48 protein-coding genes are annotated in these 50885 nt (G+C 45.0%); 28 read left to right on the forward strand and 20 right to left on the reverse strand.

Annotated elements, in window-relative coordinates; genetic code table 11:
* Positions 1–2489: cadherin-like domain-containing protein (locus L4C42_RS21090; RefSeq protein WP_429761706.1), on the reverse strand; the 2489-nt coding region annotated here is incomplete at its 3' end.
* A gap of 319 nt (positions 2490–2808) precedes the next feature.
* Here L4C42_RS21090 and L4C42_RS21095 point away from each other — a divergent pair.
* The 5 genes from L4C42_RS21095 to L4C42_RS21115 are packed head-to-tail and all read left to right on the forward strand — an operon-like array spanning position 2809 to position 11572.
* The gene (locus L4C42_RS21095) at positions 2809–4155 is read left to right on the forward strand and encodes an HlyD family type I secretion periplasmic adaptor subunit (RefSeq protein ID WP_429761707.1); all 1347 of its coding nucleotides are present in this window, start codon (positions 2809–2811) and stop codon (positions 4153–4155) included.
* 3 nt (positions 4156–4158) lie between these two features.
* A complete protein-coding gene (locus L4C42_RS21100) occupies positions 4159–6393 on the forward strand; it encodes an ATP-binding response regulator (RefSeq protein WP_429761708.1) in 2235 nt (744 codons plus the stop codon).
* The gene (locus tag L4C42_RS21105) at positions 6368–7747 is read left to right on the forward strand and encodes a TolC family protein (RefSeq protein WP_353496170.1); all 1380 of its coding nucleotides are present in this window, start codon (positions 6368–6370) and stop codon (positions 7745–7747) included. The genes L4C42_RS21100 and L4C42_RS21105 overlap by 26 nt, the downstream gene beginning before the upstream one ends.
* Before the next feature lie 49 nt (positions 7748–7796).
* A complete protein-coding gene (locus L4C42_RS21110) occupies positions 7797–9431 on the forward strand; it encodes an ATP-binding cassette domain-containing protein (protein WP_353496171.1) in 1635 nt (544 codons plus the stop codon).
* On the forward strand, positions 9428–11572 hold the full coding sequence (locus tag L4C42_RS21115; RefSeq protein ID WP_353496172.1) for an ATP-binding cassette domain-containing protein: 2145 nt from the start codon (positions 9428–9430) through the stop codon (positions 11570–11572). Before L4C42_RS21110 ends, L4C42_RS21115 begins: the two co-directional genes overlap by 4 nt.
* A 21-nt stretch (positions 11573–11593) precedes the next feature.
* On the opposite strand, the gene L4C42_RS21120 is transcribed toward L4C42_RS21115, so the two are convergent.
* On the reverse strand, positions 11594–11950 hold the full coding sequence (locus tag L4C42_RS21120) for a hypothetical protein (protein WP_429761709.1): 357 nt from the start codon (positions 11948–11950) through the stop codon (positions 11594–11596).
* Between the two features lie 259 nt (positions 11951–12209).
* Here L4C42_RS21120 and ccoN point away from each other — a divergent pair, with 259 nt between their 5' ends.
* From ccoN to uspE, 10 genes are all read left to right on the forward strand, one after another.
* Entirely contained in the window at positions 12210–13637 is a 1428-nt protein-coding gene (gene ccoN / locus L4C42_RS21125; protein WP_042501564.1) for a cytochrome-c oxidase, cbb3-type subunit I, read from the forward strand.
* Between the two features lie 11 nt (positions 13638–13648).
* Positions 13649–14269 carry a cytochrome-c oxidase, cbb3-type subunit II gene (ccoO, locus tag L4C42_RS21130; protein ID WP_103879746.1) on the forward strand — a complete coding sequence of 207 codons (621 nt, stop codon included), beginning with the start codon at positions 13649–13651 and terminating at the stop codon, positions 14267–14269.
* A 10-nt stretch (positions 14270–14279) separates the two neighbouring features.
* Positions 14280–14453: a cbb3-type cytochrome oxidase subunit 3 gene (locus tag L4C42_RS21135; protein WP_042501559.1), complete on the forward strand. Its 174-nt coding sequence runs from the start codon at positions 14280–14282 to the stop codon at positions 14451–14453.
* A complete protein-coding gene (gene ccoP, locus L4C42_RS21140) occupies positions 14453–15427 on the forward strand; it encodes a cytochrome-c oxidase, cbb3-type subunit III (protein ID WP_353496174.1) in 975 nt (324 codons plus the stop codon). The genes L4C42_RS21135 and ccoP overlap by 1 nt, the downstream gene beginning before the upstream one ends.
* 89 nt (positions 15428–15516) lie before the next feature.
* Positions 15517–15996, forward strand: a complete 480-nt coding sequence (locus tag L4C42_RS21145; RefSeq protein ID WP_353496175.1) for a FixH family protein — start codon at positions 15517–15519, stop codon at positions 15994–15996.
* A gap of 3 nt (positions 15997–15999) precedes the next feature.
* Complete coding sequence (locus tag L4C42_RS21150; RefSeq protein WP_353496176.1) at positions 16000–18369, forward strand: heavy metal translocating P-type ATPase; 2370 nt, start codon at positions 16000–16002, stop codon at positions 18367–18369.
* Position 18370: 1 nt separating this feature from the next.
* Positions 18371–18577 (forward strand): cbb3-type cytochrome oxidase assembly protein CcoS, encoded by a 207-nt coding sequence (gene ccoS / locus L4C42_RS21155; protein ID WP_353496177.1) that lies wholly within the window; start codon positions 18371–18373, stop codon positions 18575–18577.
* A complete protein-coding gene (locus L4C42_RS21160) occupies positions 18567–19241 on the forward strand; it encodes a sulfite exporter TauE/SafE family protein (RefSeq protein WP_353496178.1) in 675 nt (224 codons plus the stop codon). The genes ccoS and L4C42_RS21160 overlap by 11 nt, the downstream gene beginning before the upstream one ends.
* A 91-nt stretch (positions 19242–19332) precedes the next feature.
* Entirely contained in the window at positions 19333–20079 is a 747-nt protein-coding gene (gene fnr, locus L4C42_RS21165; RefSeq protein WP_112460197.1) for a fumarate/nitrate reduction transcriptional regulator Fnr, read from the forward strand.
* A 156-nt stretch (positions 20080–20235) separates the two neighbouring features.
* Entirely contained in the window at positions 20236–21180 is a 945-nt protein-coding gene (gene uspE, locus L4C42_RS21170) for a universal stress protein UspE (RefSeq protein WP_418642222.1), read from the forward strand.
* Between the two features lie 206 nt (positions 21181–21386).
* On the opposite strand, the gene ttcA is transcribed toward uspE, so the two are convergent.
* The 4 genes from ttcA to L4C42_RS21190 form a co-directional block, all read right to left on the reverse strand.
* The gene (gene ttcA / locus L4C42_RS21175) at positions 21387–22280 is read right to left on the reverse strand and encodes a tRNA 2-thiocytidine(32) synthetase TtcA (RefSeq protein WP_353496180.1); all 894 of its coding nucleotides are present in this window, start codon (positions 22278–22280) and stop codon (positions 21387–21389) included.
* Positions 22281–22433: 153 nt separating this feature from the next.
* Positions 22434–23090: a DUF2987 domain-containing protein gene (locus L4C42_RS21180; protein ID WP_353496181.1), complete on the reverse strand. Its 657-nt coding sequence runs from the start codon at positions 23088–23090 to the stop codon at positions 22434–22436.
* A 17-nt stretch (positions 23091–23107) separates the two neighbouring features.
* Positions 23108–23902: a glucosaminidase domain-containing protein gene (locus L4C42_RS21185; RefSeq protein WP_429761710.1), complete on the reverse strand. Its 795-nt coding sequence runs from the start codon at positions 23900–23902 to the stop codon at positions 23108–23110.
* Positions 23895–24755, reverse strand: a complete 861-nt coding sequence (locus tag L4C42_RS21190) for a hypothetical protein (protein ID WP_353496183.1) — start codon at positions 24753–24755, stop codon at positions 23895–23897. The genes L4C42_RS21185 and L4C42_RS21190 overlap by 8 nt, the downstream gene beginning before the upstream one ends.
* A 297-nt stretch (positions 24756–25052) precedes the next feature.
* On the opposite strand from L4C42_RS21190, the gene potA reads away from it, so the two are divergent.
* From potA to L4C42_RS21215, 5 genes are all read left to right on the forward strand, one after another.
* Entirely contained in the window at positions 25053–26198 is a 1146-nt protein-coding gene (gene potA, locus L4C42_RS21195) for a spermidine/putrescine ABC transporter ATP-binding protein PotA (protein WP_353498694.1), read from the forward strand.
* Positions 26182–27039: a spermidine/putrescine ABC transporter permease PotB gene (gene potB, locus L4C42_RS21200; protein WP_353496184.1), complete on the forward strand. Its 858-nt coding sequence runs from the start codon at positions 26182–26184 to the stop codon at positions 27037–27039. The genes potA and potB overlap by 17 nt, the downstream gene beginning before the upstream one ends.
* Positions 27039–27809 (forward strand): spermidine/putrescine ABC transporter permease PotC, encoded by a 771-nt coding sequence (potC, locus tag L4C42_RS21205; protein WP_353496185.1) that lies wholly within the window; start codon positions 27039–27041, stop codon positions 27807–27809. Before potB ends, potC begins: the two co-directional genes overlap by 1 nt.
* A gap of 94 nt (positions 27810–27903) precedes the next feature.
* Positions 27904–28938 carry an extracellular solute-binding protein gene (locus L4C42_RS21210; RefSeq protein WP_353496186.1) on the forward strand — a complete coding sequence of 345 codons (1035 nt, stop codon included), beginning with the start codon at positions 27904–27906 and terminating at the stop codon, positions 28936–28938.
* A gap of 240 nt (positions 28939–29178) precedes the next feature.
* Positions 29179–30216, forward strand: a complete 1038-nt coding sequence (locus L4C42_RS21215) for an extracellular solute-binding protein (RefSeq protein ID WP_353496187.1) — start codon at positions 29179–29181, stop codon at positions 30214–30216.
* A gap of 227 nt (positions 30217–30443) precedes the next feature.
* Here the strand turns inward: L4C42_RS21215 and cobB are convergent, their stop codons facing one another.
* The 11 genes from cobB to L4C42_RS21270 all read right to left on the reverse strand — a co-directional run bounded on the left by cobB (position 30444) and on the right by L4C42_RS21270 (position 41825).
* Complete coding sequence (gene cobB / locus L4C42_RS21220) at positions 30444–31178, reverse strand: Sir2 family NAD+-dependent deacetylase (protein ID WP_418642220.1); 735 nt, start codon at positions 31176–31178, stop codon at positions 30444–30446.
* Positions 31179–31310: 132 nt separating this feature from the next.
* Complete coding sequence (locus tag L4C42_RS21225; protein ID WP_353496189.1) at positions 31311–32531, reverse strand: ammonium transporter; 1221 nt, start codon at positions 32529–32531, stop codon at positions 31311–31313.
* Positions 32532–32883: 352 nt separating this feature from the next.
* Positions 32884–33315, reverse strand: coding sequence for a hypothetical protein (locus L4C42_RS21230; protein ID WP_353496190.1), 432 nt, complete (start codon positions 33313–33315; stop codon positions 32884–32886).
* 16 nt (positions 33316–33331) lie between these two features.
* Complete coding sequence (locus L4C42_RS21235; protein ID WP_353496191.1) at positions 33332–34408, reverse strand: formate dehydrogenase subunit gamma; 1077 nt, start codon at positions 34406–34408, stop codon at positions 33332–33334.
* Between the two features lie 11 nt (positions 34409–34419).
* Positions 34420–35028, reverse strand: a complete 609-nt coding sequence (gene fdh3B, locus L4C42_RS21240; protein ID WP_042501521.1) for a formate dehydrogenase FDH3 subunit beta — start codon at positions 35026–35028, stop codon at positions 34420–34422.
* 11 nt (positions 35029–35039) lie between these two features.
* Positions 35040–37895, reverse strand: a complete 2856-nt coding sequence (locus tag L4C42_RS21245) for a formate dehydrogenase subunit alpha (RefSeq protein ID WP_429761711.1) — start codon at positions 37893–37895, stop codon at positions 35040–35042.
* Between the two features lie 9 nt (positions 37896–37904).
* Positions 37905–38123 carry a twin-arginine translocation signal domain-containing protein gene (locus tag L4C42_RS21250; protein WP_353496193.1) on the reverse strand — a complete coding sequence of 73 codons (219 nt, stop codon included), beginning with the start codon at positions 38121–38123 and terminating at the stop codon, positions 37905–37907.
* Between the two features lie 57 nt (positions 38124–38180).
* Positions 38181–38804, reverse strand: coding sequence for a TorD/DmsD family molecular chaperone (locus L4C42_RS21255; RefSeq protein WP_429761712.1), 624 nt, complete (start codon positions 38802–38804; stop codon positions 38181–38183).
* A 12-nt stretch (positions 38805–38816) separates the two neighbouring features.
* Positions 38817–40478: a 4Fe-4S dicluster domain-containing protein gene (locus tag L4C42_RS21260; protein WP_353496195.1), complete on the reverse strand. Its 1662-nt coding sequence runs from the start codon at positions 40476–40478 to the stop codon at positions 38817–38819.
* A gap of 254 nt (positions 40479–40732) precedes the next feature.
* On the reverse strand, positions 40733–41344 hold the full coding sequence (locus tag L4C42_RS21265) for a DUF3306 domain-containing protein (RefSeq protein ID WP_353496196.1): 612 nt from the start codon (positions 41342–41344) through the stop codon (positions 40733–40735).
* Positions 41334–41825 (reverse strand): DUF3305 domain-containing protein, encoded by a 492-nt coding sequence (locus L4C42_RS21270; RefSeq protein ID WP_353496197.1) that lies wholly within the window; start codon positions 41823–41825, stop codon positions 41334–41336. The genes L4C42_RS21265 and L4C42_RS21270 overlap by 11 nt, the downstream gene beginning before the upstream one ends.
* A 134-nt stretch (positions 41826–41959) precedes the next feature.
* Here L4C42_RS21270 and L4C42_RS21275 point away from each other — a divergent pair, with 134 nt between their 5' ends.
* The 3 genes from L4C42_RS21275 to L4C42_RS21285 all read left to right on the forward strand — a co-directional run bounded on the left by L4C42_RS21275 (position 41960) and on the right by L4C42_RS21285 (position 43653).
* A complete protein-coding gene (locus tag L4C42_RS21275; protein ID WP_429761713.1) occupies positions 41960–42784 on the forward strand; it encodes a formate dehydrogenase accessory sulfurtransferase FdhD in 825 nt (274 codons plus the stop codon).
* Positions 42785–42940: 156 nt separating this feature from the next.
* Positions 42941–43297, forward strand: a complete 357-nt coding sequence (locus L4C42_RS21280) for an acyl-CoA synthetase (RefSeq protein ID WP_353496199.1) — start codon at positions 42941–42943, stop codon at positions 43295–43297.
* A gap of 8 nt (positions 43298–43305) precedes the next feature.
* Positions 43306–43653 (forward strand): GlpM family protein, encoded by a 348-nt coding sequence (locus tag L4C42_RS21285; protein ID WP_353496200.1) that lies wholly within the window; start codon positions 43306–43308, stop codon positions 43651–43653.
* A 245-nt stretch (positions 43654–43898) separates the two neighbouring features.
* Here L4C42_RS21285 and L4C42_RS21290 read toward each other — a convergent pair whose 3' ends face one another.
* A complete protein-coding gene (locus tag L4C42_RS21290) occupies positions 43899–45491 on the reverse strand; it encodes an ABC-F family ATPase (protein WP_353496201.1) in 1593 nt (530 codons plus the stop codon).
* Between the two features lie 187 nt (positions 45492–45678).
* Between L4C42_RS21290 and L4C42_RS21295 the strand changes: the two genes are divergently transcribed.
* Together L4C42_RS21295 and L4C42_RS21300 are read left to right on the forward strand one after the other, a co-directional pair.
* Positions 45679–48021, forward strand: coding sequence for an ATP-binding protein (locus L4C42_RS21295; protein ID WP_353496202.1), 2343 nt, complete (start codon positions 45679–45681; stop codon positions 48019–48021).
* Between the two features lie 23 nt (positions 48022–48044).
* A complete protein-coding gene (locus L4C42_RS21300) occupies positions 48045–48923 on the forward strand; it encodes a mechanosensitive ion channel family protein (RefSeq protein ID WP_353498695.1) in 879 nt (292 codons plus the stop codon).
* Between the two features lie 36 nt (positions 48924–48959).
* Here the strand turns inward: L4C42_RS21300 and L4C42_RS21305 are convergent, their stop codons facing one another.
* On the reverse strand, positions 48960–49205 hold the full coding sequence (locus L4C42_RS21305) for a Rho-binding antiterminator (protein ID WP_418642216.1): 246 nt from the start codon (positions 49203–49205) through the stop codon (positions 48960–48962).
* Positions 49206–49237: 32 nt separating this feature from the next.
* Positions 49238–49684, reverse strand: coding sequence for a YHS domain-containing (seleno)protein (locus L4C42_RS21310; protein ID WP_418642215.1), 447 nt, complete (start codon positions 49682–49684; stop codon positions 49238–49240).
* A 116-nt stretch (positions 49685–49800) separates the two neighbouring features.
* On the opposite strand from L4C42_RS21310, the gene L4C42_RS21315 reads away from it, so the two are divergent.
* The 3 genes from L4C42_RS21315 to L4C42_RS21325 all read left to right on the forward strand — a co-directional run.
* Entirely contained in the window at positions 49801–49980 is a 180-nt protein-coding gene (locus L4C42_RS21315; RefSeq protein WP_353496205.1) for a hypothetical protein, read from the forward strand.
* Positions 49981–50172: 192 nt separating this feature from the next.
* Complete coding sequence (locus L4C42_RS21320) at positions 50173–50547, forward strand: thiamine-phosphate diphosphorylase (protein WP_353496206.1); 375 nt, start codon at positions 50173–50175, stop codon at positions 50545–50547.
* Positions 50548–50694: 147 nt separating this feature from the next.
* On the forward strand, positions 50695–50885 hold a 191-nt coding region (locus tag L4C42_RS21325; RefSeq protein WP_429761053.1), incomplete at its 3' end, for a transposase domain-containing protein.

A 50885-nucleotide genomic window follows, 5' to 3' on the forward strand; every position in this document is an offset into this window, starting at 1 on the left:
GCAACAGACAGGTCATCACCATCAATATCTGACGCACCCGCTAGAAGCTGTTCATCCGTGAAGGTCAACGAACCGTCTTCTTGGATGGTGTAGCCTACATCTTCCACGACTGCTGCGTCATTCACTGGATTCACAGTGAGGTCAGCATTGGCGACGATGGTGTCGGTGCCATCTGAGATGTCGAAGCTTAGGTCAATGTCGCCATTGAAGTCCGCATCTGGAGTGATGGTGAAAGAGCCGTCTTCGTTGGCGGTTACGGTTGCGTTATCACCTGCGCTTAAGTTAGCCGCAGTTAGATCATCACCGTCTACGTCTGACGCTTGAGACAATAGTTGGTCTTGAGTCAGGGTAATAGAACCGTCTTCATCCACTGAGTAAGCCAAATCACCTGAAACTGGTGCATCGTTGACGGCAATAACCTCGATACCTGCTGTGGTATCGGCGGTCGCACCGTCTTCATCAACCACGGTCACATCAAGAGAGACATTACCGTTAAAGTTTTCATTTGGAGCGAAGCTGTAAGTGCCGTCACCATTATCGGTGAAGATACCGTCTGTGCCTGAATAAGACACGTCATCAACGGCGACTTCACCTTCTACATCTGAACTGTTAGCAAGTAACTGTTCATCAGAGATGGTGATGATGCCATCTTCATCGACCGAGTAAGTCGTTGAACCAGCCACAGGAATGTCGTTGACAGACTCTACAGTCACATCAATGTTAGCTTCTGTCGTAGTCGTACCGTCGCTGACTGAGAAGCTTAAGTCGACGTCACCATTGAAGTTCTCGTTCGGTGCGAAGGTATAGGTACCGTCACCATTGTCGGTGAACACACCCTCTGTACCTGAGTAACTCACATCGGCAACWGACARGTCATCRCCATCRATATCKGASGCWCCCGCTAGAAGCTGYTCATCCGTGAAGGTCAAYGAACCGTCTTCTTGGATGGTGTAACCGACATCTTCCACGACTGCTGCGTCATTCACTGGGTTCACAGTAAGGTCGGCATTAGCCACGATGGTGTCAGTGCCATCTGAGATGTCGAAGCTTAGGTCAATGTCGCCATTGAAGTCCGCATCTGGTGTGATGGTGAATGAGCCATCTTCGTTGGCGGTAACTGTAGCGTTATCACCGGCTGATAAGTTCGCAGCTGTTAAGTCATCACCGTCTACATCGGATGCTTGGGACAATAGTTGGTCTTGAGTCAGAGTGATAGAGCCGTCTTCATCAACGGAATAAGCTAAGTCACCCGATACAGGCGCGTCGTTCACTGCAATAACGTCAATACCTGCCGTAGTTTCAGCAGTTGCACCGTCTTCATCTACAACAACGACATCTAGGCTGACATTACCGTTGAAGTTTTCATTTGGTGCAAAGCTGTAGGTACCATCACCATTGTTAGTGAAAATACCGTCTGTACCTGAGTAGGAAACGTCGCTGACGGAAACGTCTCCTTCAATATCACTCGAATTAGCTAACAACTGATCATCGCTAATTGTGATAATGCCGTCTTCGTTAACTGAGTAAGTCGTTGACCCCGCGACAGGTAGATCGTTAACGGCTTCGACAGTCACATCAATATTAGCTTCCGTTGTTGTAGTTCCATCGCTGACAGAGAAACTTAGATCAACTTCGCCATTAAAGTTTTCATTTGGAGAGAAAGTGTATGTACCATCACCATTATCGGTGAAAACACCATCGGTACCGGTGTAACTTACATCAGCAACGGTAAGGTCATCACCGTCTACGTCAGTAGCCCCCGCTAAAAGCTGTGCGTCTGTAAAGGTGAGTGAACCATCCTCTTGAATGGTGTAAGCAACATCTTCGACTTCTGCCTCATCGTTTACATCTTCGACTTGGATCTCGAACGTTTGCTCCGTTGTTTCGGAGTCAAAGTCGTCATCCAATCGCTCTTGATTTAGGTTGGCTTGCTCGCCTTCATCAAGAACGTTAACTTCAAACGTTTCGCTGTCAGTTTGCGTGTCAAAATCATCCCCTTCGCCAGCACCTGCGGCAGGTGAAGCGGCTGCCGCTTGCGGCGCGCCAGAAGCTTGCTGAGTTTGTCCTTCTGCATCACTGCCGCCATCAGAGCCTTCAGAATCTTGTCCGCCCACACTTTGTGCGCCAGCGCCTGCTCCACCAGCACCACCAGAACCTGCATCAGCGCCAGTGTCACCGTCAGTCATTTGACTATCAACAACACCTGACTGAGCGCCTTCGGACGAAGCAGCTTCACTATCTACAGGCTGAGCAGACTGTGCACCACCGGTATCGTCGCCCTCGCTTGATGAACCCGCACCGCTAGGGTCATCTTGCATTGCCTGGTTAGCGTCATCGGCGGCATCGGCAGCATCCGCACCCGTCGCTATCGTTGTTGCAATTGTGTTTTGTTGATTCTGTTGAGCCTGTTGCTGCTCCGTACCATCATTACCGGTTTCTACTTGTTCGACCGCATCATTGAGGGGGTTGTTTTCGTTGTTGTCAGCCATGTTGCCTCCGTCGCGTTGTCAGCTTTTAAAATCAGACACTTCCTAGAAACTCAGTAAAGGACAACAAACACGAAAGACAAGGCAAATTTTGCGAAAAAAAAGCAAAAAGTTTAGATGACAAAATTGAAATTTATGCGTACCAGAAATATTTAACTAAGCAACTAAGCACAAACTACAGATTAACAAGGAATTTTTTTTGAAAAATGAGCATTAATATACTTAGCTATTAGTTAAGGTGATATTTGTGCAATCTAAACCTAAGACGCTGTTATCACGTATATTTAATACTATAGTTTAGGTTGTTATCCGGGAGGCGGTTGTGAGTAAAAGTAACATCGAACATCACATTAGAAATGCCTTGATTCAAAATACGGACAAATCCGAGTCTGATTATGTTGAAGCGGTTGAAATAAAGAGTGCGATGACAACTGTTCACAAGACCCTTCTTTTGACATTTTTTATCATTCTGATTCTCCTCGGTATTGCGTCTCAAGCTCGTATCGATATTGTCGTTTCATCAAGGGGGGAGCTTTTACTCGAATCTGATATAGAGAAAGTTCAGCATTTAGAGGGTGGAATACTCGATTCCATGCTTGTTAAACCGGGGGACATTGTTTATGAAGGTCAGCCAATCGCTAGGCTTCGGGCGATTGAGAGAAACTCACAGCTTTCGACAATGAATGCTGAGATAGCACAGCTTGAACTAGATAGACTTCGCTATTTGAGTTTAATCGCTCAGAAAGAACCCGACTATACGCCCTATTCCGATTTTCCCGATCTTGTGCAGGTGAATCAGGAGACATGGCTTAAAGAGAATGCTAAAAATGCCTCTGCGGAAGCATTGATCAAACATGATATCGAACACAAAGATCGCCTTATTGCGTCGATGAAGAAAAGACGCGTCAGCTCTCTTAACCAGCTTAAGTTAATCCGTAAACAGCTTGAAATTAAGCAAACGCTGTACAACGAAGAAATGGCCTCTTACGTAGACGTTCTAAATATGCAGGTTCAAGAGTCTAATATGGTGAGGGAAATCGAAAACCTCGATGAATCTCTCATGAATGAAGATTTCCAGCTGCTAAGGTTAGAGAAACAGCTTAACGATCTGATTGTAAATAGGAACGCGGAGTATCAAGCACAAATAATTCAAGCTAATAAAGATCTCGATATTAAACGAATACAGCAACCTCAGCATACGGATAAGGTGAATCGTCTTGTGGTTTATTCTCCCGTTGATGGCGTTGTTGATAAAGTACATTTTAATTTTCGTTCTGCGGTGGTGCCACCAGGCGAAAGTATTGCCGATATTGCGCCGTTAAATAATACCTTGCACGGTGAAGCGAAGATCCCTCGTAAAGAGATGGGTTTTGTTGAAGTTGGACAGGAAGTAAAACTGAAGTTTGATACCTACAATTTTGCCAAATACGGTTTTATGCCTGGCAAGATATCCTCGATCAGTCGTTCCTCTTATGAGGAGGAAGAAACGGAGTACTATTTAGCGAAAATTACGATTGAGCATGATTTTCTTGAACGTTCCGGGACTAAGTACAGTCTCTCACCATTTATGGAGTTTACGGCAGATATAAAAACCGGCGATAGACGCGTCATAGAGTACGCGGCAAAGCCCGTTATGTCGGCAATAGAAGATGCATTTGACGAGCGTTAAACCATGAAGCAGCGATACAAAATATACAGCTTCCCAGTGATTAAATTAGGCATAGTAGTATTACTATGCCTTTCGGCTATTGGACTCTGGTTTGCTTATCAGTACTACACTGCTGCTCCCAAAGAAAGTGCCTTCACTACTCCATTGATAGCTCAAACAGAGAAGCTAAACACAGCACTCGAATCCACCATTCTTACGCTTGACGTATGTCTTCAAAATGGTGAGTGTGATGATGTTAGCCAACACGCTCAGTCATTGATGAATGCAATGGCCACCTTCAAAGCGCTGGCCGCATTAGACAAAAAGCAAGTCAGTTTAGTCGGAGCTGTGGAATACAGTAACGTGCAGCTGGCGATCAATCGATATTTCGCAAAAGACTCGCCTCAGAAAGAAGACTACTATCTACTTCGTACAACCCTCAGCAACAACTACGTAGAGATCCGTAACCGATTTGACGATCTGTTCTTTGTTGAGCACAAGCAAGTTGTTGAGGATATCCGCTCTTCTGTGAACGTTATTGTCGTTATTTTTCCATTGCTGGCCATTATAGCCATCGCTGTCGTTCTTGGAGGTTGGAATCGACTGAAGAAAACGGTTCGTGATCGCCGCTCTGTGAATCAGAGTTTTGAGTCTCTAGCTGAGCGCTTAGATGGGCTAGACTCATCAAAAATCGAAGAGATCCTTAGTACTACAGAGATTGACCCCATTGAGCGTAGCATTTATTCCAAGTTGAGATTGCTTCACGAAAGGGTTGATAAGCAGCAACAAGATGCAGATTTGAATCAACAGCTCTACGGGCTTATTGGTTATGAAATTCGCGGGATAACTAACACCATCAAAGGCGGAATTCATTATCTTGTCCAAGATGCAGATGAGAACACCGCCGTTCTCGCTCAGGACATAACTTCTGCTGCTAATACCCTTTCTGAACTAGCTGAAAACTACAATCGACTGCTCTCTCAAGGCCGAGATAAAAGTAGTAGCGCGTTTTCTTTCTTAGATGTCGTTTCTGAACTGACGATCCACATGAAGTCTAAACTCCAGCGTGAAAACCTAACTCTCGAGTGTGCATTCATCGGAAGTGTGCCTGCTATGGTGCTTGGTCACCAAACTAGCCTGTTTTGGATGCTTTTCCTAAAGCTCTCCAACGCTCTGCAAGTTCAAACCGATAGAAATGTGCTGTTTAAAGTAGAGACTGGTAGTGGCCTAGATGTCGATCGCTCAAGAGTTACATTGTCACTTACTTTTCTCACTAACGCGAATGTGAAAATGGCTAAGGTTGATTCGTTACATTGGTCTGAGCGTGCAGATTCAATGGGAAGCAATGACGAATGGACAAAATCAATCCTTGGTAATGTTGGTCACTTTAATTCTAAATGGTTTGAATCTGGTAAGCAGCGACGCTTCCAAGTAGAAGTTGATCTTGAAGCTCAAAGCTACTTCGCACCTAACTCAAGTACATTAGAAGGTAAGAATCTTATCGTTTGTAGCTCTGGCATGTTATCGCTGGAGATATTAACCAATGTGCTGACGATGAATGGCGCCAAGTTTACCGTCTGCGAAGATCCTAACGAGCTTTTCCGTCTTAATCCATCTGAAGATAAAGTCGATGGCGTCATCATCACAGATGCCATTGAAGGTATCCAAATAGCGCCTTTCAGTAAAACGTTGAGTAAGCGATTAATACCTACCGGAACTAAGCTGTTTTTAATGTCGAGCACCTCCGAACTGGCTCAAATTACTCATGAGTTCGTCGACAAAGTCTTTTTCAGCCCTATCTTGCCACATGAGTTTATTCCTCACTTACGTGAAGCATTGGAAGCGGAATCGGTTGAGGAAACATTAGAGAACAGCTCATTCTTAATTGTTGAAGATGACAAGGTACAGCAGTTCCTACTCAAGCGTATTTTGATGAAACAAGAATATAACGCCGATACCGTGGGTGATGGCTCAGAAGCGGTCGAATGGGTTAAGAAACAGCGCGCTGACATCATCTTTATGGACTGTATTATGCCGGGCATGGGTGGCATACAGGCAACTCGCCTGATACGTGAACACGAAAAAGAAAACGATATTTCCATTCCTTCTACGATCATCGGAGCAACTGCATTGACCAGCGTTGCGGAACATAAAGCATGTATCGAAGCCGGTATGGATTACGTCATTAGCAAGCCTTACAAAAGCGATGAAATTCTCAAGGTGATCAAAAAATATGTGGCCTATCAGAAGATTAGTTAGTTGTGCTTTTATCGTTGTTAGCTTTCCTTCTCAAGCATTAACCTTGCTGGAGGCGGTACAGATCGGTTTGAACAACAATGTGTCGCTTATTGCGAGTCGAAAAGGTGTTGAAGAGAACGCCTACAACATTGATGTCAGCCGTTCAAAATTTCTCCCTACCGTTTCAGCCAATGCGACAAGCACCTGGAGTGGTAACCGTACCGTTCTTAGTCACACCGATGACACGACTAATAGCTACAATGACCACGGTTATAGCGTTTCACTGAGTCAAAGTTTGTTTAATCTTGCGGATATCTACAAGTACGGCACGGCGAAACTGGACTTCAACATTGAAGAGATTAAAAACGAGAATAAAACTCAAGAGATCATTCAAGAGATTGCCGTTCAGTACTTTGAGTATTTAAAAAACGGCGCTCAAACTCGTGCCACTAAAGCAGAGCTAGACTCGTCACTCGCTAGACTCAAACAAATGCAACGTAATGTGGAGCTTGGCAATGTTGCTGCGAGTGAGCTTTATGAAGTGGTGGCGCAAAAAGAAGGGATTGCCAATCGATTGAGAACCCTTGGTAAAGACAAGGATGTAATTCTCAATACACTAGAGTTACTCACACAATATCCTGTCATTCCAACCCAAGATCTAGAGCGTAGCCTCATATTGTCAGAAATTACATTTGAACGCAGTGGTGATTTACTAGAGCAAGCGATGCAGTACAATAACGACATCATTGTCTCTGAGAAAACATTAGATCGAAGCTTCAGAACACTGAAAGAAACGGGTTCTAACTTTGCGCCAAGCCTGTCTGCGAGCGCCAGTTATCGTCATGACGACAGCAACAACTTTGATCCGATTACCACACCCGGTGCGACTGGGATTAGCGACTCTAAGTCTCTTGGGCTTACGCTGACCGTACCAATCACGACTGGTGGCTCTGATTACTATGCTTATAAGAAAAATGAAAAAACGATAGAGCGCAATGAGCTACTGCTTCTTGATACGCGTAACACGGTCAAAAATGACTTAGAAACCTCCATTCTTAACATCAACGATTTCTCTCAATCGATTTTCACCTTCGAAAATATTATTCGTGCTAATTATTCTTCCTACAATGGAATTAAGAGGGCTTACGATCTGGGCACGCGCACCCTCACCGACTTACTTGCCGCAGAGAGCAAGTTGTTTAGTGCCATTCGAGATTATGAAAGCGCAAAATACAATTATGTTATTGAATCGATTCGGCTTGATAAAACGGTGGGGAATTTATCACCGCTGAGCATAGAAAAAATCATGGCTTTAATGGTCAATGAATCGAGCATTCGCGATATGGACGTGATACCCGAGCATCTAAAAAACTAAAATTTAAAAGCATTTTTCTTTTAACAGCGAGTAGCAATAGGACAGGTCGATGAGTAGTGAGCATTTCTCCCAACGAATCACTTTTGCCGATAAGGTGTATCTCACCTTTTCGACCGTCATGTCGACTCTGTTTGCTTTGGTCTTACCCTTTTCTATCTTGATCATCTTTGACCGTGTTTTACCCAACCAAGCCAAAGATACCCTCTCCTTACTATTCGCGATCATTCTTGTTGCTATCTATCTGGACTACTTACTCAAGAAACAAGAAGAAGTGATCACGTCGACACTGATGAAGGACTTTGAAAGCGATTTGACCAACCGTGTGTTTAAGTCTGTGTGTTTGGCTGAAATAAACAGGTTTAATCAACTCGAGCCAGGTCAGTACTTAGAGCGTATTTCTACTATTCCAGAGATTAAAAGCTTCTTCGGTGGGGAAACCGTACGAGCTGCCATCAACGCGGTAGTTAGTGTTATAACCATCATCATTATTGGCCTTATCAATGTTGGTGCGGGTCTAACGTTGGTCGTGGCTTCAATCATTCTCTATGTCGCCGCGCTGCGTATTTCCAATCGAAAGATTGTGACGCTTGAAGAGAAATCTGAAATTGAAGGTCTTACCAACTCCAAAATCATAGAGATTGTTTCAAGTCCTCTAGACAATAAAAGCCGCACTATGGAGTACCGTTTAGAGAGCCTAATGACCGATATGGTCAAAGAGCGAGAGAGTAAAAATATTGAGTACGAAAATTTAGAGTCTCAGTTTAACTTGGTACTTGCGCTGATTCAGCAACTGTCTATAGCTTGCGTTGTGGTACTGCTCGCGATGTCAGTGATTAACCTGGCAGCAAGTCAGGGTGTAATGGCGGCCATTATCATGCTAACCAACCGATACTTTGCTCCTTATCAACAAGTTATGCGTACGATTGGCCGCTGGAAGCTTAATAAACTGCACATAGAGAAAGTGTCTGAGTTATTGGAGTTGGAATACAAACAGCAACGAGATATAGCGCAAGTTGATAGTCAGGATGAGTTACTCCCCGCTCCAGTTGATCAAAATATTGGCAATCTCATAGAGGTGAAACTCTCTACAGGACAGCGAATCGAGTTCACACTAGGTAGACCAACGGTTATTCGAGGGCTCTCTGGCAGTGGCAAGAGTCACATTACTCGCTGTCTCACACGAGATGTTGAATGTGAAAAATCAGAAATCTACATTAATCACAAGCCTCTTCATGATATTCACTATCATACTTGGCGTGAAGCAGTCCATAGAGTAGATGGAAACAGTACCTTTGTTGAAGGAACCATCATCGATAACCTGACGTGTTTCAGGCCGATCTTAAACAGTGCTGCGTTTACCATTTGTAAGAACCTTGGCATCAAACATGAAATCGATGCGCTTACCGATGGTTTCTACACTCAACTTACCGGAAACAAAAACGCACCTGTTTCGAGGCAGGTTCAGTACGCTCTCTTAATAGTGCGGGCGATGCTAAGCCAAAAAAAATTACTTGTGCTGGATGATATCGACGCAGTTTTTGACACCGCTTTTGGCGAACGAGTGGTTTCAACACTAATACCCAAAGCAAACCAACAGTTCCTAATTATTGTAAGTAACAAACTCGACAGCAGAAAGTATGGCCTCAAGTCGATTCGATTAACCGGTGAAGAGGTAGCAGCATGAGTATTCTTGTCGACTTCAACAACATCGGGCAACGACTCTCCGATTTTGAGTCAGACCAGTTTCAGGAGCGCTACCAAGGCTCCCCTTTACTTAGGGGGCTGGCCTATACGCTTATCGCTATGGAATGGGAAGGTACGCCCGAACTCTTATCTGATGCGTTTATGCCTGGGGAGTCAGATTCAGACGGTTTTGAGGCGACGTTAACACGACTCGGCTATCAATGCCGCACCACTAAATATGAAAAAGCCGAGCTTGCCCAAACGCAGGGGTTACATTTACCCTGCTTTATCGAGCTAGATAAGCTTGAAGCGATACTTCTTTCTGTGCGCGATGGCGTTGCTACGCTGTTTGATTACAAGAACAATAATAGCGTTACGGTGACATTAGTTGATGCAACATACTCAATTACCGTTATCTCTGAGTATTCTAAGCTGTTCCGAGAGCCGCCACCTGAGTCACAAGATAAGTCCAACTGGATCAAGTATGCGTTCTATCGCTATAACGATGAGTTTAAAAGTCTGATCTTCCTTTCTCTGGTTATCAATATTTTCGGTGCTTTGCAGCCATTCTTTATCATGAGCGTGTATAACTTCGCGCTCGCTTCTAGTTCTGTTTCTACATTGTATTGGCTGACCCTGTTTGCTGTCTTCCTAGGTTTTGCTGAATATGCCGTAAAAAAAGTTAGGATGAACATTCTCGCCACCTCAGGACAAGATTTGGCGGTTCACATCTCCCGCAATGTGATCGCAAAATTATTATGGCTTCCCTACTCTATGACCTCTTCTGCCGGTGTTTCGTCTCAGTTGGCGCGCTTAAAAGATATCGATCAGTTCAGAAAGCTCGTCACCGCTGAAGCGACACTGAGTTACTTCGATATGCCGTTTATCGTAATTTTCATTTTAGCGGTGACCATTCTCTCTGGATACGCTGCACTTACGGTCTTAGCGGGCATATTCCTAATGATCGTGTTCTGTATCTATTCGCGTTATATCTATTCTCAAGCGACGGCCAACAGCTCTAGAGCAAACGCGATGGTCTCTTATCAATGGAACGAACTACTTCGCGGTATTAATACAATACAGGGACTTCCTCTTCTTCGTGTTATTCAGTCTCGATTCAATGCATCCCACGAACAGAGTTCAAATGACGCTGCGCACGTTGCAATGACTAACAGTAAAATTCAAGCGATTGGTGGCGGCCTAATTCAGGCGATTGGTACGGCCTCGATTGTTACCGCCGTTATTACTGTGATGGATGGCAACTCTGATGCCGGCGCTATGTTAGCGACGGTCATTTTGGTTTGGAAAGCACTCGGTCCGATCATGGGCATATATAACTCCATTACCAAGTTTCAAACCATCAAATCTTCAGCAGCTCAGATCAATGCACTCATGTCGCTTAACGACGACAAAACGTCGCTTGAGAAAAGTCCGCCTATTCGTAAGTTCGTCGGTGAAGTGGTGGGTAGCGGCATCACACATCGATACCAAGGTGCGCAAACTGGGTTAACTAACTTAGGGTTTAAGCTCATGCCCGGGAGTAAAACCGCCATTTCTGGTCCTGCGGGTAGCGGTAAAACAACGCTGCTGATGATCATTGCTGGCCTAGAAGAGCGTTATCAAGGTGCGGTTTATATCGATGGTTACAATATCAAACAGTTCAACAACTATCGCTACAGAAAGGCGATTAATTTCATTCCGTTTGATATGCACCTTTTTGAGGGGTCTATTCGATCGAACTATGTTCTGCACAACGGAGTGATCTCGGAATCGCAAATGAACTACACCTTTAACCTTCTCGCGCTTTCTAAATGGTTTTGTGATGGGCTGGATACTCACTTAAATACCGATGTACTTAAGAATCTCCCCAGTGGCGTCATTCAAAAGCTGAAAATAGCGATCGGTCTTGGCGACATGTCGCAGAACCTGTTCATTATTGATGAGCCTTTTGTCGGATGTGAGGCAGAGCACGCTGGGTATTTAAATCAACTCTTCACCGGAGCGTTAAAAGATAAGACCGTGGTGTACACAACGATGGATCCTGCGCTCATCACCAGCTCCACTCATTGCTTATTGTTAGAGCCTGATGGCAACCAGAAGTACTTTGGTCTGCCGGATAAAGTAATGAACGCTATGGGGTGATGCTGTAAGCACTTTTCGAAACTAGCGAATAACGACTTGTCTTGATTCACCAGATGACGAAGTTACTGTGATAGTAACCGGCGCCTCAACACCTTCAAGTGTTGATTGTTTGACCGATTTCATTAACACATCATCCATATTTAGAACTTTAAATGTTAAAAGTTCTGATTTTGTGACGTTCAGCACCTTTGTCGAAGAATGATACAAAAATGTGATGTTTTCCTCTCCCACTTTCAGCTCGCACTGTTCGTCAACTGAACAATCTACCGTATTGGTCACATCGTGCGTCATCGTACGGTAACTAAATGCGGCAATGAGCACCAACATCATGATGATTATTTGTACAAGCCTTGCTTTTGTTAGCTTCTGTGCTGCCATTGTGACGAGTTCTCCGTGTAACAAACTTCAAAGTTTTGAAATAAATGGTCATAAACCAGACCAAGTGTAAGGTTACTACCCTGTTCTTGATTTGTTAATTGAAGTATTATTGTCGCTTGAAAATGCTACTTTTTGTTAAATCCGGCAAGAGAAGTAACGTTCTGATTCAACGTTAGTTCTTTTGATGGGTTGGGTAGCATTACGACATGTGTCGTGTTGGAAGTAAAGTGTAGTTAATTAGAAAATTGGAAGCATGTTAATGAGCCAAGAAAAGCAGCTTGAACAAGTCTACAACTATACCGTAGTACGCCAGTTCACATTAGTGACGATTCTCTGGGGTATTGTTGGTATGGCAGTAGGTGTTTTGATTGCCGCTCAATTAGTTTGGCCACAGCTCAACTTTGATACGCCGTGGTTGACGTACAGTCGTTTACGTCCTTTGCATACTAATGCGGTAATCTTTGCGTTTGGTACCAGTGCTCTGTTTGCAACGTCTTATTATGTTGTGCAGCGTACCTGTCAAACGAGATTATTTGGAGGCCCTCTTGTCGCATTCACCTTTTGGGGATGGCAAGCAATTATTTTAGCCGCTGCAATTACTCTGCCGTTAGGTTTTACCTCAGGTAAAGAGTATGCAGAATTAGAATGGCCAATCGATATCGCTATTGCAGTGGTATGGGTGTCTTACGCTATTGTGTTCTTCGGAACGCTCATCAAGCGTAAAACGTCACATATCTATGTAGCGAACTGGTTCTTTGGTGCGTTCATCATCACCGTTGCAGTACTTCACATTGTGAACAGTATGGCAATTCCTGTATCGATGGGTAAATCTTACTCCGTCTATTCAGGGGCCGTCGATGCGATGGTTCAATGGTGGTACGGCCACAACGCGGTAGGTTTCCTTCTTACAGCCGGTTTCTTGGGTATGATGTACTACTTCGTACCAAAGCAAGCTGAACGTCCTGTTTACTCTTACCGTCTATCGATCGTTCACTTCTGGGCGCTTGTCTCTCTGTATATTTGGGCTGGTCCTCACCACCTACACTATACAGCTCTACCAGACTGGACTCAGTCTCTAGGTATGGTGATGTCTTTGGTTCTATTTGCTCCGTCTTGGGGTGGTATGATCAACGGTATCATGACGCTGTCAGGTGCTTGGCACAAGCTGCGTTACGACCCAATTCTTCGTTTCTTGATCGTTTCCCTATCGTTCTACGGTATGTCAACGTTTGAAGGTCCGATGATGTCTATTAAGACGGTTAACGCTCTGTCTCACTACACCGACTGGACAATCGGTCACGTGCACTCAGGTGCTTTAGGTTGGGTTGCGATGGTTTCCATCGGTTCTGTTTACCACCTAGTACCTCGCCTATTCGGTCAAGAGCGTATGTACTCTGTCGGCCTTATTAACACCCACTTCTGGCTAGCAACTATCGGTACAGTTCTGTACATCGTTGCGATGTGGATCTCTGGTGTTATGCAAGGTCTGATGTGGCGTGCAGTTAACTCGGACGGTACGCTAACCTACAGCTTCGTTGAATCTGTACAAGCGTCGTACCCGTTCTACTTCGTTCGTTTTGTTGGCGGCTTCATCTTCTTAGCGGGTATGTTCTTAATGGCATACAACACGTACAAGACAGTAACAGCAGCTAAAGGTAGCTTGAAAGCTGCCCCTCAACCGGCTTAAGGAGATTAAAGATGAGCTCAAACTCTAACAATCGCCATGAAGTCGTTGAACGTAACGTTGGCTTACTGGCTATTTTAATCGTATTCGCAATCAGTTTAGGCGCGCTTGTTGAAATCACTCCGTTGATTTTCCAAAAGCAAACTACTGAACCTGTGAAAAATCTTCGTGCGTACAGTGCACTGGAAATGGAAGGTCGCGATATCTACATTCGTGAAGGTTGTAACGTTTGTCACAGCCAAATGATCCGTCCTTTCCGTTCAGAAACTGAGCGTTACGGTCACTACTCTGTCGCTGGTGAAAGCGTTTGGGAACACCCATTCCTATGGGGTTCTAAGCGTACTGGCCCAGATCTCGCCCGTGTTGGTGGACGTTACTCTGATGAGTGGCACCGAGTTCACCTAATCGATCCTCGCGAATTGGTTCCAGAATCAAACATGCCAGGTTTCCCTTGGCTAGAGGAAAACGTACTGGATGGCAAATTGACACAGAAGAAACTAGAAATCTTCCGTAACCAGTTTGGCGTTCCATACACGGATGAGCAAATCGCAAACGCGGCTAAAGACGTAGAAGGTAAAACAGAGATGGATGCCATCATTGCTTATCTTCAATCTTTAGGCCATGCGATGAAATAAGGAGGGGCTTATGGATATCGGTACTATTCACAGTATTTGGACCATAGTGTTGTTCGCAAGCTTCATTGGTGTTGTGTGGTGGGCCTTTGGCAAAAGCCGCAAAGCACGCTTTGAAGAAGATGCAAACTTAGTGTTCGCAGACGAACAAAAAGCCACCTCCGAAGAAAAAGGAGTGACTAAGTAATGACTACATTCTGGAGTCTATGGATTATTGTCATCACAGTCGGTACGCTGGTTGGTTGTGCAGCGATCCTATATTGGTGTGTTCGCGACAAAATGGGTGTCGAAGAAGGCGAAGATATGGGTCACGAATACGATGGTATTCGTGAGTTGAACAACCCACTGCCTAAGTGGTGGACTTATTTGTTTGTCGGTACGTTCATCTTTGCCGCTATTTACCTTGCTATGTACCCAGGCTTGGGTAACTACAAGGGTCTTCTTGGCTGGCAAAGTTCGGATCAAACCGTACGCTCACTTGAAGAGTCAAAAGCCTCTATTGCCGCTGCTCAAGAAAACAAAACTCTTGTTCAGTACGCAAAAGAGCTTGATGACGCAGATGCCTACTTCGGTGAAGCATTTAACCGCCTAGCAAAAACATCGGATGGTGCGCTACGCCCTATCCCTGAAATTGCTACCGACAGTGAAGCAATTAAAGTAGGTCAACGTTTGTTCCTACAAAACTGTTCACAATGTCACGGTTCGGATGCTCGCGGTCAAACTGGCTTCCCTAACCTAACGGACAATGCATGGCTATACGGCGGTGAGCCTGAGGCAATCGTGACAACGCTGCTGCACGGCCGCGTTGGTCAGATGCCGGGTTGGAAAGATGCCCTTGGTGAAGATGGCGTACGTGAAGTCGTTAGCTACACGTTAAGCCTTTCAGGTCGTAAAGTGAACGCCCGTGAAGCAGAAGCGGGTAAAGCTCGTTTCGTCGTGTGTGCAGCGTGTCATGGTACAGATGGTAAGGGCAACCCTGCTGTCGGAGCGCCAGATCTTACCGACCAAGTATGGTTATTTGGCGATTCTCGCGCGGCTGTAACAGAAACCGTTATGAATGGTCGCTCGGGTGTAATGCCAGCATGGAAAGACATCCTAGGTGAAGAAAAAGTACAGCTAGTATCAGCGTACGTTTGGAGCCTAAGTAATTCCGACAAATAAGTAACATTTCAATAACAGCCCCTTGTAAGGGGCTGTCTTTTCTAGATAAATTATAATTTCTTTCTTAGTCAGCTGTTGAGAACTTTTTTATGGTAAAGCCTTGGTATAAACAATTCTGGCCGTGGTTTCTAATCGCGTTGCCTCTGTCTGTTGTGATCGGAACTGGTTATCGAATCTCGCTGTTAATGGACAACCAAGTCAGCTTAGTTGCCGAGGATTACTATAAAAAAGGAAAAGGGATTAATGTTGATTTAACCAAGATAAACGTTGCTAGAGAGCTTGAACTCAATGCAGCGGTATCGTCAGCAGGCGATACTATTTTGATTAAGTTCCAAAAAGGTCAATTGCCTCACTTCCCTGCTCTTACTGCTACGTTTACCCATCGCACACTGCCGGACCGTGATTTTGAAAAGCTTGTCACTGCAGATGCTAAAGGCACCTACCGACTAACACTTGATCACGATGTTCAAGGTCCTTGGTTTGTAGAGCTACAACCACATGACCAAGCTTGGATGGTTCAAGGCCGAGTAACATTCCCAACTGAAACTGATGTAGTGTTGTTAGATTAAATTATGAGTAAGACGTGTTATCACTGCGGTGAAGATGTACCAGCCAACACGAACTTCAACGTAGAAATTTTAGGTGCAGACCGGGAGATGTGTTGTCCCGGCTGCGAAAGTGTGGCTCAAACGATTGTCGATAGTGGCTTAGTCTCCTACTACCAATATCGCACTACCACAGCAGAGAAGGCTGATTTAGTGCCCGAGCAGCTAAGAGCACTCATTCATTACGACAATGAAGATGTGCAAGCTGAGTTTGTAAGGAATCACGAAGACACCAAGGAAGTGACATTGTCACTTGAGGGGGTTGCCTGTGCAGCCTGTGCTTGGTTAATAGAAAAGCGCATGTCCGTCGAGCCTGGTGTTGTTTCTATTCGGGTTAACACCACGACAAACCGTGCTCTCCTTAAATGGGACAAAACTGCCACCCAACTCAGTCAGTTACTCTCCTCTATCCATACCCTCGGCTACAAAGCTGCACCGTTTGAGGCAGACAAGCAAGAAGCGGCTTATCATGCCACAATGAAGCAATACCTATATCGATTAGGTATTGCTGGCCTTGCGACCATGCAAGTGATGATGCTGGCAGTAGCCCTGTATCTAGAAGTATTTGGTAACCTTGAACCTGAGTTCAAAAGTTATTTCCGTTGGGTTAGCTTGATTTTCGCAACGCCTGTTCTCCTCTACTCTGCTCTTCCGTTCTATATCAATGCTTGGCGAAGTATCAAAGGGCGAACCCTTGGCATGGATGTCCCTGTCTCTATTGCTCTGATATTCGCTTATGTAGCGAGTTTAGTCGCGACCGTCACAGAACAAGGGGAAGTGTTCTTCGAGTCTATCTCGATGTTTACGTTCTTCTTACTGATTGGCCGTTATTTAGAGATGCGAGCGCGAAGAAAAGCCGCCGCGGCAAGTGGGAACCTTCTAAAGCTCATTCCTGCCATTGCCAATAAACTCAATGGTGAACAAGTCCCGGTTAAGTCGCTTCAAATTGGCGATCAAATAAAAGTATTACCTGGGGAGCACATTCCAGCGGATGGTGTCGTACTTAATGGCCGTATTCACATCGATGAATCAATGCTAACGGGTGAATCACTACCGGTTGTAAAAGGCAAAGACGACTTTGTCTATGCCGGTACGCTAAATGGTGATGAAGCCTTTGATCTTGAAGTGCGCTCCACCAAAGCCGACTCAATGATTTCTAGCATTGTTCGATTGCAAGATGAAGCCCAATTGAGCAAGCCTAAAATTGCCGAAATCGCTGACATCGTGGCACGTTACTTTGTTGCTATCATACTCGTAATTGCTGCAGGCACATGGTTGTTCTGGCATCAAACGGAACCTGATGATGCGTTTTGGATCATGCTGTCTGTGCTCGTAGCAACCTGCCCTTGTGCTCTATCATTAGCTACGCCGACCGCAATCACTTGTTCAAGTTCGCGTATGGGGACGTTAGGTATTCTATCTCGACGCGGACACGTATTTGAAACCTTGTGCAAAGTTAACCATCTCGTTGTCGACAAGACGGGTACTCTCACTCATGGGGACATTGAAATTGCTCGTACGCACGCTTTTGGTGATCAATCTGAAGTAGAGTTCCTGAGCATTGCTGCATCCCTAGAAAGTCACGCCAACCACCCTATTGCTCGTGCATTCAAACCATACCTGAACCATTCAGTTTTGGTGACAGATGTAGAAAACGTTATCGGCTCAGGTTTGCAAGGTATCATTGATGGTAAGCTGGTTAAAATTGGTAACGCGCACTATGTATTAGGACGTGACGATGCTGCTCTAAACAGCGTTTATATGTCGATAGATGGTCAACATGTAGCAACATTCGAGTATCGTGACCCAATTCGTAAAGAAGCGGTCGAATTTATCAACAAGATGCGTGAAGCCGGTGTGAAAACAACACTACTTACTGGTGATACACTCTCCAACGCCGAGCCCGTCGCGAAAGAAGTCGGTATTGATGACGTCATTGCCAGTGCTTCACCTAGCGATAAACTGAATTACCTCAAATCTCTCGATTCTGATGACATAACTATGATGATTGGTGATGGCATTAATGATGCTCCGACTCTAGCCGGCGCTCACCTATCTATAGCTATGGGTGGTGGTACCGATGTTGCCAAGGCTTCTGCTGATCTTGTTTTATTGGGTGACAGGTTGGATAAAATACTCACTGCTCGCGAACTCGCGTTAAGAACTCGCAAGATCATCAGAGAGAACTTAGCTTGGTCTTTAGGGTATAATGTTTTGATTCTACCATTAGCAGTCGCAGGACTCGTCGCGCCTTACATTGCGGTTGTGGGCATGTCAGCAAGCTCCATTATTGTCGTTTCAAACTCGCTACGCTTGCTTAAAGAAGAAGGTAAGTAACATGGAAAGCATCTATATCCTCATTCCCATCGCCATTGTTTTGGTGTGTGTGGCTGTTGCCATCTTCTTATGGGCGGTGAAAAGCGAACAATTTGAAGACCTAGAACGTCAAGGCCACAATATTTTGTTTGACGAAGACACCGACCAACAAGCTAAAGCAAAACAAGCGAGTCACAAGCCGAAACAGGAAGACTCGCGTGAATCTTGACCTAGTTGGTGCTTTTACCATCGGTCTTTTAGGAGCAGGCCACTGCATGGGAATGTGCGGTGGTATTGCATCCCTTCTTTCCATTGGACAATCGAATAAAACCCCCACCGCACTTATAATCAATTACAACCTTGGCCGTTTGCTAAGTTACACGTTGATCGGTAGTGTTGTGGGCGGAACGATTGCAGGGATTGCATCGCTTTCCCAGTTCAATCAATCGCTTGCGTTTGTTCGTATCATCGCCGCTTTGTTTATGGTGTTGCTCGCTTTCTATGTTGGGCGATGGTGGAATGGACTACTAAAGGTTGAAGCTCTGGGTCAGTCGTTATGGAAGCGTATCTCGCCTCTCGCCAATGAACTACTGCCACTAAAACACAGTTCTCATGCCATACCGTTTGGTTTTTTATGGGGCTGGTTACCATGCGGCCTTGTCTACTCGGTATTAACCTGGGCAGCCGTATCTGGAAGTGCATTGGGCGGTGGCGCCACCATGTTAGCTTTTGGTCTTGGTACCTTGCCCGCTATGTTGTTGGTAGGCACGAGCGCTACAAAATTAAAATCCCTGCAAAATTCACTTATTTTCCGCAACATCGCCGCAGTTTCGATACTCTTTTATGGACTATATACAGGTTACGAGTCGGTGATGATTTTTAGCGCAAACTAATAGATGATTGTTTTATCATTGATTTTTTAGCTACCCTTTGGGGGTAATGAATGATAAAATCTTGATGTACATCAAATAGTGAAAGGTTGTTATGATTTCTGAAAAGCCTGTAGCAAAACGTGTTCAGTCTGGCGGCTGTGCGATTCATTGCCAAGATTGCAGCATTAGTCAGCTCTGCATCCCCTTTACTCTCAACGAATCTGAGCTTGATCAACTAGACCAAATCATTGAGCGTAAAAAGCCGATCCAAAAAGGCCAAGAGCTATTCAAAGCAGGTGACGAATTGAAGTCACTTTATGCTATCCGCTCAGGGACAATTAAAAGTTACACCATTACCGAACAAGGCGACGAGCAGATCACTGCTTTCCACCTAGCTGGCGACCTAGTGGGTTTTGATGCCATCACCGGTGATGAACACCCAAGCTTTGCGCAAGCTCTTGAAACTTCGATGGTGTGCGAAATTCCTTACGAAATTCTAGATGACCTTTCAGGCAAAATGCCGAAACTTCGCCAGCAAATCATGCGTTTGATGTCGAATGAAATCAAAGGCGATCAAGAAATGATTTTGCTGCTTTCTAAGAAGAATGCTGAAGAGCGTCTTGCTGCTTTCCTATACAACCTATCAACTCGCTTCTCACAACGTGGATTTAGCCCAAGGGAGTTCCGCTTGACTATGACTCGCGGTGACATCGGTAACTATTTGGGTCTAACGGTTGAGACCATCAGCCGCCTACTTGGCCGCTTCCAAAAAGCAGAAGTACTGAGTGTTAAAGGCAAATACATCACTATCATCGACCATGATGCACTGATGGAAATGGCCGGCGTTTCTAAAGAATAAGCTCGTCAGCTCACTAATTGTCGCAACCTTTCCTAAGTGGCTCTACAATGAGCCACTTCAAATTTTCTTCCCTTTAAAATTCAATTTTTCTAAAAAAATTCATAGATTTGCGCTAAAGTGTTTATAGGTAATAGCCCAATTAGGTAGGGAGTATCTATGAGCATCTACAGTAAAATCCTCGTCGTAGCGAATCTTAATAGCGATGAGCAGCCTGCCCTTGCTCGTGCGGTTCAGCTTGCTAAGAAGAGCAAATCCAGGAGCCACATTCGTTTCTTCTTATCTATCTACGATTTCTCTTACGACATGACTTCTATGTTGTCACATGAAGAACGTGACGCAATGAGGCGTGGTGTAATACACCAACGTGAAGAATGGATGAGAAGTGTCGCTAAACCTCACCTCGATGACAGCTTCGATTTCGACGTTACGGTTGTTTGGCATAACAGACCCTATGTAGCGATCGTGGAGGAAGTTTTTGAGGGACAGCAAGATATTGTCATCAAAGCCACTCGCAAACACGACATTCTCGAGTCGGTGATTTTCACACCAACAGATTGGCACTTACTTCGTAAATGCCCAGTACCTGTTTTGTTAGTTAAGAATGCCGATTGGCCAGAGAAAGCCAATATTATTGCATCGGTTCACGTTGGCTCAGAAAACCCAACCCACATCGATTTGAATGATTGTATGGTGAAGCAACTTGATAGCTTAACCGAACGTCTCGACGCAACGGGCTATCTCGTTAACGCCTACCCGGTTACACCTGCAAACATCACTATTGAGCTTCCAGAGTTCGATCCAGCAACCTACACCGACGCTGTTCGCGGTCACCATTTGACGGCTATGAAAGCGCTGCGTCAAAAACATGGTTATGCCGAAGACCAAACGATCGTTGAGCAAGGATTGCCAGAAGACATCATTCCGGATGTAGCTCGTCAGCTGGATGCTGGCATGGTGATTCTTGGTACTACTGGTCGCACTGGTTTGTCCGCGGTATTTATTGGTAATACAGCAGAGCATGTGATTGATAAGATCAATTGTGATGTCATGGCGCTTAAACCGGATGGCTATATTAGCCCTCTAGATCCAGGCCAATCTTAATTATCTCATCACATGTCCAGTATTTCGTCACCCCTGCGCAGGCAGGGGTCTACTTAACGAATGCACCAAGCCTCGATTAGATTCCTGCCTGCACAGGAATGACACGAGTACCCACCAAGCCTTGGATGAATGAGCTTAACTTCTATGTAACCAACATAAAAAAACGCCCCTCAAATAAGGGGCGTTTTCTTCAATCTAGCGGTGTACTAAACATTAGTCACATCAATAAACATAGACTCATCGATGTTTGTCGACGAAACCGTCGCTTCACTAAACTCATACTCTTCACGTGAGCCTTCACGATCCAATGGAAGGTTTACGAAATCAAACAACTCACGGTCAGCCAACTGACTTGGGCTAACGTTTTGAATCGATTTAAAGATAGCTTCAACGCGACCCGGGGTCTTCTTATCCCAATCAATCAACATCGCCTTAATCGACTGACGTTGCAGGTTCTCCTGAGAACCACACAGGTTACAAGGAATGATTGGGAAATCTTTATGTTCAGCGTATTTGATCAGATCTTTTTCACGGCAGTACGTTAGCGGACGAATCACCACGTTACGACCATCATCAGAACGAAGCTTAGGAGGCATCGCTTTTAGGCGGGAGCCGTGGAACATGTTCAAGAACATGGTTTCCACAATGTCATCAAGGTGGTGACCTAGTGCAATTTTAGTCGCGCCAATTTTCTCAGCAAATGAGTAGAGCGTTCCACGACGAAGACGCGAGCATAGGCCGCATGTCGTTTTGCCCTCAGGGATCTTCTCTTTAACGACTGAGTACGTATCTTTATCAACGATGTAATAAGGAATGTTCAGTGTTTCAAAGTAATCTGGCAGGATGTGCTCTGGGAAACCTGGCTGTTTCTGATCAAGGTTAACCGCAACCACATCAAACTTGATTGGTGCTGCTTTTTGAAGATTCAATAGGATATCCAGCATCGCAAATGAATCTTTACCACCACTGATACACGCCATCACCACATCATTTTCTTCAATCATGTTGTAGTCGATAATTGCGTTGCCAACATTTCTTCTAAGACGCTTTTGAAGTTTGTTGAACTCTAGGGTTTCTTTTCTTGTATCTGTCTGATTCATCACGTGCTCTCACATTGCCGACAATGTCGACGATAGGATTTCCTACTGGGAATAATCTGGGGCGTGGATTATACGAGCTTTTTGATAAAGATTAAATGGTTGTTTGACCCCCTTTCGATTGGGAGTCAAACAATTCTAGAAAGATGCGCAGGCTTATTTAGCGCCAGGAAGGTAAGGTAGGATACGAAGTGTCTCTCCAGGGAGCGTCATGTAACCCCCCTCACCGATATCACTGAGACGTACTTGAGCTTTACCGTTTTCTAATGCTACCGAGTCACCATTAGAATAAGAAATTGCACCTTCCATATCAGGCGCGAACTCTAGAGTAATACCTTCAACATCCGGAGTGAACCAACTGGCAAACATGCCTCCTAAATCTTCTAGCATCACCTGCATTTGTGGCAGAAGTCTTTCAACCTCTGCATAAGTCACTTTGCCTGACATAGGTTCGGTCGTCATCACCACCATAGAGAAGTCGCAGCGCTGATCTTGTGGAGTGTGTACAAACACCAACGGATTCGCTGACTTGAGGTTGTTATCTAGCGGCACCACGAGTTCATTGATTGGGCTCGCTGGCAACTCTTCATAATGCTCCTCTTTTTCCATCCAAGCTTTTTCAATAGGACACAAGGTTTTTGAGTCCGCATCGACAAAGAAGAAACCCACCTTCACATCCTCATGCCCTTCTTTCGCATTGTTCTTCATCTGTGAAAACAGTTTTGAATAGGTGAACATGTACTCTTGGGCAAGAGTGGGAACCGCAAATGTGGCTGCGGCAAAACCTAAAAGGGCTAACTTTACTACTTTCATGTTTAATTCTTTGATTATTATTGTGTTGTCCAGAACTTGTCATTATGTCGAATCATGGCTTGCAGGTCTTTGACGTATGCCTCACCCCGCTCCGAATAACGCAGTAATCCATTAGTGAGTTCCAGTGCAGCCGTCTCTGACAACAAATTTTCACCTCGATCTCTAATACCAGCACGAATATCACGCAATTCTTGGTAAGCGCGGTTGCGATTCACATTCATAAAGTAACCGTGGATAGATTGCTGAGGAGAGCTGAACTTAGCCACTTCATGCGACATTCCTTCGCTACGTTTTAACGGAACAAGGCCGCATCCCTTCGTATAACACCATTGACCAAAATAGTTATTGGCTTCGTTGGCAAAGCGCGATGTTCCCCATGCCGATTCGTTAGCCGCTTGCGTCAGTACCAGTGCTTCAGGAAGAACATCTACCCTTTCAAGCATTGCATTGACCCAATCATAGTTCACCTGTGAAGGCTCTAATGAATAGAGTTTACCAAGGCGCTTTGCCGTAGCTTGTTGTTCACTCGTCAGAGACTGCTCATCCAGCGCTAGTTTAATGCCAAGTAATCGTCTGCGCTCTTTTTCAATTCGCGCGTTTTCAATGGCGATTCCGGGTCTCAAGTAATCAAAAAAAGTCTGCTTCTTCTGATTGGTATCGGTAATGCTCGCGATATCTGGCTTGTCTTCCGCGATGGCAGGCAGCGTGATGGCTTCATCTTCATGGTCATCGGCGGATTTTTCAGAAAGGAACAAAAAAGCGCTCCCAGTCAGGAGCGTAGCTATAGATAGAAATTTATGCGAACTACGCATCAAATACCTCAGGGTTCTTATTAGGCTTATCGTCGTTTCTTGGCGGTGTATTGTCGTTGTTATCGTCGTTGCTGTCGTTACCAGAGTCGTTTGAGCCATTACCTTCAGTGGCAACAATCTTTAGGGTGATACCAAACATCTCGCGATAAACAATGCCTTTTACATGGAAGAAAAACGGCAATACAAAGATAAGGCCAATACCGTAGAACATCGCGCCGACAATGAACATCAACATCACTAAGGTGTAGATACCTGCCAGAACGAAAATCTTCTTGTTTACCGCACGCAGTGATAAAAGCAAAGACTGGAGTGGCGGAACCTTTTTCTCGCAGATAAGCAATATAGATTGGCTAAACGCAAGAGATAGGTACATCGAAAGGAATGGCAAAATCATGCTCACCACGCCTTGCAACATCAAGCTAAACAGCGTAGCGATAATGACAGGCACGGTAAACTGTAGACCTTTGCCGATGTGTCTGGTTTTCGTTGTAAGACCCGCTGCGTGGCTCATTGCCATAAGTGAGATACCTGCAAATACAGGTGCACTCACTACTTCATAACTAAAGTTGGCAACAAAAATAGCTTGAAAAATGCTCTGATCTAGCAAGCTTGGGTCCTGGAACGCTTGCAAGATAACGGATGGATCGCCAAGTTGTAATTGCAGTGCGATATAAAAAATACCCACTTGCACAAAAATGAGGGCAATAATTGCAGGAGAGAAAGACAAAAAATGCTTGATGGTTTGCTGCCACGCTTCTTGGAACACAGCCCCAGCCTTGAGGTCATATTTCCCTGAGATAGCGCGCTCAATTGAGCCACCTAAGTTGAAGTCTCTTTCAAAATCGTTTTTCATATGTTTTCCAAGTGACACTCTATACGAGTACATTTCTTCGTTGAAAAGGCTGCGACATTATAGCGGTAACGAGATTGTATTATCACTGTTATCACCTTGCTTTTCAGTCTTTTTGGGTGATAATTAACCAATTGATAAGGCAAAATATTCAACTCGACGCGCTCTAAACCTAGTATGGTAAATAATGTTTAGTTTTACCTGCAAAATTTTTTCGTTTCGGGATAAGAAAATGCTTTGATTTCACCCAATTGGTGATTATGATGCGCGCCTTAAATGTGTATAGCAACTGGCCGCTAAATTTTCGGCCGAGGTGGAGAAAAACAGACGTTGAACGCTAAACATTCAGAAGGAACACCAGTCGTACAGCTTGCTGGTGTGAGTAAAAGTTTCGATGGTAAGGAAATCATCGCAAATCTTAACTTAAACGTTAATCATGGTGAGTTTCTCACTATTTTGGGTCCTTCGGGCTGCGGTAAGACCACAGTACTAAGAATGATCGCCGGCTTTGAAACCGTCGACAGTGGTAGACTCAATCTCGCTGGCCAAGATGTAACGGAAGTCCCCGCTGAACAGCGACACGTCAATACTGTTTTCCAGAGCTATGCCCTCTTTCCTCATATGACCGTTTTCGAAAATGTGGCATTTGGTTTGCGTATGCAAAAAGTGCCAAATGCTGAGATTGAACCTCGCGTTCTCGAAGCATTGAAAATGGTTCGCCTAGAGAAAATGGCTCAGCGTAAACCGCACCAGCTTTCTGGTGGTCAGCAGCAACGTATTGCGATTGCTCGCGCTGTCGTGAACAAGCCAAAGGTTCTACTTCTTGATGAATCACTGTCTGCACTTGACTACAAACTGCGTAAGCAAATGCAGATTGAGCTTAAACAGCTTCAGCGCCAACTAGGTATTACTTTTATTTTCGTTACTCACGATCAAGAAGAAGCATTGTCGATGTCGGACCGTATCATCGTAATGCGCGATGGCGTGATCGAGCAAGATGGTACCCCTCGCGAAATCTACGAAGAGCCGAAAAATCTGTTCGTTGCTCGTTTTATCGGCGAGATCAACGTGTTTAACGCAACGGCCATCGACCGCATTGACGACAAACGTATCAATGCCGAAATAGAAGGTCAGAAGAGCATTGTTTACTACGACAAAGCGTTTGAATCTGGTGAAAAGCTTCAAGTATTGCTTCGCCCAGAAGATTTGCGTATCGAAGAGATCAAAGAGTCAGAAAATAGAGGCATCGTTGGTCACGTAGCAGAACGTACCTATAAAGGTATGACGCTAGATTCTGTCGTTGAACTAGAGTCTGGTATGCGTGTAATGGTGAGTGAATTCTTTAACGAAGATGATCCAGATGTCGACCACTCTCTAGGTCAAAAGGTTGCCGTTACTTGGGTTGAAAGCTGGGAAGTGGTGCTAAAAGATGAGCAAGAAGTTTAATCTACAGAACGCCATTATCACTCTGATTGTCGGTTGGTTGGTACTGTTTGTGCTGATTCCCAATGTGATGATCATAGGTACGAGCTTCCTAACTCGAGACGAAGCTAACCTGATTGAAATGACGTTCACGCTCGAGAACTACGCTCGATTACTTGACCCTCTATACGCTAAGGTCTTATTCCACTCGTTCTACATGGCGATCGTGGCAACCTTTATCTGTTTGGTGGTTGGTTATCCATTTGCGTATATCGTAGCGAAGATGCCAGAAAAATGGCGTCCGTTTATGCTGTTTTTGGTGATAGTTCCGTTCTGGACTAACTCGTTAATCCGTACCTATGGTTTGAAGATTGTTTTAGGTACTCAAGGCATCTTAAACAAGAGCTTAATAGCCTTAGATATTATCGATAAACCTTTGCGCATTATGTACACCGAGACCGCTGTAATGATCGGCTTGGTCTATATTCTGCTGCCTTTCATGATTCTTCCGCTCTACTCAGCGATTGAGAAACTGGACGGTACCTATATTGAAGCAGCGCGCGATCTCGGTGCTAACAAATGGCAAACACTAACGAAAGTAATCTTGCCATTAACTATGCCAGGAATTATCGGCGGCTGTCTGCTTGTGCTACTTCCTGCATTAGGTATGTTCTACATCGCTGACCTATTGGGCGGCGCGAAGAACCTTCTAATTGGTAACGTGATTAAGAGTCAGATACTCAATGCTCGTGATTGGCCGTTTGGCGCGGCGACGAGTATCGCCCTAACTGCCGCGATGGCAGTGATGTTGTATGCCTACTACCGTGCAGGCAAGCTCTTAAACCGTAAAGTGGAGCTCGAATAATGGGACGCGCTGTAAGATTTAGCTTTATGACGGTAGTGTACGTGTTCTTGTATCTACCGATCATTGTTTTGATCGCTAACTCATTCAATGCCAACAAATTTGGAATGAAATGGGGGGGCTTTACGACCAAGTGGTACGACGCTCTGGTTAACAACGACAGCTTGATGCAAGCCGCTTGGCACTCGCTCAATGTCGCTGTTTTTTCGGCAACCGCTGCAACCATTATTGGTAGCTTGACCGCGGTTGCGCTGTTCCGTTACCAATTTAAGGGTAAAGGCGCAGTAAGTGGCTTACTCTTTATTGTGATGATGTCACCAGATATTGTGATGGCCATTTCGTTGTTAGCGATTTTCTTGGTGCTTGGTGCCCAACTAGGCTTCTTTAGCTTATTGATCGCGCATATTACATTCTGTTTGCCGTTCGTAGTTGTGACTGTTTACAGCCGTTTAAAAGGCTTCGATGTAAAAATGCTTGAAGCGGCAAAAGATCTTGGTGCTGGTGAATGGACTATTCTTAAACAAATTATCTTGCCACTCGCTAAACCGGCAGTGGCGGCAGGTTGGTTATTGTCATTTACACTATCGCTAGATGACGTGATTGTGAGTTCGTTTGTGACAGGGCCGACGTACGAGATTTTGCCACTTAAGATTTATTCAATGGTAAAAGTCGGTATTTCACCAGAGGTGAACGCCCTTGCGACCATTATGTTAATTGTCTCTCTTGTCTTGGTTGTGACCTCTCAATTACTGGCAAGAGAAAAGGTTAAGTAAACCGCTATTTTACTAATGGAGCAGAATGGCGTTGTCATTCTGCTCTTTTTCTATCTATGCCTTAAAGGCAGCGTTTGTTTTGGAGCTAACGTCAATGAAAAAATGGGCTACTTTTTTAGCTGGTAGTGCATGCGCACTTTCTCTTCTATCTGGAGCAGCTAGTGCAAAAGAAGATAAAGAATTGGTATTTATGAACTGGGGGCCTTACATCAACAGTAATATCCTAGAGCAATTTACTAAAGAGACTGGCATCAAGGTTATCTACTCTACCTATGAGTCGAACGAAACCTTGTATGCAAAGCTAAAAACGCACAATAAAGGTTATGATCTTGTCGTTCCATCGACCTACTTCGTAGCGAAAATGCGTGATGAAGGTATGCTACAAAAAATCGATAAGTCAAAGCTATCGAACTTCAGCAACCTGGATGTAAACTACCTAGACAAACCATACGATCCAAACAACGACTACTCTATCCCGCACGTTGTCGCGATCACCGGTCTTGCGGTAAATACAGACATGTATGATCCTGAAGAATTTACAAGTTGGGCTGACTTGTGGAAACCAGAGCTTGAAGGCCAGCTAATGATGATGGATGACACTCGTGAAGTGTTCCACATCGCGCTACGTAAATTGGGCTACTCTGGTAACACGACTGACAAAGCACAAATTGACGAAGCTTACGCAGAACTGCAAAAGCTAATGCCAAACGTATTGGTGTTTAACTCAGACAACCCAGGTGCACCATACATGTCTGGTGAAGTTGGCCTAGGTATGCTTTGGAATGGCTCAGCAGCGGCTGCGCAAAATGAAGGTCTACCAATTAAGCTTGTATTCCCGAAAGAAGGCGGTATTGGTTGGGTAGACAACTTCGCGATCAGCTCAGGTGCGAAAAACGTTGATGCAGCACACAAGATGATCGACTTTTTGCTTCGCCCAGAAATTGCAGAGCAAATTTCTCGCGACACTGGCTACCTAACAGCAGTAAAAGCGTCAAACGAGAAGTTTAAAGACAGCCCTGCTCTATTCCCATCTCAAGAAGATTTGGATCGCGTAGAATGGCAAGATGCGGTTGGTGACAGCACGGTAGTTTACGAAGATTATTTCCTAAAACTAAAAGCAGGTCAGTAATCTTTACTCCTTCAGTGTAAAAAGGTGGCAGTAGCCACCTTTTTTTATGGCTGACGTTCTATATCCTTCTAAACGTTTAATTTTTGTAAACTCCAACATAGAGTATTCAATCATTGGCTGATATAATGTTGTGATGCACATCAAATAATGATGGCGTGCAAAGTAGTGTGGGAAGCCCTACTTTCCCATATCGTCATGTCTCTTAGAGACTCTTTGTTTACCAAAACAAACGGAAAAGTAATGAAAAGCAAATTGTATGCAGGCGCACTATGTGCGGCGACTCTCTTCACTACCCCGGCGTTTGCAGCCAACGAAGAACTTTACTTCTACAACTGGTCTGAATACATTCCTAGCGAAGTACTAGAAGACTTTACTAAAGAAACTGGCATTAAAGTCATCTACTCTACTTATGAATCCAATGAGAGCATGTATGCGAAATTAAAAACGCAAGGCTCTGGCTACGACCTCGTGGTTCCTTCTACCTACTTTGTATCTAAGATGCGTAAAGAAGGCATGCTTCAAGAGTTAGACAAAGAAAAGCTAGCTCACTATCAAGATCTGGATCCAAACTATCTAGACAAGCCTTTTGACCCAGATAACAAATTCTCGATTCCTTATATCTGGGGCGCAACCGGTATCGGTATCAATACAGATATGCTAGACCGTTCAGCGGTAAGCTCTTGGGGTGATTTATGGGATCCTCAATGGGACGGTCAGCTGATGATGATGGATGACTCACGTGAAGTATTCCACATCGCACTAACGAAACTTGGTTACTCGCCAAACACCACTAATCCAGATGAAATCAAAGCTGCATACGAAGAGCTTAGAAAGTTGGTACCAAATGTATTGGTGTTCAACTCAGATTTCCCGGCAAATCCATACCTTGCAGGTGAAGTATCACTGGGTATGCTTTGGAATGGTTCAGCATATATGGCTCGCCAAGAAGGCGCTTCTATCGAGATCGTATGGCCTGAAAAAGGCACGATTTTCTGGATGGATAGCCTAGCCATCCCATCAGGTGCGAAAAATACAGAAGCCGCACATAAGATGATTGATTTCCTACTTCGTCCAGAAAATGCTGCAAAAATTGCAGTGGAAATTGGTTACCCAACACCAGTTAAAACAGCTTATCCGCTACTACCAAAAGAATTTGCTGAAGATCCAAACGTGTTCCCACCTCAAAAAGTGATGGACTCGGGTACATGGCAAGATGAAGTTGGCGAAGCTGGCGCGCTTTACGAAGAATACTTCCAAAAGCTAAAAGTCGATAACTAATTTCTAGTATTGACTAAAGACAAAGCCCTCCTACTGGAGGGCTTTGTTATATCTAGTTTTCCTAAAAGTCGTCATCCCCTTGAAAAAGGGGATCTTCTATAGCGCGCTTTAGCCAACTTCAATGACTGTTACCACCCTGCACGCTTCGGGAGATCCTCGATGTCTCGAGGATGACGTAATGGTGGTATAGCACAATACACTACAGGTAATACGTAGTAGGTTTGGTTTTAAGCAGTATTACCTTGAGTCTGCAACTCTAAAATCTCTTTGACCAACTTAGGCACTTCAATACTCGCCTTTCCATATCGCTTCTCTTCAAACTCACTCTGTACTGCGCTTGGCTCTAGATTGATCTCTATGGTGTGAGCGCCATGCATTTTAGCATCATGAACAAAACCCGCAGCTGGATACACTACGCCTGAAGTACCAATGGAAACAAACAGGTCAGCTTTCTCAATAGCGGCGTAAATATCACCCATTCGAAGAGGCATCTCACCAAACCAGACGATATGTGGTCTCATTTGCGAAGGAATTTGGCAGCAGTGGCATAAATCTCCAGTAAGGATATCGTCTTTGGTATCGATCACCTGCCCAGACTCTTCACAGCGTGCTTTAAGAAGTTCACCATGCATATGAATGATGTTTTCGCTTCCGCCGCGCTCGTGGAGATTGTCGATATTTTGAGTAATAACAGTAACCGTGCCGTCTAACTCTTTTTCAAGGTTTCCTAACGCGATATGAGCGGCGTTAGGCAAAATAGACTCCTGTTGGAGTTTGCTACGACGCTGATTATAAAAATTTTGGACAAGTTCTGGATTGCGTACAAAACCTTCTGGAGTGGCCACGTCTTCAATTCGGTGGTTTTCCCAAAGTCCGTCTTGTGCACGGAATGTTTGAATACCTGACTCCGCAGAAATACCCGCACCGGTCAAAACAACGACATTTTTGTAGGGAAACTTCATAGACCTTCCTTGTGCTGACTTATTGTTGTACCAACAAGAGTAACATGGAACGAATAACATCAATAGTATTAGGGATTAGACCATGGTCTAATCCCTACGTGATTTCAGTTACTTAGAAGCAATAGGATAGTATTAATCTTCGTTTGTGGCTGAGATCTTGTGAATCGCCAAGTCCGCGCCTTTGTATTCATCTTCTTCAGATAAACGCAAGCCAGTGAGCTTATCAAGAATGCCGTACACAAGACCAGCACCAATCATGGCAACAACGATACCAGCAGCTGTGCCAACTAATTGGGAGGCGAAGCTTACACCACCCATACCGCCTAGTGCTTGCTGACCAAAAATACCTGCCGCGATACCGCCCCAAGCGCCACAGAGGCCATGTAACGGCCATACACCCAATACGTCATCAATTTGCGTTTTATTCTGTAGATAAGTGAACACCCAAACAAACAATGCGCCTGCTACACCGCCAGTAATCAGAGCACCAATTGGATGCATCAGATCCGAACCCGCACAAACCGCTACTAAGCCTGCTAACGGTCCATTATGGATAAAACCAGGGTCATTTCTACCCGCAAACAGAGAAGCTAAGATGCCGCCTACCATTGCCATCAGTGAGTTCATCGCAACAAGACCACTAATTCCTTCGAGCGTTTGCGCAGACATCACGTTAAAGCCAAACCAACCAACACTTAGGATCCACGCCCCCAAAGCCAAGAAAGGAATATTTGACGGAGCAAAGTTGGTATGTTTACCAGCGCGAATACGCCCTTTTCGCATACCAAGGAAGATCACTGCAACCAAAGCAATCCAACCACCAACGCCATGCACCACCACTGAGCCAGCAAAGTCATGGAAACCCGCACCAAAGCTTGACTCTAAAAGGCTTTGAAAGCCAAAGTTACCATTCCAAATCATCCCTTCAAACAACGGGTAGACAAGACCCACGGTAAAGAAAGTCGCTAACAACACAGGGTAGAACCTTGCACGCTCTGCAATACCACCAGAGACAATGGCTGGAATTGCGGCCGCGAACGTCAACAGGAAGAAGAACTTAACCAGCTCATAGCCATTTCCTTGCGACAAGGTTTCCGCATCCGCGAAAAATGTACCACCATAAGCTACCCAGTAGCCTATGAAGAAATAAGCAATAGCTGAAACACCAAAATCAGCCAAGATTTTCACTAGAGCATTCACCTGGTTTTTATGCCTTACCGTCCCCACTTCAAGAAATGCAAACCCAGCATGCATTAAGAACACCATAATGGCACCCAATAGTAAGAAAAGCGTATCTGAGCTCTGAGTGAGTGTTTGTACTGCACCATGTACGTGCTCTACAGAGGGGGTCATAAGTCGATTACTCCTTTATCGTTTAGTTATGACGCGCACCAAAAACGTGCCACAACTTCTTGCTTTACACCAATTTGGTGAGAGCGATTTTTTATTGAACGACAGTTAGAGCAAAGAACGTTCCAAGTTGACAGAAATAACAGATACGCATCTAAGTTATTGATTAATAGTAAACCTTGATGGCATTAGTTTTAAAGAATTACGACGTAGCACGTTTCTATTGCACCATGGAAGGGATGACGCACCAATTTGGAGTGCACTAATAAGTTGCAATTATGTTGCAAAAATAGGTAAGACAATAAAAAAGGAGTTGTAGTTAGCTACAACTCCTTTTCGATAGGACTACCAGTATTTACGGTAGATGCTTAATTGGCTCAGCAGTTTCACCAAACGTCATTGGTATGTTTTGCTTCAGTTTGTTCATGCCAGCAAACATACGAATAATCCAGACCACAATTGCGACCGAGGCAAACAACATACCAACATAGGGAATGAAGTTAGCAATCTGGTCGAGCCACGTTGCCTGATACCAATAGTGCGTGACGCCTTTGAGCAAGCCGTTAGAGGTTGCTACAGTGACGATTAACACAACAAAGAAGGTCAGATTGAGAAAGAAGGTTCTAATCAACCCGTAGTAATGAGAGTTAATCACATCACTATCCTCACCTTTGTCCAAACGATAACCAGCATAGACAATAGCAATAACGCCTGAGATTAATAACGTAAAAGGCGTAAAGAGGCTAAGAATGTAAGCTATCCAAATACCTTTGTGTTGTTGGTGCATATCTTAGTATTCTCCTTTAGCTTAGATCGCTTCGCGTCTTGCCATCAACGCCAGATGAAACTGACTCTTCTTTAGGCTTGGGGTTGTCCAGCTCATGTTTGACTTCCTCATACCAAAGATCGTGATGCTCTTTCGCCCACGTTTCGTCAACTTCACCCGTCACCATGCCTTCCAACGCTCCTTCCATCCCGAACAAGCCGATGTAAATATGGAAAATGAAACCACAGATCAGTATCAGTGCAGCCAGCATATGGATTAAGTTCGACCATTCCATATCACGACGTGTTTGACCAAAAATAGGGAAATCGAGAATAAGGCCACTGGCGGCGACAACAGCACCAACAATGATCAGCATCCAAAACAGAACCTTCTCACCCGCATTAGAAAAGCCAGCAGAGGGGTGACTGCCTTTATGCTTGCCTGCCATACCGCCAAACTTCATAAACCACTGTACATCCACCTTAGTGAAAATAGATTTACTCCACCACTTAAAGAGCAGGGCAACGAGTAGCACTAAGAACATTGGCCCCATATAGTTATGGTACTGCTTCGCCAAATAAACGGTCCAGCCCCATAAGTCTGTAGGTACATAAGGCTTCATAAAGTGCTTACCGTAGACCAGCATCAGACCACTGAAGGCAAGCGTTAAGAAGACAAACGCCATACTCCAGTGAAGCGCTCTGTCCATACGGCTCCATCTTTGCAGTTTACGCCCAGTTCTCGCGCCAGATAGCTTCATTGGGCCACCAATGAAATACGCGAGCATCACAAGGGTAATACTACCGAAAATGGCTACTGCACCAGCAGGAGACATCCACTTTTCTTTCAAGATATACCACGTTTCACCAGGCGTACTGATTAACACACCGTGCTCAGGAGACGCCGAGGTGGTTGTCCCCTCTACCCCTTCTTTCACCATGCGCCAATAGTCAGCACCAGCAAGCTGTGTCACCTCACCTTGAACAACTTTATTGCTCTTACTTTCTTCAGCATGAACGCCAAACGACATTACAAGAACCACTGCTGCCAACACTGGCAGCAGCAATTGGAAGACAGAGCCAAGCAAACCTTGTTGTTTAGACAAAATAGCCATCGCTCTCTCCATTAGCTTTTAGTCGCATCGTAAGCGAGGTCATTCCCATCGGTCCAACCTGCATCTTTCGCACCACGCTCTACTACACGTTGACGAAAGATATCCGATACTTTCGCAGCGTCACCGGCTAGTAGAGCTTTTGTTGAACAAAGCTCGGCACACATTGGCAGCTTACCTTCAGCAATACGGTTTGCGCCGTACTTAGCGCGCTCTTCTTCTGAATTGTCTTCAGTTTCAGGGCCGCCCGCACAGAAAGTACATTTGTCCATTTTACCGCGTTCACCAAACGCAGCTTGTTTCGGGAACTGAGGTGCACCAAATGGACAGGCAAACAAGCAGTAGCCACAACCGATACAGAGATCTTTGTTGTGAAGCACAATGCCATCTTCTGTACGCTCGAAGCAATCTGCAGGACACACAGCCATACATGGTGCGTCGGTACAGTGCATACAAGCCACAGAGATCGAGTTTTCACCGGGAAGACCATCGTTCAAAGTAACAACACGACGACGCTGGATACCCCATTGAAGCGCGTCATCATTTTCGTTTTTACATGCCGTGACACAGCCATTACATTCAATACAACGTTTGGTGTCACATAGGAATTTCATATTAGCCATTAGGTGACTCCTTACGCTTTCTTAATGTTACAGAGAGTGACTTTGGTTTCCTGCATTTGAGTCACTGGGTCATAACCATAGGTGGTTGCTGTGTTAGCGGCTTCACCGATGACGTAAGGCACGGTACCCTCTGGATACTTATTAGTGAGGTCTTCACCTTGGAACTTACCGCCAAAGTGGAATGGAATGAACGCCAGACCCGGTTTCACACGAGGTGTCACCATCGCTTTCACCTTAATACGTCCTTTCTCTGCACCTTCAACCCACACCATGTCACCATCTTTGAAGCCAATGTCATTGGCATCTTTCGGGTTCACCTCAACAAACATTTCACGCTGAAGTTCGGCTAGCCATGGGTTAGAACGCGTTTCTTCACCACCACCTTCGTACTCAACCAATCGACCTGACGTTAGAACGATTGGATACTCGCCCGACACATCTTTGTCTTGAATTGATTTGTACATGGTAGGAAGACGGTAGATAGACTCACTGTCATCCCATGTTGGGTAATCTGCTACTAAATCACGTCTTGGCGTGTAAAGTGGCTCACGGTGCAAAGGCACTCTATCTGGGAAGGTCCAAACAATGGCACGCGCTTTGGCATTACCAAAAGGCATACAGCCATGCTTAATCGCTACGCGCTGAATACCACCAGATAAGTCCGTCTTCCAGTTTTTACCTTCTGCTGCTGCTTTTTCTTCCGCAGTTAAGTCATCCCACCAACCTAATTGTTGGATGAGTTTATCCGTAAACTCTGGATAGCCATCTTCAAGTTCACAACCCAAGGAATAACTATCTTCAGCGAGTAGACTATTGCCTTCGAACTCAACACCAAAACGAGCACGGAAGTTACCACCACCGTCAGCGACTGCTTTAGACGTATCATAAAGAATGTGGGTACCTGGGTGTTTCATCTCTGGCGTGCCCCAACATGGCCAAGGTAGACCGTAGGTTTCGCCATTGATTGGGCCGCCTTCCGCTACCAGTGAAGTTTTGTGGAACGTATGCCAGTTTTGTTGGTGCGCTTTAATACGCTCTGGGCTTTGGCCGGTGTAACCAATCGTCCACATGCCTTTGTTAAACTCACGCGTGATGTCTTCGATGTTCGGCTGATTGTTCTCAACCGCAACGTTTTTGAATAGCTCATTCTCGAAACCCAACTTCTTAGTAAGAAGGTACATGATCTCGTGGTCAGGCTTAGAGTCGAAAAGTGGTTCAATAACCTGATCGCGCCATTGTAGTGAACGGTTAGATGCTGTAACAGAGCCATGCGTTTCAAACTGAGTGGTTGCAGGAAGCAGGTAAACACCATCAGTACGGTTATTCATAACGGCTGCATGTGTTGGATACGGGTCAACGATCACCATCATATCCAGCTTCTGCATCGCTTTTTGCATCTCTACGCCACGGGTTTGCGAGTTAACCGCGTGACCCCAATAGAACATGGCACGAATGTTATCGTTCTGCTCGATATTGTCTTTGTTCTCTAGAACACCATCAATCCAACGGGACACTGGAATGCCCATGTTGTTCATTGGCTTCTTGCCGCGGTATTCATTCTGGTCAAATCGCTCTTTGATCCACTCGTAGTCAACATCCCACACTTTTGCCCAGTGTTTCCATGAACCATCTGCTAGACCATAGTATCCAGGTAGAGTGTGAGAGAGAACGCCAAGGTCAGTAGCGCCTTGAACGTTGTCGTGACCACGGAAGATGTTGGCACCACCACCAGACTTACCAATGTTGCCCAGAGCAAGCTCGAGTACGCAGTAAGCACGTGTATTGTTATTACCTGTAGTGTGCTGAGTACCACCCATACACCAAATGATACTGCCAGGGCGGTTTTCAGAAAGGATCTTCGCCGCTTTGTAAACATCCGCTTCGCTAACGCCAGTAACGCGCTCCACTTCTTTTGGATTCCATTTCGCTACTTCAGTACGGATCTCATCCATACCGTAAACACGCTGGCGAATGAACTCTTGATCTTCCCACTTGTTTGCGAAGATATGCCACAAAAGACCCCAGATAAACGCTACGTCGGTACCAGGGCGAAGCGAGCAGTAGTGGTTGGCTTTTGCTGCGGTGCGAGTACGACGAGGATCTGCAACCACGATCTGACAGCGGTTTTTCTCTTTTGCAATCAGGATGTGCTGCATAGCCACCGGGTGGGCTTCTGCCGGGTTTGAACCAATGAACAGCATCGACTTACAGTTATGCATGTCATTGAAAGAGTTAGTCATCGCCCCATAGCCCCAAGTGTTAGCAACACCGGATACTGTGGTCGAGTGACAAATACGCGCTTGATGGTCGACGTTGTTAGTGCCCCAAAGCGATGCCATTTTACGGAACATATACGCTTGTTCGTTGCTGTGCTTCGCACTACCCAGCCAGTAAACAGAATCTGGGCCTGATTCTTTGCGGATCTCTAAAACCTTGTTACCGATCTCTTCAATCGCATCTTCCCAGCTGAGTTTTTTCCACTTGCCGCCTTCGAGTTTCATTGGGTACTTAAGGCGGCGCTCACCATGGCCGTGCTCACGCAAGGCTGCGCCTTTCGCACAGTGACCACCAGCATTAAATGGGTGGTCAAACGCTGGCTCTTGGCCGGTCCACACGCCGTTTTGTACTTCTGCATAAACGCCACAGCCCACCGAACAGTGAGAACAGATGGTGCGCTTAACTTCCGTCTTAGCATCTACAGGAACCGTTTCAGCCTGTGCTTTTCTGATCATACCTGGTGCGAACGTATAGGCACCCGCAGCCAAACCACCTGCAGCGATAGATGAATTGCGCACAAATGCACGGCGGCTAAGACCGAGCTTGTTTTCATTTTTGCTCACATTGTCGGAGCGTTTCGTTAATTTCATGCTTTGCTCCTACAATGTGTCGTAATAATCTTTAACGTGCTGCGTTTCACGATAACCGGTTTTCTTCTCGTTATCGGGCTTTGCTTCAACTAACTCAGTATTAGTCGTGGCATGTGCAGTACCTGAAATAACAACGCCGGCGACAGCCGCAGTAGTCAGGCCTTTTAGTAGGTTTCGACGATTTTCGTTAAAATCACTTTTATCGTCACGTTTGGTTTGTTTACTCATAGTTTGCTCCCTGAGTGGATACCTATCCGTTGTGATGGCATCTCTCGTTAGCTGACATTACTTAGTGGTTATATTTTTTACGTCTATCTTCATTTTCGCCTGCGTAGTGCCTGGGTTTTGCGCATAGCTCACCTGCTCTACATCGAAAAATGCTTGCATTAATAACGCAACAGATGGATAAAACTGACCACTCGGCGCAGTTTCAATCTGGCGGCATAAATCTGTGTACCAAGGAGAAAGATGGTGGTTAAAGAAGGCTTTCGCTTCTTGCTCTTTCTGTTGGTCAATCAAGTGCGCTAACACTTCGCACACGGCTGAAATATGATCTTCTGGCTCTTTAACTGACTCTTCACGCTCTAGGCCTAAATGGCTAAGATCTTGGCGAAGCGCCGCCAGCGGCTTATCCATCAGAGAGCCGGTCAAATGCCATGAAGCAAAAGGAATCACCTCACCTTTTCCGACACCTATGAACAAGTCTTGATACTCATCTTCAAGCGCACTGACTTCAGCGACTTTTGCAGCCTCAGCTAACCCTTGCCATGCACTAGTCATTTGATTAATGCCCGACTCGATCTCCAATGTTGATAGAAAATCAAGTAACTCACGCTCGGGCGCCCCACGGCATAGCGTTGAAATGAGTAGGTAGATGTCACTTCTTAGTTGGTTATTCTCGTTATCCATTGACATACGTTCCTAGTATTTAAGTTGTTGTTCAGGGTTTTCAGCCATATTTTCAAACATATCCACGACTCGACAATCTTCACACATCGCAATACGACGCAGTGCCGCTTCATTGTCAAAGTGAGAGTGACCGCGTAACTTATCTTGCAGCATCGTAATCATGGATTGCGGTGCAAATGGCTTACCACAACTTAAACATTCCGCCGCTTTCTCTTCATGAAGCGCGACGACTTTGGTGCGCGCTTCTTTGTCCCAATTGATTTGCTGAGTAAGGGATAACGCAGATTCTGGACACGCTTTTTCACACATGCCGCACTGCACACAGTCTTGCTCAACAAAGTCTAGCGCAGGTCTATCACCCTTGTTGTAAAGTGCCTTCGTTGGGCAAACCGCTACACAGCCCATACACAAGGTACATTTGTCCGTATCACATTGAACAGTGCCATAAGGTGCGGTCGTCGGGAGTGGCTGAATGTTGTCAGTCACGCCTTGTTTGGCAGACAACACATCCAAAGAATGGAATAGTCGTTGACGTTTGTTGCCTTCAACATCGCCAATACGAAGCTCAAGGTCTAATTCAACTAACGTCGGCATACCTTCGCGCAATGACTCAAGGTACAAGATGTCGATGGTCTCACGTGCTAGACCTAGGTTTTCTAGAAGCTGCTGCGCCATACCTACTTCACGATTAAGTACCGTTTGAATGGTTTCTGGCATATGACGACTTGCAGCAAACATGACTTGAGTCGCGCCATTGGCCAACGCAGCGAACCAAGTATCAATTCCTACCGATGGTAGCTCTTCGACCACTAATGGAATCACATTGTCTGGCAATACTTTCAGCGCCATCACGTTATAGCTTTCATGACGTGAGCTACAGATTAGAACAATGGCATTCTCACCACCCTGATGATGATAATTTGCCAGCGTACGTTCAATGAACTTTTGGGTATCTTGTGGTGTAGGAAGTGCGTAGTGGATCGCTTCCGTAGGACATGCTGTAGCGCAAGTACCGACACCTTGGCAAAGGTAAGGGTTTATTTCGATCTTATGACCAATTTTGTCGTTACCTTGGCTGCTAAGCGCTCCAGCAGGACAAGCGTCTACACATCGCTCACAACCTTTTACACCTCGTGAGCTGTGGGCGCACAAATCCGTATCGAGTCGAAAATACTTTGGCTTATCAAACGTCCCCATTAAGCCCGGAATTTCTTCCAGTGCATCGGCAAGTGTTGGGTAACCACGACCAACTGGGTAGTAACCAGGTACGGGTACTTCTTCAGACATACAGCCGTTGAGAGAGTGATCCAAAACAATGTCGAAACAGTCTCGAACGATAGAAACTTCCGCTAAATTGCTATGCGTGTGTTTATTTTGGATATGAACGCTAAACGTACCCAAGAATCCTGAGATTTCGATGCTATCAGCATAGTAGAGGTTACTATGCTCAGAGGGCTCGCCATCAGTCGACAGTAGTGTCACCGAATGCATCGTCGTCAACTGCTCTGCTGTACTGGTGATAATCGCCGTAGGCCCAATGATTAACGTATCACCATGACTTTCATAGCTCACCGTTGGTGGTATTAAGTTCGATAACTCAACGGTGTTTTCAAAAGCAAAGCTACGCGCGCGTCCGTTTTTAGATGTCGCTTGTTGTAATAGTTGTTTTATCATCGCTTGTTTCCAGTGTTGGAGTCTTTGCGCTCCGTTTTTTGGTTTCATATGAACCAACTACACAGGTTTGCAATTACTGTTCCAACTATAAAGACGATAAAAAAACGCTATTAATTAATACATTACCTTTATTTACCCTCAGATCGTTGAGGCTATTTGTCGCGTGAGACATTTTGTCTCATTCATTAAGAAACTAAAATGAGACAAAATGTACCTACTTTCTATGTGGTAAATTTTGTCTCAATATCAGTTTGTTAGGTAGGTTTTGTGCCGGGCTTAGTTTCGGAACAAATGTCATCATCCGATTTGGATTCATGATCTGCTTTATGGTATTCGACAGATGCACTCTGAGCAGACTCACTATATTCCAAATCAACATCTTCAGCACTTTGTTCGGCATCACTAGCTACCTGTGCTGTTGATTCCTGCAACTCTTCTCCCATTTCTAATTTCTCATCAATCTCTTTTACCCAACCCCTAAGTGTTTCCGCTACTTCTGAAGCTAGGGGCTTAACCGCTGAATAGTCATGGTCATAGTCATTTAAACCATCGACTACATTGAACTCTGGCTGCATAAAGAGCTTTCTAAGCGCGGCTTTTTTAACCGCCCTGTCCACTTCAGTATTAGCAAGTAATTGCGATATAGAGAGCTCGTCTTCTTCTGTATCGACGGTGGTTTTTATCTCTGCCTTAACCTCAGACTCTGCTTCCAATGAGTCAGTAGGTGCATTCAGTACAACATCGTCTTCAGTGGCTGAGAGCTCTGCTTGCTCACCTTCAACAGTCGATACTTCAGGCTCAGCCTGTTGTTCGGACTGCTCCTCTAATTTACGCTGAGACCAACGTGATAGAAAACTATTTGCCACTTGAACGCCCCGCTCCTTTACGTTTTTTCCGTCTTACTTCGAGCAGTTCACCATGCCGACCGATGAACGCTTCCATCCACGCTTGGATAGGCAACGGAATAGGTTTAGAAAGCACTAAGTAGTCACCATCCATAAAAGAGCCGGCTACAGCTTGTGACGCTGTGACGACAATCGGCTTTAGGCTGAGCTCATCATGGCTATCCAAAACAACGAACAACATTGGGTTCTGGGAACTTAGATTAAATCGGTAATCGGTACGCTCATCTCGATAGAGTTCTAAGATGGCATGAGGCTTGCTGTTATCCGTGACTTCTAATTGAAAACCCTCAAGCTCGCGCTGGGTGCTTGTCCAGCGTCCTACTTGCTTTTCAACAACAGACAAGTCGATTTGTATCGGCCATTGATGCTCGTTTTTTTCAATAAGCTGAGCATCAAAAGTAGAAGAATGGTTAGGAATGGATTCAGGAGTTTCTGACTGCATTTCATATCCCTAAATTAGCGTAAGTTATTTGCGCGCCAAAACTTTATTGGTAATAATCGTTTAAGCATTAGTGAAAACTAAGCAAATATCAAGCCAATAGCCAAGTGCTACTGCCAGACCAAAAGGATATACGCGTGGTTAAACCCAACATTATTAGAACAAGCGAAAATCCCCTTCAAACCATCGAAGTCGACGTGTTTGACGAATATGGTGAAAAGATCACCAAGCAAATCGCCTGCGAACGCCCTCTTACTGTCATGCTGAACTGGAAAGAGATCGTGACGTTGATGACGCTCGGCTCAAGGCCTGACTCTCTTGTATTGGGCTACTTAAAGAACCAAGGTTTTCTGTCTGACCCAGCAGCCATTGAGTCATTAATTATCGACTGGGAAACGCATTCAGCGGCCGTGATCACCAAAGAAAATACGGACTTTCTTGAAGAAGCCTTGAAAAAGAAAACCGTCACCTCAGGCTGTGGTCAAGGCACCATGTATGGCAACGTTATGAAGCAACTTGAAGGCTATCAAGTGCCACAAACGCCCCTCAAGCAGTCTCAGATTTACGCGACGCTCGAAGCCCTGACCCATTACAACGATACCTATAAAAAAGCTGGCGCAGTTCATGGCTGTGCGATTTGTAAAGGTGACGAGGTTTTATCGTTTGTTGAAGATGTGGGCCGCCACAACGCAGTCGACACCCTTGCTGGTGAAATGTGGATCAATGAAGAAACGGGCGATAACAAAATCTTCTACACTACGGGTCGATTGACCTCAGAGATGGTGATCAAAGTAGCGCAGATGGGGATCCCAGTGCTGCTGTCTCGCTCTGGTGTGACTCAAATGGGGTTAGATCTCGCTAAACAGTTTGGCATCACCACGATTGCAAGAGCTAAAGGCTTGCGCTTCCAAGTGTTTACTGGCGGTGAAAAAGTCGATTTTGATGTTAAAGGCAGCAGCTAAGCTTGGTGCCAGTCAATTGAACCAAACAGCCTCCTAATTTAGGGGGCTTTTTTAATGAATTTGTCACCCAATAAGAATCGCCTCGCAGCCTTCACTCGTCTACCCAATACAATCAAATTACTCTGTAACGAAACACTCAACTATTGCAGAGTTAGCATGAATCTTATCGTCAATGTTCACAAAGGTGTCCGTAAACTCGGATTTGAATGGGCCACGCGCCAAGCGTGGAAATGCGGCATGAAAGCCAACCTAGTAACACGAGTTGTGGGTGTTGCCAAAGGACAAGTCGTTTGTGTGATTGAAGGCGTGCGCGCAGAACTTTCTACAGAGATCAACAACCCACATCACAATGATGAAAAGCAAGGTCGATATGTATTTATTGGTGGTGAACTTTGGGAACCCAATAACCTACTTGCCCCTGCGTTTCCAAGTTTTATGTTTATGCATGTGCGCAATCTCGGCAATAAGCATAAGTACATGACGGATGATGAACTGCTGTTTAACTTGGCGTAATCCAAAAAATGGTCGCTCTATTTCTCAAATGCTTAATTGGCGCAGCGGCTGTGATGCTGATTGCCATTCTATCTAAAAGTAAGAACTTCTTTATTGCAGGGTTAGTGCCACTATTTCCAAGTTTTGCTTTGATCGCCCACTACATCGTCGCAACCGAGCGTAATATGGAAGCGCTTCGTATGACAGCGCTGTTTGGGCTTTATTCGCTTATGCCTTATGCGGCTTATTTGATTGCAGTTTATTACTTTAGTTATCACTTGTCTGTTGTTGGGACGCTATTGTCCGCGGTGTTGGTTTGGGTGATGTTTGCGTATTTGTTGTTGATGGTTTGGGTTCGGGGTGTGGTTATGGGTTGATTTTGACCTCGAAAGGACAAAAGAGCACCCCTCCTAGCCTCCCCTTATAAAGGGGAGGAACAGAAGGCTCGCTATCGCATCGCCTTAATTCTTAGTGCAACGTTACGCAGTAACGAGCAGTAGTTCTCCCCCTTTATAAGGGGGAGCTAGAGGGGGGTGCTCTTAAGATCTTTAACGCTAACACCCTAAAACAAATACAAAAAAGCCCCGCATCCGCGAGGCTCCTATCAAAGCAATCTACCTGATTACCCATCAATCCCTTTCGATTTCAAGAACTCAGCATACGTGCCGCGGAAGTCATTAATCTTCCCGTCTTTGATCTCTAGAACACGAGTCGCTAGCGAGTCTACAAACACACGGTCGTGCGATACGAAGAATAGCGTGCCTTTGTACTGCTCAAGTGCGTTGTTCAGCGATTCGATAGATTCCATATCCATGTGGTTGGTTGGTTCGTCCATCAGAAGCATGTTTGGTTTGTGCATCATGATCTTACCAAGAAGCATACGACCTTGCTCACCACCTGAAAGTACTTTTACAGACTTCTTAATGTCGTCTTGACCAAATAGCATACGCCCTAGGAAGCTGCGGATAACTTGCTCGTCATCGCCTGCTTGACGCCATTGACCCATCCAGTCCATTAGGTTCATGTCTTCTTCGAAGTCATGTGCGTGATCTTGTGCGTAGTAACCGATGTTGCTGTTTTCTGACCACTTGTACTCACCAGTACGAGGCTCAAGTACGCCAGCAAGTGTGTTAAGTAGCGTAGTTTTACCCACGCCGTTCTCACCGATGATAGCAACACGCTCACCCACTTCGAAGATAGCATTGAAGCCAGTAAATAGATCGTTTTCGAAGCCTTGGCTCAGGTTTTCAACGTTTAGTGCGTTACGGAATAGCTCTTTCTCTTGGTCAAAACGAATAAACGGGTTTTGACGGCTTGAAGGTTTCACTTCTTCAAGTTGGATCTTATCAATCTGCTTAGCACGAGATGTTGCTTGCTTCGCTTTAGATGCGTTTGCAGAGAAACGCGCTACGAAGGTATTTAGCTCAGCGATTTGTGCTTTCTTCTTCGCATTGTCTGCCAATAAGCGCTCACGAGCTTGTGAAGCCGCAACCATGTATTCATCATAGTTACCTGTAAACAGACGAAGTTCACCGTAATCCAGGTCAGCCATGTGCGTACACACAGAGTTTAAGAAGTGACGGTCGTGCGAGATGATGATCATGGTGCAGTTGCGTTGGTTTAGCGTTTCTTCTAGCCAACGAATCGTGTCCATATCCAGGTTGTTGGTTGGTTCGTCTAGTAGCATGATATGCGGGTCAGCAAAAAGAACCTGAGCCAATAGCACACGAAGTTTCCAACCTGGAGCTACTTCACTCATTAGGCCAAAGTGCTGCTCTTCGGGAATGCCTACTGCCAATAGTAGCTCGCCAGCTTTCGCTTCTGCCATGTAACCATCGAGCTCTGCGAACTGAACTTCAAGATCAGCCACTTTCATACCATCTTCTTCGCTCATCTCTGCTAGCGAGTAAATACGGTCACGCTCTTGTTTGATTGCCCAAAGCTCTTTGTGACCCATGATAACAGTGTCGACAACCGTGAACTCTTCGTAAGCGAACTGGTCCTGGTTTAGCTTAGCTACGCGTTCGTTCGGATCATAAGAGACGTTTCCGCCCGTTGGTTCCAACTCGCCGCTCAAGATCTTCATGAAAGTTGATTTGCCACAGCCGTTTGCGCCGATGAGGCCATAACGGTTGCCTTCGCCAAACTTAATAGAGATGTTTTCAAACAGTGGCTTAGCACCAAACTGTTGAGTGATATTTGCGGTCGATAGCACGAGCGTTACCTATGTGAATGAACAAAACTGCGCAACCCTACAGTCTCTTGCTCCGAGATGCAAGTAAGAACCGCTTTAACGATAAAAACAGGAGGTTTTTTCTGTTCTCAAGAGCAGAGCGCTTATAGTCAAACTACACTAATAACAAATCAATAAGACTCAATCAGTTACGGGAGGGAAGCTGACCATGATAAAACAGACATTCTGGTTATGGTTAATGGTGATAACGCTGAGCTTCCCCTGTCACGCGCGCTGGGATTATCAAGACGATACGCTACCCACAGCATCGGAAGATGCGCTTTCTTTACAACAAGAAATTACCACCCTCCCAAAAGCGCTGTTTATGACGCCCTCCGATATCAACAAAGTACGGCGCCTACTCTCCTACACCTTAGATCAACAAGATCGTAGCATTATTGAGTTTAATGAAGCACTCGCAGTGTATAAAGATGAACCAAATGATGACCATTGGTTTGATGTTCAAAGTGATTATTTAACTTTAAACAGTTTAAGTTTGAGCAAACAGTCTTTATTGGAGCTGGCCTCAGAAAAGACCTTCGCCCAGTTAACTGGCTTTGGCCCCGACGGTGTCACGCAGTTCAAACAAGAGTGGCGAATTACGCAGCTCAATGCGGAATACTTCCTGTTCTTTCAGCTTCGCAGTCTCAAGACTCTGATTAAAGAGATATTCATCTCTCCTGTCCCTGTTATTTGGGTTGGCGTACAGGTCTTTATCATCTATTCATTACTCATGTGGTGGTTAGCTAACCAGCGTAGGTTGTTTGAGCAATTCAAGGCCCATGTCTCAACCTCAATGAACAAACCTCCTATATGGGTACGCTTGATCTGGTATATAGGGCGTGCAAGCAACGCGATCGCTTGGTTGATGGCTATTACCGTCTCTTTGCGAGTACTCAGCAGTATCGAAGCACTTTCACAGCTTTACTACATCGAACTGTTTACTTGGTGGATACTGGGTGGCTCAATTGCCATCTCGTTTATTCTTGAGTTTGTACAGCGCAATAGTCTTGCCACCAATAAAACCGTGGCTGCACTGAGGTTGTCTACGGTTAGACGCTATGTATGGAGCTTTATTGTTGTTGGCCTAGTTCTTCAAATTGCCTCACAGACGCTTGGCAAAGGCACTATCTATTATTGGATAACCAGTGTCTTTTCTTTCTGGTTTGCACTCATCACTCTCAGCGTCATCATCATGTGGAAACAGGTAGTGTTCGAATCGTTAGACAAGATCTCCGAGAAACCGATCATTGTTGTCTGGGCTGCGGCAAAAAAAGACGTATTCATTATCGGATGGATAGCAACCGCCATTGCGACTTTATGGATCGCTTTGCATCATTTGAAAAATCGTCTCATTGGGCTTTTGTCCCGTTACACTATGTTCAATCAAGCGCTCACCTATCTGTTTAAGATTGAAGTGGCTAAGCAAACCAGCAACAGCGCCGACGAAAACCTAGTGCGCATTAAAGGTGATGCTGCTTTTGAATATATCCTCCCGGGTGATGACAGTAGCCCTTTGGTCGACTTTGCAAAACAGGAAATACAGCAACTTTCCAAATACCTGCTAACCAATAGCCCAGCGATTTGTATCGTCACTGGTGAGCGCGGTATCGGTGCTACCCGCTTACTTACTCAAATTCTTAGCAAAGTAAAAAACGCTGAGCCGATTTACATAAACTGCCCTAACTCCGGTTACAACGATCTGCTGATCCACTTGGCGGTAAGCCTAGGGCTAGAAGAAGAAACCAGCGAAGTAAAAATTCTCAGCCACCTAAGAAAGAGCGACACACATTACCTAATCGCAATTGATAACTGCCAACGAATGGTAAAACCAAAGGTGGGAGGATTAAACGACTTAATCCGATTCACCAATCTACTTCGCCGTTCCAAGAAAAGTCATCGAGCAGTATTTTCTATTGAAAAAGCCAGTTGGCGCTTTATCGACAGAGCGCGCGGCGAACGTTTGCTTTTCGACTGGGTGGCCTTTTTGCCAAGGTGGAACGAGGAACAAATGTCGGCGCTTCTCGACAGCCGTATTAATCCTAATATTAGCCACTCAGTAAGCTTCGAAGGGCTTGTCGTACCTAAACAGTGGGACAACGACAGTGAGTCTGAAGAAGACCGCGCGAAACAAGGCTTCTATCGAATCTTGTGGCATTACTCAGACGGCAATCCAACGGTAGCGTTACGATTTTTCCGTTTCTCGCTAAATCGAAACAAAGAAACGGAGCAAGTTGCAGTTCGCCTATTCCACGCTCCTGAATCCGAGGAACTCGATAAGATGCCCAAACCAATGTTGGCTATATTGCGCTCCATCGTCCAGCTTGAATCCGCTTCGCCTGAAGATGTCTCTGATTGTACTCAGCTCACCATATCTGAAGTCATCGGTTCTCTGAGATATTTCCAGAGCAGAGGCTATATTGAATGGCGCGAAGATAAAGCAAGGATTTCCGATCATTGGTTTAGACATATCACCAACGTATTAGACCGTCAGCATTTACTGGTTAAGTGAGCAGCTCAATGATGAAAAGAATGATGATAAAGCGTCTACTCCTACTTCCTTTGGTTTTGCTCGCATCGATAACTTGGGCAAGTGAGGAAATCCCATCTGTGGACAGTATTTCTCAGTTTGCCTCACTCATTCGCTGGTCGGGTGTACTGGCGAGTATTCTTATTATTATGGCGACGTGGCTGCTGATTAAGTTCATGAACTCTATGGTAGACAGTATTGGCGGCCAGTTTGTTCAATATCGAATGCTACTGCAAAAGCTTCAATCCTTTCTACAATTCTTTATTTACATGACTGCGGGCATCGTGGTTTTCATGCTCAGCTTTCGGATAAACGACCACATACTCGCCCTGATTGGTGGAACATTAGCAGTGTCTGTTGGTTTCGCGATGAAAGATCTCGCCGCCTCTTTTATTGCCGGATTAACGGTCATGATTGACAGGCCATTCCAAGTTGGTGACCGCGTCACATTTGAAGGCAATTATGGTGATATTTTGACGATAGGTCTTCGATCAGTTCGAATGCGAACGTTAAATGATGACATCATCACCATCCCAAACAACAAGTTCTTAAACGAAGTCACTGTCAGTGGTAACTATGGTGCGCTTGACATGCAGGTTGTGATTCCATTTTATGTAGGAATGAACGAAGACATCGTATTGGCACGCAACTTAATTCAAGAAGCCGCCTCATCGAGTCGTTATATTCACTTACCCAAACCCGTCACCGTGCTCGTCAAACAGACTATTACCGATAACTATCTAGCGATTCAGCTGACCTGTAAAGCCTACGTCGTGGATACCGCGTATGAGAAGCTATTCGAAACGGATATCACGCTTCGGGTCATGAGCGAATTTCAAAAGCATGGTATCCATCCACCACAGATAGCAGTTAAGAATAGCTAATAACTACACGGGCCTAATGCATAGGCCATTTAGCCCTCATGAAAACACTTTAGTAACAAAGTGAGGGGTTGCGGTTAATACTTCTATACTCGCGATCTGATCGAGTTCGACTAGTCGCTCACCGCTTTGCTGGCTAAGCTTAATACACTCGGCTTTAACGTCATTCCGAGTGGTATCGAGCGCTGTACCTTCAATTTTTTGACCATTTTTCATAGATAACCTTACCGGATATCGATGCATGCACGCGATTTCTACATAGTCATAATCACTACAGCTAATCATTAGAACTCCTTGATTATGAGAACTTGACTTAGTTATTGCTTTAACAGGCTCGGCCAGTTTAGATCTGCGCTGGCAATGTTGCCCGGAATATTCTGCTGCCATGTGCTTTGCACGGACTTACTATAATTTAGATACAGCTTGTCGTCGTGAATGTACCACGCATTAGGGTCGATTTTTGCCGTATAGCCTTTACTCACTGCCCAAGCGCAGTAACCACCGTACTGGGGTGAGTAGCGGTCTGGATTGGCAGTGAACAGGTCTTGGTTTTGCTTGGATGAGAAGTACCAAGTCGCGTCATTCCAATCATAGGTGTAGTCACTATTACCTTTGACAGGTTTGCCTTGTGTAAAGTAAGCCACTGGATCATAACCGTGAATCGCCTTACCAAAAAAGTCGCTATAAACAGGCTCGAGAGCATACGCGCTAGCGGCTAACACCAGCCAAAGATATAGAGAAGCAAACAGTTTGAATAGTGGCATGGGCTCTCCTTGTTTTGAATACGTATCAGCATAAGTAGACAGAACGAGATAGGATTATCTTTCAGCAACAATGGAGTTTCGCTGCGTACTATTAAGTCACGTTTCAGGAGGCAGTTATGAAGTGGTTTTATATACTCGCGCTCACTATATCGAGCACTGCATTTGCAGGGGGAAACACAGGTGGTACCCCAACCGTTCCCTGCTGGGTCAATGGGGATTATCAAGGCAATATGTTGATCACTAAATGCTGGGATATGGGTGGTTTACCTAATAGAAAACGGTCAATGGAAAACTAAGGAACGTTTATCAAGGCAATTGCTCGAAGTGATCACGTTCCAACAGACCCCTGCTAAAAACAATAAAATTTGTCGTTTTCACAAAAACATCAAGTTGATACCTTGTGGTGCGCTACCTACTATTCCACGCACGTAACGCTGCATTCTTTACCCTTGGATGCAGCGTCGTTATAAAACTTTGGAGTAGTTGACTTGAACAAGTTATCACACATAAATTTCGATAAACTGGGTAAACAACGTATTAAGCGTGAGCACGATCTGTTGATGCTAAACCGTGTTACCGACCGCGAATTCGAATCTAGAATGGCCATCTGGGATACGCTTTCTCTAGCAAGCGCACCACTTGGTGAAGCAAAACAGTTTATCGAAACAACCTTCAATAAACTTCAAAATGACATTATCCAAGCGCGCAAAGAGTTCACCATGAGCTTCAGTGATTTTGAAGTCATGGCGACCGAGGAGATTAACTACATTCGCGTCAATGTCGCCGATACCAAGTCTCAGAAAATTTGGTATGCCCTAATTACAGTAATGGTGCTTGGCACCGTTGCTATTTGTATGCAGTAAGCTATAAGCACGTATTAAACTTATCGCTACTGATAAAAAAACGCGAGGCTTACCTTAATGCCGATCAGTTAACAACTAAATGATCGGTTGAACGATCCATTCAAAGTGTCAAAATCCGAGTGTATTCAATGCACTCGGATTTTTTTTATGTTTTTAAGACAGGCTCTTAACCAAGTTCATCAATTCTCTGCAGAGCAACTTTCGGGTTTATCTGATCTGCTTTCTCCAGAACTCATTTCCCAGTGTTTGGAAGATACAGGAATTACGACTATTCGCAGACGAAGGTTACCAATGGAAATGATGGTTTGGAGTGTTGTTGGGATGTCTCTGTATCGCCA

The organism is Vibrio wakamikoensis (assembly GCF_050337275.1).
Lineage (GTDB): Bacteria > Pseudomonadota > Gammaproteobacteria > Enterobacterales > Vibrionaceae > Vibrio > Vibrio chaetopteri.

Bases quoted from the DNA above. Each gene is read 5' to 3' on its own strand.
- L4C42_RS21255 (WP_429761712.1), bottom strand. From the start codon at position 38,804: ATGGATAACGAGAATAACCAACTAAGAAGTGACATCTACCTACTCATT.
- L4C42_RS21135 (WP_042501559.1), top strand. From the start codon at position 14,280: ATGGATATCGGTACTATTCACAGTATTTGGACCATAGTGTTGTTCGCA.
- L4C42_RS21185 (WP_429761710.1), bottom strand. From the start codon at position 23,902: ATGCGTAGTTCGCATAAATTTCTATCTATAGCTACGCTCCTGACTGGG.
- L4C42_RS21280 (WP_353496199.1), top strand. From the start codon at position 42,941: ATGAATCTTATCGTCAATGTTCACAAAGGTGTCCGTAAACTCGGATTT.
- L4C42_RS21285 (WP_353496200.1), top strand. From the start codon at position 43,306: ATGGTCGCTCTATTTCTCAAATGCTTAATTGGCGCAGCGGCTGTGATG.
- L4C42_RS21235 (WP_353496191.1), bottom strand. From the start codon at position 34,408: ATGGCTATTTTGTCTAAACAACAAGGTTTGCTTGGCTCTGTCTTCCAA.
- L4C42_RS21245 (WP_429761711.1), bottom strand. From the start codon at position 37,895: ATGAAATTAACGAAACGCTCCGACAATGTGAGCAAAAATGAAAACAAG.
- L4C42_RS21100 (WP_429761708.1), top strand. From the start codon at position 4,159: ATGAAGCAGCGATACAAAATATACAGCTTCCCAGTGATTAAATTAGGC.
- L4C42_RS21105 (WP_353496170.1), top strand. From the start codon at position 6,368: ATGTGGCCTATCAGAAGATTAGTTAGTTGTGCTTTTATCGTTGTTAGC.
- ccoP (WP_353496174.1), top strand. From the start codon at position 14,453: ATGACTACATTCTGGAGTCTATGGATTATTGTCATCACAGTCGGTACG.
- L4C42_RS21145 (WP_353496175.1), top strand. From the start codon at position 15,517: ATGGTAAAGCCTTGGTATAAACAATTCTGGCCGTGGTTTCTAATCGCG.
- L4C42_RS21150 (WP_353496176.1), top strand. From the start codon at position 16,000: ATGAGTAAGACGTGTTATCACTGCGGTGAAGATGTACCAGCCAACACG.
- potC (WP_353496185.1), top strand. From the start codon at position 27,039: ATGGGACGCGCTGTAAGATTTAGCTTTATGACGGTAGTGTACGTGTTC.
- fdh3B (WP_042501521.1), bottom strand. From the start codon at position 35,028: ATGGCTAATATGAAATTCCTATGTGACACCAAACGTTGTATTGAATGT.
- ccoS (WP_353496177.1), top strand. From the start codon at position 18,371: ATGGAAAGCATCTATATCCTCATTCCCATCGCCATTGTTTTGGTGTGT.
- fnr (WP_112460197.1), top strand. From the start codon at position 19,333: ATGATTTCTGAAAAGCCTGTAGCAAAACGTGTTCAGTCTGGCGGCTGT.
- uspE (WP_418642222.1), top strand. From the start codon at position 20,236: ATGAGCATCTACAGTAAAATCCTCGTCGTAGCGAATCTTAATAGCGAT.
- L4C42_RS21310 (WP_418642215.1), bottom strand. From the start codon at position 49,684: ATGCCACTATTCAAACTGTTTGCTTCTCTATATCTTTGGCTGGTGTTA.
- L4C42_RS21260 (WP_353496195.1), bottom strand. From the start codon at position 40,478: ATGATAAAACAACTATTACAACAAGCGACATCTAAAAACGGACGCGCG.
- ccoN (WP_042501564.1), top strand. From the start codon at position 12,210: ATGAGCCAAGAAAAGCAGCTTGAACAAGTCTACAACTATACCGTAGTA.
- L4C42_RS21300 (WP_353498695.1), top strand. From the start codon at position 48,045: ATGATAAAGCGTCTACTCCTACTTCCTTTGGTTTTGCTCGCATCGATA.
- L4C42_RS21210 (WP_353496186.1), top strand. From the start codon at position 27,904: ATGAAAAAATGGGCTACTTTTTTAGCTGGTAGTGCATGCGCACTTTCT.
- ccoO (WP_103879746.1), top strand. From the start codon at position 13,649: ATGAGCTCAAACTCTAACAATCGCCATGAAGTCGTTGAACGTAACGTT.
- L4C42_RS21190 (WP_353496183.1), bottom strand. From the start codon at position 24,755: ATGAAAAACGATTTTGAAAGAGACTTCAACTTAGGTGGCTCAATTGAG.
- L4C42_RS21250 (WP_353496193.1), bottom strand. From the start codon at position 38,123: ATGAGTAAACAAACCAAACGTGACGATAAAAGTGATTTTAACGAAAAT.
- L4C42_RS21110 (WP_353496171.1), top strand. From the start codon at position 7,797: ATGAGTAGTGAGCATTTCTCCCAACGAATCACTTTTGCCGATAAGGTG.
- L4C42_RS21230 (WP_353496190.1), bottom strand. From the start codon at position 33,315: ATGCACCAACAACACAAAGGTATTTGGATAGCTTACATTCTTAGCCTC.
- L4C42_RS21315 (WP_353496205.1), top strand. From the start codon at position 49,801: ATGAAGTGGTTTTATATACTCGCGCTCACTATATCGAGCACTGCATTT.
- L4C42_RS21225 (WP_353496189.1), bottom strand. From the start codon at position 32,531: ATGACCCCCTCTGTAGAGCACGTACATGGTGCAGTACAAACACTCACT.
- L4C42_RS21270 (WP_353496197.1), bottom strand. From the start codon at position 41,825: ATGCAGTCAGAAACTCCTGAATCCATTCCTAACCATTCTTCTACTTTT.
- L4C42_RS21305 (WP_418642216.1), bottom strand. From the start codon at position 49,205: ATGATTAGCTGTAGTGATTATGACTATGTAGAAATCGCGTGCATGCAT.
- potB (WP_353496184.1), top strand. From the start codon at position 26,182: ATGAGCAAGAAGTTTAATCTACAGAACGCCATTATCACTCTGATTGTC.
- ttcA (WP_353496180.1), bottom strand. From the start codon at position 22,280: ATGAATCAGACAGATACAAGAAAAGAAACCCTAGAGTTCAACAAACTT.
- L4C42_RS21180 (WP_353496181.1), bottom strand. From the start codon at position 23,090: ATGAAAGTAGTAAAGTTAGCCCTTTTAGGTTTTGCCGCAGCCACATTT.
- L4C42_RS21120 (WP_429761709.1), bottom strand. From the start codon at position 11,950: ATGGCAGCACAGAAGCTAACAAAAGCAAGGCTTGTACAAATAATCATC.
- L4C42_RS21295 (WP_353496202.1), top strand. From the start codon at position 45,679: ATGATAAAACAGACATTCTGGTTATGGTTAATGGTGATAACGCTGAGC.
- cobB (WP_418642220.1), bottom strand. From the start codon at position 31,178: ATGAAGTTTCCCTACAAAAATGTCGTTGTTTTGACCGGTGCGGGTATT.
- L4C42_RS21215 (WP_353496187.1), top strand. From the start codon at position 29,179: ATGAAAAGCAAATTGTATGCAGGCGCACTATGTGCGGCGACTCTCTTC.
- L4C42_RS21115 (WP_353496172.1), top strand. From the start codon at position 9,428: ATGAGTATTCTTGTCGACTTCAACAACATCGGGCAACGACTCTCCGAT.